We start from the raw sequence: 57671 nt of genomic DNA, 5'->3' as shown, positions 1-57671 counted from the left end.
TCGAACCGGGAGAGACGGGCGCCCATGCAATGATGGATTCCAAATCCAAACCCAATGTGCGGATTGGGTTTACGTGTAGGTATAAACGTTTCGGGATTTTGAAAAATGTCAGGATCACGGTTGGCGGAGGCAATGCCTAGCAGCACGGTCTTTCCCTTTTTGAGCTGTAAACCTGCAAATTCCATATCCTCTTTCACTTGTCGCGGAATCCAGTTTACAGGGCTAACATAGCGGATCAGCTCTTCAACTGCGATTGCGCAGCCGTCGTGCGCATTCCAGTCTATGGCGATGTCCTTATGCTCAATCAATGTGGCAATGCTTCTCGTAAGCAGCAATGTGGTGGTTTCCGTAGCAGCATTGACCAGAAATTCCCATGTTCCGATCAGTTCATTCACCCGGGTGCTGCCCATAATTTCCTGCATTTCCAGTAACAGGGTGTTAGTCAGCTCTTTTTCCTGCCAGGAGAGCGTCTCCCCAAGGTAACTACGGAATTGCCTCGACATATGCGCGCATTCCAGCAGGTCTTTTACATTTAGTGTTTTTTCAAAAATCAGGGTAATGACGTATGAGAACTTTTGGATAAAATCGTAATCCCTACTTCTTAAACCAATGATCTTGCTGATAATGAGGAAGCTGAATTTCCTTGTGATCTCTACCAGGTCCGCTTCTTCCTGATCCTGATATGCACCTATCACTTCCTGGATCGCTTCCAGGGTAATGTGCTCGTAATTAGCCTCATAGAACTTTTTGTTAACCATTTTCCGATGTTCGGCATGTGCTTCACCATTCATGAACAGCAGCCAGTGGCGCAGGCTTTCGCCAAATTCCAGGAGTGCAGGATCATTGTTTGCAATGGCAGAAACGACTTTAAAGCGTTCCTTAAAATCGAAGTTTTGAAAGTTTTCGGAGTCGGCAAAGATCTTCTTAACGTTTTTGTAATCCATCACAACCAAGTCCCCAAACACATTCAAATGCACGGGATTGGTTTTTCGCACATCATCGATCAGGTCAGCGTAATTTTGACTGATTTTGTTTTGAGATGACCAGATAGCCGCTACGGACATATGCAAGACGTTAAATGAAAGGTTGAATTGAGGCAGTAGGGGCGATAAATCAGGCTTCCTGATTTTCCAGGATCCATTCGGTCGTGGCTGCAATGGTGCCCATTTCCCAAAAAATAGAAGGGCTAAGTTCCATTCCCAGCCATTCTTCGAGCTCAGAAGTGATGTTAACCATTAAAAGCGAATCGAGGCGGAAGTTGACAATGTCTGTGTCTGTGGTAACCTTTTCAGGATTGAGCTCTGCATGATGCGCTATACGCTCAATGATCCAGCCGGAGATTTCGGTATAAGTCTTATCCATGGTGCGGTTTAAGGGAGCGTTAGTAAGATTTTAATGCGGTGAAAATAGGGATTTTATCCGTTTTTAGTGGAAAAAAGCGGCTTAAATGATTAAGTGGTGATAAAAGAAAGCCTAATTTGTATTAAAAACTTCCCGTGCTTTTAATCGTTGAATTTTCCCGCTGGACGTTTTTGGCAATTTCCCGACCGCTGCGAGCACAATTTTATGGGGCACCAAACCAAACGCCAGACCTACGCTATTGGCAATATTTGTTTTAATTTCATCCGTATCATCTTCATTTTGAGCATTGTTTCTAACCTCGCTCACGATCATCAGTTCTTCACCTTGTTCGGTTTCAATAGAAAATGCCGCGGTTCCATGCGGGTGAATGTGCTCATGGCAGGCACCCACCACTTCTTCAATGTCCTGCGGATAATAGTTTGTCCCGCGAATAATGATCAGCTCCTTCTTTCTGCCTGTGATAAAAAGCTGTCCGTCAGACAAAAAGCCCAAGTCGCCGGTCCGCAGAAACGGACCTTTTCCACACGCCGTAAATGATTTAAAAGTCATATTGGTGGCAGCCGGATTTTCCCAGTAACCCAGCGCAACGCCTTCATTACGCACCCAAATTTCTCCTATCTCTCCGTCTTTCTGAATTGAATTCAGCTCCGGTTCGACAATAGTAACATTGGTAAACTCAACGGGCGGGCCGCAAGCCACCACCATTTTAGCGTTCGTCTCCGATATGGGCCGGAAAATCATTGGCGTGCCATGCAAGTGCAGGCTTACAGCCAGCGTTGCCTCTGCTAACCCATAGGCTGGAACCAGGCTTTCTCTCTTGAAACCAGTTACTTGCATCGTTTCAGCAAACTTTTCCAGGCTGGTAATGCGCACGGGTTCTGCACCCACATATAATACACGCAAAGAACTGAGATTCAATGTTTCCAGCTGTTCGGGCTTTATACGGGCCACACAGTGATCGAGTCCAAACCCGGGCCCGCCACAAACCGCTGCCTGATGTCGGGAAATGGTTTCGAGCAGCAATAACGGTTTGGTAATGAATAAAATAGGAGAGATGATCAGCCCGGTGCCGCCTGTGAAAACAGGGGAAAGCAGTCCGTCCACCAGGCCCATGTCGTGATAATGCGGGAGCCAGGTTACGGAAGTGTCCGCAGCCGTTCGGCCAAAACAATTGTTGATCGCATTTAAGTTGGCGGTAAGATTGGCATGGCTAACCATAACGCCTTTGGGATGACCTGTTGAACCCGACGTATATTGGAGATAGGCAGTTTCATCGGGAGCGGAAACTTGCTTCGCCGTTTGTTTAGAGTCATCATTACTAAGCTCATCTGTAAAAAACCACTGAATGTCCAGTGCTCTTAATGTCCTGGAAGCCTCCGTTTGCCTTTGAGAAAGCATTTTAAGGGACTTTTGATTGGTAATGATGAGCGAAGCTTCGCAGTCTTTTATAATGTTTAAAATCCTTTGAATAGCCGGTTCGGAATAACCAATGGGGCATGGCACCGCAATGAGGCCGGCGTGCAATGAACCGAGGAACACTTTAATAAATGCCGCTTCGGCAGGCAACAGGATGATAACCCGGGCGCGCGGCTGGCAAATGTCAGCCAGCTGGCCGGAAGCCGCCCTCACCGCTTCCAGTAATGTTGCATAGCTAAGCGTTTCAGACAAGCCACCCTCTTTCTCCACAAATCCATAAGCAAGCTTGTCCGGAAACTGCCGGGCATAGACTTCCAGTCTGTTAAATAGATCCATGAAACCAAAGGTATAAAAAAGCAGTCCGACTAAGAAATGATCTTAATCGTACTGCTTTTCAATGCTTTATTTCAAAATTATCTCGGCCCGCGCGTTCTGTTTCGCTGCCCGTAATGATTGCCATTATTGTATTGGCGTTTGTAAGCCTTGTTGCTATAACGGCTGGAATTATAACGATCGGCGCGAATTACTTTCCGGTGCTGAGGATGCGGTTTCACAACCACAACTCTTGGTGGCGGAGGTGGCACTCTGTGATAACGGTAACCATAGCTGGGTCCGTATCCGTAGTCATAACCATAACCTGGCCCGTGTGACCTGTATGTACAGGAAGATATGCTTATTGCTGCAATGATCGTCACGATAACAGACAGCACCATTCTATTTGATCTCATGGCTTTAAGTCGTTTTGTACTATTTATAAAACGATTTTCACCATTTATTAGTGCCTGTAAGTGACCTCGCAGAGAAGTAAAGGGAAGCTTTGAAACAGTTATCCACATGATATGGATAACCTAAATGGCAGGTAAGGCGCTGTAAATGCAGAATTTATAAGTTTGTTAACAAGTTATCCACAGGGTCGGTGTGGATAACTTGTTAACAAACATTTGCAATTATGCTTCCACGTCATAGATCAGTACACGCTCCCAAAGATGCGCGCATTCGTCTACGAATTTCTTATGCAAAGGATGAACCTGATATACGTCATGCGCTGCCTCATCAGCAAAAACCAGGATTTCAGCGAAGTCGTAAGTCGCGTCAATCACGGGGCGGCGCGTAGCGGCAGGAGGGCCAATAAATACGGAGTCGATAGATTCAATGGCTTCCAGGGATTTAATGCCGGCAAGAAGTGCCTGCCTTGCTTCCTCGTTATCTTTTTCTTTCAGCCAAAAAAATACGTTGTGAACAAACATGGGTAATCGTTTATAAGTTAAAAATATATTAAGGATTCGCTTGTGTAGCAACCGCTTCCGGAATGCTTTCAGAGGCGGGACTAATGTATGCCTTTTCGAGCTTAAATGAAAAAGTGGTTCCTTTCTCGGGTTTGGACATGACTGCAATTTTGGTGTCATGCGCATTCAGGATGTGCTTTACAATTGCCAAACCGAGCCCTGTTCCGCCGATTTCTTTGCTGCGACTCTTGTCAATTCTATAAAAGCGCTCAAAAATGCGGTTCAAATGCTCGTGCGGAATTCCGGGGCCGTTATCCCGGACGGCAATCTCTACAAATTTTTTCCCCTCACTGAAATGCACGATAACTTTTCCGCCTTCATTGCCATATTTCACAGCATTCTCGATCAGGTTCAGCATCACCTGCTCCATGCGGTCCGCATCCGCCAGCACCCATACTTCGGCCAGCTCATCGGGCTTTACCTTGAATGTCACATCTTTATCTTTCGCGATATTTTCGAGCCTGCTGAAAATGTTCAGCGCCAGCAACCGAATGTCGATAGGCGCAATGTTCATCTTAATATCGCCCGTTTCCATTTGTGAAAGCACCAGCAGATCTTTCACAAGCACATCCAGGCTGTCCAGGTTTTTTGCAGCTTTGATCAGAAACCGCTCTCTCACATTCTCATCATCCATCGCGCCGTCGAGCAATGTGTGGATAAAGCCCTGTGCAGCGAAAATCGGTGTTTTGAACTCATGGGAAACATCTGCGAGAAATTCCCGGCGAAACAATTCCAGCTTTTTCAGCTCATCGATCTCCTTTTGTTTTTTGGTTACATAAACAAAAATCTCATCGTTTATGGTTTTGAGCGGATTGGATTCCGTGATGAGTTTCTTCCTTGGAGCGAGGTTGAAATCCTTCATTTTAAGCTTGTGAATTGTCCTGTACATTTTGTTCACTTCCCGGAAAACCAGAATGTCAACGGCATACAAAACCAGAAAAAACGAGGAAATAAAGGCCGATATAGCCGAAACGAACATCATTCCCCTCGAAACTCCTTCCACGAAAGCCAGAAAAGAAGTGGTAATCAGGGAAATCAGGAATGCCAGTATAAAAGCAATAAAGCGGGGACTTAGAGACATGATCTTGGTGTAAAAAGCGTTGGCATTCAGTCGTTCGCCGTCTTAGTTTCGACCTTAAAGTTAACATTCTGTTTGCAAGAAAACTCTATTGCATAGGTGGGCTTGTGGTTTAATAATATTTCCTTAATGTTACCAAGCGGATTAAAATGCAAAAAGGCAGTTCTCTGTGAAGAAAACTGCCTTTTGTCAGATGGACTAAAATTAAAATCCTCCGCGGAATTTATAAGTGCTGCTCACTTTGTCAATGGCAACAATGTAGGCAGCGATCCGCAGCGACACTTTGTATTTCAATGACGTTTCGTACACCTTATCGAACGAATCCTGCATGATCCGGTCTGTCCGGCGGTTAATGCGTTCCAGCGTCCATTTATAACCGATGCGGTTTTGCACCCATTCGAAATAGGAAACCGTTACGCCGCCAGCATTGGCCAGAATGTCCGGCACAACCATGATTCCTTTTTCATTAATAATGTCGTCTGCTTTGAACGAAGTAGGGCCATTTGCACCCTCTACGATCATTTTCGCCTGAATTCCGGCGACATTTTTTCTTGTTATAACATCCTCTTTTGCAGCAGGCACGAGCACGTCAACGGGCAATGTCAGCAAATCGTCGCCGGGGATAGGCTCTGCTCCCGAAAAACCTTCCAGGGAGCCCTTATTTGCATCCCGATAGGCCACTGCTGCCGCGATGTCGATCCCTTTATCATTATAATAAGCACCGGAAATATCGCTGATCGCGTGGATCGCAACACCTCTTTCGCGTAAAAGTAAAGCGGCATGTGAACCCACATTACCAAAGCCCTGAACCACAGCTGTTGCGCGATAAGGGTTAATGCGCAGTTTCTCCATCCCGGCCAGTGCCGAAACCATTACGCCGCGTCCTGTCGCCTCTGTACGGCCCAGAGAGCCGCCCAGTACCAAAGGTTTGCCCGTAACTACGGCCGGGATCGTCATGCCTTTTGATTTGGAATATTCATCCATAAGCCATGCCATTTCTCGCGGGCCAGTTCCCATATCCGGCGCAGGAATATCCTGATCCGGCCCCAAAACGTCCAAAAGCGCAGTTGTATAAGCACGCATCAAACGTTCGATTTCTCCCGCTGACATTTCGCGCGGGTTACAAGCAACGCCTCCTTTGGCGCCACCATAAGGAATATCCACCACCGCACATTTCCAGGTCATCCACGCAGCCAGCGCACGCACTTCATCCAGGTTTACATCCGGATCAAAGCGGATGCCGCCTTTGCTGGGGCCGAGGATTGTCGAATGTATAACACGGTAACCTTCAAAGGTTTTAATTTGTCCTGAGTCCATCATAACAGGCAGTCCTACAATGACTTGCTTGCGTGGTACTTTCAAAATATGGTACATCTCCTCTGAGATTCCCAAAAGATCAACGGCCTTATCAAACCGCTGCATCATTGATTCCAATGGATTTTCTTTGTCCTTAATTGGAGCCGGTTCTATATATGACATTTTTAATTATTTAAAGTATTGATATTAAGTATGTTAATGAAAATTTTGTCTTAGTCAATACAAACATAATTGATTATATTTTATAAAAATAAAAAACCAATTAATCTTGAAATAGTATAAAAAATGCAAATAAGTAGAATGTTTTATGCGCAATGCGATCCTTAAAATTATGGCCTTGGTTTCTCGGATTATCCCAAATTTCCTGCAAGGGTTTCTCCGAAATCTGAATTCGTAAAAAATAAAAAAGGAGGCATAAAATTTATGCCTCCTTTCAGTATAATGCTAAATGGCTATTACGCCATTTCCATTTTTCCGGAATTACGTTTACGATCGTTTTCTTCCAGATATATTTTACGCATACGCATGCTCTGTGGCGTAACTTCCAGATATTCATCTTTCTGGATATATTCCATCGATTCTTCAAGAGAGAAGTTGATTTTTGGAGCGATCCTCAAACCATCATCTGTTCCTGATGCACGCATGTTTGTCAATTTCTTAGCTTCCTGTAAATTCACAACAATGTCATTCGGACGGTTGTGCTCGCCAATTACCTGGCCACCGTAGATTTCATCACCCGGCTCAACGAAGAAACGTCCGCGATCCTGCAATTTATCAATGGTATATCCTGTTGCAGGTCCTGTGTTTTTCGAAATAATAGAACCACTGATACGTCCTGGAATCGGTCCACGGAATGTTCCGAATTCTTTGAAACGGTGTGTCATAACCGCTTCACCTTGTGTTGCAGTCAAAACGTTAGAACGCAGTCCGATCAAACCTCTTGAAGGAATCTCGAATTCAAGGTGTTGCAAATCTCCTTTTGGTTCCATGATCAACAACTCACCTTTACGCTGTGTTGCCAATTCGATCACTTTTCCAGCAGTTGCTTCCGGCACGTCCACAACCAATGTTTCGATTGGTTCAAGGCGCTCGCCCTTTTCGTCTTCTTTAAAAAGAACCTGAGGCTGACCTAGTTGCAATTCATAACCTTCACGACGCATTGTTTCGATCAATACAGACAAGTGAAGGATACCACGTCCGAAAACAAGGAATTTATCTTCTGTATCAGTTGCTTCAACTCGCAATGCAAGGTTTTTCTCAGTTTCTTTCATCAGACGGTCACGAAGGTGACGTGATGTTACAAACTTACCTTCCTTACCGAAGAATGGAGAATTGTTGATGGTGAAGAGCATATTCATCGTAGGCTCATCCACAGCGATACGTGGAAGTGGTTCTGGATTTTCAGCATCAGCAAGTGTATCGCCAATTTCAAAATCTTCGATTCCAGTCACTGCGCAGATATCACCAGCCGTAACTTCGGAAACCTTCACACGACCCAGTCCTTCAAATATCTGCAATTCTTTAATTTTCACTTTTTTGAAAACGCCGTCAGCTTTGCAAAGCATCATGTTAGCGCCTTCTTTCAGCACACCACGTTTCACACGACCGATCGCGATACGGCCTACGAATGCGTTATAGTCAAGAGAAGTGATTTGCATTTGTGCATTTCCTTCGTCAATAACCGGTGCAGGGATTGATTCGATAATGGTATCCAGCAGGAATGTAATGTTATCCGTTGGTGTTTTCCAATCCGGGCCCATCCATCCTTGTTTCGAAGAACCGTAAACGGTAACGAAATCAAGCTGATCTTCGGTAGCGCCAAGGTTGAACATCAGGTCGAATACATTTTCCTGAACTTCTTCCGGGCGGCAGTTTTCTTTATCTACTTTATTTACAACCACGATTGGTTTCAAGCCAAGGCCGATTGCCTTGCCTAGTACGAAACGTGTTTGTGGCATAGGGCCTTCGAATGCATCAACAAGCAACAAAACGCCATCAGACATTTTAAGTACGCGTTCCACTTCACCACCAAAGTCTGCGTGACCTGGTGTATCAATTACATTGATTTTTACGTCTTTGTAACGCACCGATACGTTCTTAGAAGTGATGGTGATACCACGCTCCCTTTCAAGATCATTATTATCAAGGATTAGGTCATCAAACTCCTGGTTATCGCGAAATAACTTTGAAGCGTGAATGATTTTGTCAACCAATGTAGTTTTACCGTGGTCAACGTGCGCAATGATTGCGATGTTACGAATGGCTTGCATTGTTTTATAGATCAATTGTTTACGGTTGTCCTTTCGGCGGCTTAAAACCGGCAGTGAACCGTTTTGCTTTTAGTTTGACTGATTTTTTGTCAAATAGGGTGCAAATGTACGGACTTTTTCTGCTGAATAACAGTATTTTACAATTAATTTATTGTTACCAGCCGAAAAATGCGGTTTGTAATGAGAGAAGTGCAATAAAACAAGAAAAGAGACGCCGATATCAGCGCCTCCTTTTACTTCAACACACCTAATGAAACACCTGCATTAGTCTTATTTCCGTTTCAGAAATATCTTGTCAATCCCTTCAACATCCAGCACAATGGAGTCGCAGGTGTTGGTCAATGCTGAGAAAGAATAATTTTTGATTCCTTTATCCTTGAACTTTCCTGTGATTTTGAGAGAATCTCCTTTGACGGTCCAGGTTAACGGGGACTCGTTCTTATTGCCAAAGAGCAAACCACCTGTATCCTCAAACTGACCGTTTTCAGAAAATGTAAGACCGGCTTTAATTTTAGGTGTCAGTTCAAAGTTACCTGTCCAGGTCCCGATGATATTTTTTCCGAAAACTGGGGCAACACAAGGTTTCTCTTTATCCTTCTCACAGGATGACGTAGCAACAACGACCATGCAAAATATAAGGATTCGCTTCAACATGATAATCTAGTTTACAAGTGTGGTATCGCTAATCATTTTCGAGAACTTCATGAAAGGCCAGACTCGTTTCGTTATTATTAATCGAGTCTGACCAGTGTAAATATTAGTCTCCTTGACTAATTATTTACCACTATTTTATGAGTTGTTTCAGATCCGTTTGTATTAGTCAAACGCACCAGATAGACTCCATTCGACAAGTTTCTAATTTTTACATTTGGCGATGGCTTTCCAGTAGATTGGTAAACAGCTTTACCATTTGAGCCCAGGATCTCCACCTTCGTAATCTTGTTCCAATCTGCTGCTTTAATCGTAAGTTCTTCTGAGACAGGATTAGGGTACATGAAAGTCGCAACTCCTTCAAACTTTACAGTACGGATACGGCTGTAAGCGCTGGTCCCATCTTTATCTATCATATGCAGACGATACAGATTATCGCCCTCAAATGGGTCTGTATCAATAGCTGAATACTCAATTTTGGAACTGCTTTCTCCCTTTGCTTTTATACTTTGAATAGTGCGCCACTCCTTGCCATTCGAACTGCGCTGAACATCAAAGCGATCACTATTAGTCTCTGCTGTTGTGGCCCATGTCAAATTAACTGCTGAACCTTCCTTTTCTGAGTCAAATGAAGTAAGGTTAACCGGAAGGCTTTGATCGACTGGGAACGTTTGGAAAATTCTTCTAATCACAGAATCATTCAGATTAGCCCAGAATGAAGTATATGCGCCCTGCAATTCAGTGATGTCAAAAGGACGAACTGTAATTGTATTTGAAGCAGGCACTGCGCCGGAGAAATTTATTGTAACCGTTCCCAGCATGCATCCAGTCCCTGCTGGGATATCGCTTTGATCTTCATCTCGCAAAAGGTTAATGCTGAAGCTATTTTTATCCACTACGACATCACCTGGTGCTGGGAAAGACACTGCGCCTACGGAAGTGTAAGTGAAATTCCTTGCAATTGACGCAGTCGTAATGACAACGCCAGCGGGTACATTAATGTCCGCACGAACATTCATCCCCTGCCAATTGCTCTCATCCGGGTTTGCAGTGTTGTATCCCTGGCCTTGAAATGCCCATAAATCAAACTTGTAAGTTAAGCCATCAGGGGACAAGGAAGTATTTTGGAATTGAAGATTAATTGTTTGAGCCCTGAGCATGTTTGCAAAAAGGATTAGTGCAAACAGTAACGATGATCTTTTAAAAGTCAAATTCATATTATTATAGTTATAGGTTGTTTAATTAGCTATGTATTTAGTTATGCTTGAATAGTAGCCCGCCTTGAAATTGTTATTAAAAATTGTTACATCTGCACTATCCAACACGCCATCCATATTCAGGTCCGTCAGATGATAAGTCTTACTTAAACTTGCTTTAAAGGCGCTATTAAAGGATGGAACATCTCCCGAATCAACGAGAAGGTCAGAGTTTGCGTCTCCAGCAATCATACACCAAACTCCATTTTTCAAAATCATTTGTGGCTTGGGCACGACTTGGTAGGCTTTTGACAAGTCTGCAGAAAAGTCATAATTGATAGTTCCAGCATTGAAGGACACTATTCCAAGGCCCAACACACCAAGGTGATTCCTATGCTTGACAGCAATCCGAACACCTCCAAACTGCGGATTGAACTTCGGAGCAAAGCCATCTTTATCCACTACACTTCCATCCGGTCTAAGCAGAAGACTTTTAGATTCAAGAATTACGGCTGGATTTTGCATGCTACGAATCTCTACTTTTACCCAGTCGACAATTTTGTTTTCAGAAAGAGTGCTATTAATATCCGCAAACACTTCCCCTCCGCCGTAAGGATCCTGGGTAGGAAGCAACCCGTAAGTTGAAACGCTAGTTGGAAATTTCTGCAAATCATTCCTCATCGTTGCGACGCCGTTTTCCTGCGTTGTTGCACCTTGGAGGAAGACTTTTAGATTGAGATTAACTTTTGTGGGAGGGCAATTTGTGATTGTCACTGTAATGTTATTACCACCATCGTCTGCACTGTAGCAATCATTTGCAGCGTTATAGAAATATGCATAATAAGTGCCGGACACAGCAACTTTTGTTGGATCAACAACTTTGGTGCCGCTATGGTGTAAACCAGTAAACCAAACAAGTGTAGTTCCTTGTGGAGCGCCATTAAGGACGAAGCTGTTGAGATCGACCGTTTGCACGGGACAAGTGTTGCCAGTATTGTCCTTGCTTAGTATGACAGCATCATTTATTTGACCACAAGATTCACAGGAAGATATTGTCACATTCACCTTCGCAGTCGATAAATCCGTAGAAAAACACCCATTTACCAAGTCATACAAAAAAGCGTAGTACGTTCCCGAGGAAGTAATTGATTTTGGATCAAGCTCGGCACCCTGATGACTGGCATTGTTGAACCATTTAATGCCGATTGCCTGACTAACTGGCGTATTTGAGACCGACTCTAAACTGACGGTATTAGATGGGCAAGCGTTGGAGAGGATATTGCGTTTGAGTGAAACTTGGGTCGGGACATGTTTTACTTGTACACCAGCTGTGGAAGAATTTGTATTGTAACATTGGTTAACTTCACTGTAGTAAAATGCCATGTACTCGTTAGCAGCAACACCAGCGGCCTCTGAATTAGCATCGGTCAAATGAGAGGCATAACCTTTTGGGAAAGACGTCCCATACTGCCACACTAACTTGCCTCCCTCGGGAGTTGTGCTCGTGACTACTGAATTTAAGTTTACTTTTCCACAAGGAAACGGGGTGGTAAGAACTGTTTGTGATAACTGCACTTGGTTAGTTGGTAATATGCAATCAAGTGGAAAATCGATAATGTCAAAGTTTACATAACCTAAGTTATTATTGACACCTGAGGCACTGGTGCCTCCTGTTAAATGGAAGACTAATTCGGTAGCAGAGGCAGTAAAAGTGAAGGCTTCACTAATCCAGACATTGGTATTAGACCCAAAAGTGGTGGTGCGAGATCCAACCGTAGTTACAAATGGGAACTCACCTGTTGTAGTAATCGTCATGGTTGCAGACTTTCCATAACCCGAATTTGCGGTCCTCGATGATAGAACTTTATAGCGAATCGTATATGTTTTACCAGGTTGAAAACCGCTAATTATTTTTTGTACTTTCGACTGGCTTATAGTGCTATTCTCAAGAGTTAAAATGGTGTAGCTGTCTATAAAATCACCATATGGTATGGGGAGCTTTTGAGTCCCTAATTGTCCCTGCCATGACAATTGCGGTTCTCCCGCTAATGCAAATATGTTAGACAAAGAAGGGTTTCCAGTTATTATGTCATATCCGCCTGCACAAGAGGCGCAAACAGTTCCGCCTCTTGTACTTGGAAATTGTTGCGCATGCACACCTGCAATGCATGCAGTCAAAAATATTAGTGTGTAAAAAATTATTCGTTTCATAGTCATCCTGTTTAGTGTGTCAGGTTTGTGGCCTGGAAAAGTTTTTTCTTGTCATGTTGTCAATTAATAGGGAGGGAAATGTTAGGCGTTGTGATCTGTTTGACGCGGGGCCGTTCTTTTGGGGCGAGCGTCGGGAGTTGGATTGTTTTCATATGCTTATTGTCATATATGGAGTGATGGTTAAAGTGATAAAAATGTTAAGTCTGAATCCTGTGATTCGAATCGAGGCTTAAAATTGTGGGATGGAATTGGAGAATCTGAAATGCGTTGATTGTTGGGCGGGAATGGGTGAATTAACGGTAATTTTTACGCTTTTTGCTTCTTGGTCGGGCGTTAAGGGTTGATATTGTTTGAGTTATCTTGTAGGATTACATTTAAGTCGGTAGCAGCAATTACAAAGACAGTGAATTAGAATTATTCAATGTTTGGAATTTTGGTGAAGTGGCAATTTGAGCTGAAAAGAGCGATTTGCTGTGAGAACATGTCCTTTAAAGAACTTATCCTAACCGTTTAATAAACGGAAAATAGTTTTCCCGAGAAAAAAATGAACTTAGGTTTTATTCTGATTTAGGGACTGAAATGCTATATAAGATCTGCCTGTTTTTATGTCTTTTACCTGGGTTGGTCAGTGGCCAGTTCATCTTTCAAAATTTGCGTACGAATGATGGGTTGAGCAGCAAGGTGATCAGGAGCCTTTATAAGGATAGCGATGGGTTTCTTTGGATAGGGACGATAAAGGGATTGAATCGATTCGATGGGGCGGCCATAAGGCAATATGGAAATGAGAATGGGTTGAAAGATTTATATATCAATGCTATCCAGCTGCTGGGCCAGGATGAATTGATTATCGGAACAACACAGGGCATCAAGATCTTCAATCGGAAGGAAGGCGCATATGTAAGTGATCCGCGTTTTGAGCAATTGAGCTCAATAGATATCTATAATATTTATCTCGACGGCTTTTCCCGCCTATGGTTTTTGACGCAATCAGGAATTTATATATACATCAATGGGAACCTTGCAAAGCTGGAAAGTCAGGTGTCGGATGCGCGGATTCTGCAAAGTGTGAGATACGACCTTGCGACACTTGTCTGGGATCATGGCAGGGGCGGGTTTTGGATGAGTGGCCCGGAAACTTTTTTTATTGATCTCAGAAAGAAAACGATTTATCATAAATTAAATAACCCAAACAATGTACCCATTTTCGATGCAGCCGATGTTTTTGCGATTGGAGTTGATGCAGAATCCAACCTTTGGTATGGAAGCAACAAAACAAAATCCCTGAATTTTTGGAGTCATAAAACCAATAAGGTCATTTCGTATTCTGAGTTGGACGGCGAGCGAATTTATGAAGGATGCAATAGAATTTTCATAGATAAAAAAGGTCGTGTCTGGATTTCGACCTGGGCATTTGCAGCTTACGTAAAAGAATCCGGCGAGCCTATCAGGAAGATTCCGTATAGCCAAAACCGTAAGTATTCAATCGGGTATGGATTCTTCTGGGCGGCTATCGAAGACACGGAAGGAAATGTATGGCTCGGCACATTAAATGGGATCAGTAAAGTTCAGGCCAATGCTCCGGTTCAGGCGATTTACCAATTGCCTAGCTTCAAGTATTTTTTGCACACAGGTTTTGCCCATGCAAACTCAATAGTGGTTGACGGGAGTACGATAATGGCCGCCAAAGAGGATGGGATTGTCCGATTTAATATGAAAACCAGACATTATCAGCGGTATATCTCCAATAATGGTCCTGATCTGGTTAAAAACAAATTTTTTATGTCAGTTAAGTCAAAAGGAGTTTGGTGGTTTGCAGGCCTGGATGGAATACATTTTCTGCGACCTGGAAGCGAGAGGTTGGAACCATTGATTGCGGGTGGAGTCAAATTCAAAGCAAAGACCTCAAATTTTATTTTTGCTGATCCGGTCGGTAATATCTGGTTTCAAATCCTTGATGATGCCCTGTACAGATATAACCCTTCGAAAGAGGTCATCACGCGCTTCGACGGCAAAAGTGAGCGTTTTGGAGCGTTTCCGCTGGCCAACGCTTATAGTTTTCTGATACAGCGCAATGGGAACATTCTATTTGCCAATAAATACGGCATTTTGAAATTTGATACATATAAGCAGCAGTTTTTTGAAGTTTATTTTAATAAGACGTATGGTTTTATGGTTAACCAAATGGTTGAGGATGAGCTGGGAAACATCTGGATGGCGGTTTGGGGGAGAGGTGTTCTTAAACTAAATGAAAATTATAATGTTACCGACAGTTTAAACACAGGAAATGGGCTCCCCTATGACAATCTGAATAACATTGCCATTGACCATCTGAACAATATATGGGTTTCGGGCATTGAAGGGCTTCTTTTCTTTAATCCGGAATCAAAGGCGCTTACAAAGGTAGACGTGGATCTTGGGCAGAATCTTCAAGACTATTATAATGATTTGTTTGTGGCAAATAAAAGGATTTATGCTACAATGCTTGATCATGTTGTAGTCTTTGATCCATCCAAATTCGCCGCCTTGAAAGTGAGGGAGCCGCCGCATATAACGTCCGTGAAAATTTTTGGCAAGGAAAAAGAAGATTTCATGAGAAATCCACAATTAGACTTATCACACGATGAAGATTATCTCACATTTCAATTTGCGTCGCTGGTGCACCGCGATGTACCAACATTGCGATACAGTTATATGCTCGAAGGTTTCGATCAGACCTGGATCCATTCGGGTCGGTCCTTAGTAGCTTCTTATAAGAATCTGCCCTGGGGAAAGTATAGGTTTAAGGTAAGAAGCACGGATGAGCGGGGTATTTGGATGAGTATTTCAAAGACATTAGCCATTAACATTCAGCCTCCGTGGTGGCGTGAATCGTGGTTCCTTGGAGCAGTGGCAATCTTGTTTTGCGCGCTGATGGTCAACATATATAATGTATATCTGAAAAGAAAGCGGAAACGCATAATGGATGCGAGCATTGACTACTTCGCCAATGCTGTTTACCCTGAAAATTCTGTAAAAGAAATTTGCTGGGACATTGCCTACAATTGCGTATTGCATTTACATCTCCAAGACTGCGTGGTTTATCTGATGGATCATAAAAGGAATGTGCTTGTGCAGAAAGCCGCTTATACTTACAATAGCCCGAAAACGTCTGAACAGGACAGCCGAACGGAAATTCCGGTTGGCAAAGGCATCATTGGGACGGTTGCGAAAACAGGTAAGCACTTAGTAATAAGGAATACTTCCAGGGATCCAAGATATGTAGTGATCGAGCAAAGACGGTTTTCTGAGCTATCCGTTCCTATTCTGCATGATGGAAAAGTGATAGGTGTGGTGGATTCGGAGCATTATAAGAAGAATTATTTCAAAAGTGAGCATCTGAAAGCAATGTCAATTATTACATCTATATGTTCGGGCAAAATTGCGGAGGCAATTGCTCAGGCCGCAGCCAAAGAAAAGGAAATAGAGCTGCTCGAAATCAGTAAGGCACTTGCGGAGAGCCAGCTAATGGCTTTGCGCGCACAAATGAACCCGCATTTTGTTTTCAATTGCCTGAATAGCATTCAGGAATGCATAGTTTCTGAGAAATTTAAAGAGGCCAGCAAGTATCTGAACCTATTTGCGAAGCTATTCCGCAATCTGTTAAATAATTCCGGCAGAAGCTTGATAACGATTGACGAGGAGCGCGATATCCTGGAATTTTATCTCCAACTGGAAGAAATGCGGTTTTCAAACAGCTTTTCGTATGAAATCCGTTTCGATGAAGAGCTTGAAGATGAAGGAATTATGATTCCTTCCCTGCTGGTCCAGCCATATGTGGAAAATGCCCTTTGGCATGGGCTAATGCACTCCGAACTGGAACGGAAGCTGCTGGTGGAATTCAGAAAGATCAATGAAGATATCTTCGAATGCAGAATCGATGATAATGGAATTGGCAGAAAAAGATCCTTTGAATTAAGGGCCATCAACGAAAAAAACAGGTATCATGAGTCCAAAGGGCTTGGTATTTCCAGCGACCGTCTGTCTGTGCTTAACAGGCAGGGACATCATGCAGAGGTCGAGTTTGTTGATAAGGTGCACGATAATGGCGACGCGGCAGGAACATTGGTGATCGTGAGGCTGTCCACTTACCTGAGATAGAGAAAGGCGTACGGATTCTTAATTTATTCATTTAATACACGCACAGTGATGGGGTTTGGGATTTACTTTTTTACTTTTTCAGCACTTCTGTATGTCTATTCAAATTTTTATGCAAGATGTAAACGGAACAGGGGAAGGCATATAAAGCGCTTTGGGATAGAGACAGAAGCTATTATACTTTTTATTGACATACCCGAAAAACCTCAATCAAGACAAGCTGCGAAAGTACAGGTTCAGATAGAGCCGGTCCAAGGCAGAAATTTTGTAGCAACATTGACCGATGTTCCCCGCACGCTAGTGAATTCTTTTAAAATTGGGGATAAAGTACGGGTCAAATATCTTGCTAAGAACCAAAAAGAAGTGGCTTTCGTGAAGTTGACCAATCTGAATTGAGACCACATATCACCGATAAATAATTCAACCATTGCCGTTAGTTCAATGGAGCGTTAAGGAGTGATGGAACATATGGGGCGCTGATATATTATTGCGGTTGAAACATGATTTCAACATCAAAACATCAGCTTATGAAGCGCATTTCTCTTCAACTCTCAACGCTGCTCGCAGCACTTTTTCTTTTCGCCTTTTCCTGTCAGGATCACTACGTGCCGGAGGAGCCAGCTGAGGCTCCCGTTGTTCAAACATTAGCGCTTACTGTCGAAAATCAAAACACAAACTTGTATCGCTATAAACTTAATGTAGAAAAGGTAGGGAATATTCAGATTACAGGGTATGGCGTCGTTTTTTCCGCAGACTTTAATAGCAATGCTCCTTTTACAAAAACGCCGACAATTGCAGACAATAAAATTGTATTTCCTATGCCCGTTAGTAGCGGAGAAAAATTCAAGGTCGATGCTGCACCGCCAGTTGGTTTCAAAATTATGTATTATAGAGCTTATGTAACTTACGGAGTTAACTCTGTGGTTTATGGTGATGTAATGGAATTTGCGCCCATTCCTTTGAAAGAAGCTAAAATTGAGACAAGAGAGTACTTTAAGAATGGAGCTCAAACCGAATACCGAGTGTTTTTTGAAGATTTGGGTGATATCAGAATTATCGAGTACGGAATATTGCTCAACTTTAAGGAGTCAGCAGATGATCAAGATTTCAGCGTGGATCCTAAAATTGACGCCTATGATAAAAAATTCCCATTTTCTGCCCTGCTAACAACGAAAGGATTGAAGTCGCTTTTTGTGAATGATCCCGAATCGTTAAATTATAATCAGCGTTTCTACCGCGCTTATGCGATACTTGAAAATGGTTCGGTGGTATATGGCTACGTGATGGGCTTGGACTGACAACTAAATTTTTTAACTCACAATGCAACAACAAGAAGAAATTCAAATAGGAGATGTGGTTTGGTTGAAATCGGGGAGTCCGGCTATGGTGGTGGATGGGTTTCACCAGACTTCGAAAAATTTTTATCGATGCTTTTGGTTTAACGAGGAAGCTAATGCAGTTTCGGAATATTTTAATCAGTTGAGCCTAACGACGACAAAGACTGAGCTGCAATTAGTCATCAAGGATAAGCCCAAAGAGCAATAATAAGTAGCGTGATTCTGTGAGAAGAAGTCCCGGACTACCCGACTTTACAAAGAAAGTAAGTCGGAGAGAGTTCGGGGCTTTTTTGTGTTTGAATGTTTTGGAGGATATGCTCATGTGTTGTGGCGTCGCAAGTAATCTGCGATGTGTCTGGTTTGATGAAATTTTGCATTGGCCGGGGCGTTTAGTTTCTTTGTGAGAATTGACTTTTTAACGCTTTATATGAATAAGAATTTGCTGGCAGGAATGCTCCTGTCCATATCAACCCTCACTTTTGCGCAGGATGATGCTGCGAAATATGCAGAGAGCATTACGCCCGATGACTTGAAAAAACATTTGGTAATCATTGCCTCGGACAGTCTTGAAGGACGGGATACGGGTTCGCCAGGCCAAAAAAAGGCCGCAGAATACGTTTCAAGCTACTACAAACAGTATGGTTTGACGCCGGCTGCCACAGCTGCGGACGGCTCGAAAAGTTATTTGCAAAAATATAATCTCCATAAAAGAAGCTGGGGTGAGGTTTATGTAAAAGCGGGCAGTAAAAAATATGAGTTTAATAAAGAATTCTATCTCAATGGAATTCTGAATGTGCCGCAGGAAACAAGCTCTGAGGTAATCTTAGTAGGCTATGGCATTGATGATCCGGCTTACACCGACTATAATAACCTGGATATTAAAGGTAAGGCTGTCGTTGTTTTTGAAGGTGAGCCGAAAAGTGCAGATGGGAAATACCTGGTTAGCGGCACGGGTGAGAAAACGAAGTGGAGCGGACCTGTTTCCTGGCAGGCCAAGGCAAGGGTTGCCTTGGACAGAGGGGCAACATATGTGTTCATCGTTACTGATAAAACGGGCGACGATCTGGACAAGGAAATCCGTCAGCGGGCGGTTATGGCGAGGCGTTTTAGCGCTCCTACATTAAAACCTGTGGTAGAAGCGCCAAACAGCCTGGCTGCCTTTGCAGTTCCGGCGAGCATTGCTGCGCAGATTCTGAACACGTCTACCAGCAAACTTCTGAAAGAAAAAGCTTCGATCGATAAATCTGGTAAGCCGCTTTCAAAACAAATGTCAGGCAATGTAGCAGTGAAAGCCGAGCGCGTGAGCGAGACGATTGAAACCGAGAATGTTGCTGCCTTTATGGAGGGATCTGACAAAAAAGACGAAGTCCTGGTCATTAGCGCACATTTGGATCATATCGGGATCTCTGATAATGGGGAAATTAACAACGGAGCAGATGACGACGGATCGGGAACAGTTTCGTTGCTCGAACTTGCGGAGGCATTCAGCAAAGCGAAAGCAGAGGGTAAGGGACCGCGCAGGAGCATATTGTTCCTGAATGTTACAGGTGAGGAAAAAGGGCTTTTCGGTTCGGAATATTATTCTGAAAACCCGCTATTCCCGCTTAAAAATACGATTGCTGATTTGAACATTGACATGATCGGTCGTGTGGATAAGGCGCATGAGAATGATCATAAATACGTTTACCTGATCGGTTCTGACAAGCTTTCTTCCAAGTTACACGCGATCAGTGAAGAAGCGAATAAGAAGTACATCAATTACAATCTGGATTATACATTCAATGATCCGAAAGATCCAAACCGATTCTATTACCGCTCAGACCATTATAATTTTGCTAAAATGGGCGTTCCGGTTATTTTTTATTTTACCGGGGTCCATGAAGATTATCACAAGCCAGGCGATGATATCGAAAAAATCCTTTTCGACAAACAGGCACCCATCGTGAAACTGGTTTTTCATACGGCATGGGAGCTGGTTAACAGGGAAGAACGCATTGAGGTTGATAGCAATAAGGAATAATTAGCCAAGCCATGAAAAGATCGCTTTTGAGTATTTTTCTGTTCGCTACCAGCTTGTTTGCCAGCGCACAGGCGCCAACAGAAAATTCCCTTCTTTGGGAAATCACATCGCCCGGACAGGCAAAGCCTTCCTATTTGTTTGGAACGATCCATTTGATATGTCCGGCCGATTTCTCATTAAGTGACTCATTAAAAGCGACATTAGCCAGAACACAACAGGTTGCCCTGGAAATTGACATGGACGATCCCGGCATGATGGCGAGCATGATGAAATCGATGAACATGACCGATGGTAACGAGTTGAAGAAACTGGTTACCGAGCAGGAATATGCAAGACTGGCGAAGTTTTACAAAGATTCAGTTGGCGTGGGGATTGCAATGTTCGAGAAAGCTAAACCATTTATATTAATGGGGCCGCTTTTCAATGCAGTCCTCGCGTGCCAGCCTCAGTCGTACGAAATGTCATTGGTGGAGTTGGCAGCCAAGCAGAAATCCGAGGTCATCGGGATTGAGACGCTGGATGAACAAATGGCAATTTTTGATACAATCCCTTACAAAGAACAGGTGAAGACGATCATCAGCATGATAGACAGTCTTCCGCAGGCGCGTAAAGAGTTCAGTAATTTGGTCGCATTATACAAGTCTCAGAAAATCAACGACCTGTATAATCTCATGATGGCCAGTAATTATGGGATGGATGGGAATGAAGAAGTAATGCTGTTTTCGAGAAACCTGAAATGGGTGCCTAGAATCCGTAAAATCGCAGCCGAAAAGCCAACTTTTTTTGCAGTAGGCGCCGGTCACCTGGGTGGTGATCGCGGCATTATTTCGTTATTACGGAAGGACGGATTTAAAGTCCGGGCGATAAATTAACCCTAAAAGGCAGATATCCATCTGGTAAGCAGGCCGGGATTGAAAAATAGCAGGAGGATCGTAACGACAAGAAGTCCTGCAATGAATTTGCCGGTTATACTTTGGTTTGCAGGAGCTTTTTTCTGCGCCAATGCTTTAAAGAACAATAAATACGGGATTCGCAGATAGTAAGCGAGGGATATCGCTGCATTAAGGATTCCTCCGATCAGCAGCCACAGCATCCAGGGGAAATGTTGCTGATGATAACTTTCCCAAAGCGCGGAAAATACAAGCAACTTCGAAGTAAATCCGGCAGTTGGCGGTAATCCTGCCAAGGCAATCATGGCGATCGTCAGAATGCTGGAAATCCACATATTTCTTCGTCCTAAGCCTTCAAAGCACGTAAGATTTGTGTTTGACACGGGTTGCAAAAGATCAATCAAAAAGAAAACTGCAAGATTGATAATCAGGTAAGCGGCCGTATAAAAAACGGCTGACTCAAACCCAAACCGGCTGTAAGCGGCTATTCCGACTAGTAAGTAACCTGCCTGAGCAATAGAGGAATAGGCTAGTAATCGTCTTGCATTGGTTTGCAGCAGTGCTGCTACATTGCCAATGGTCATGCTTATCAATGCGATCCCGCCCAAAACCGGGAAATATTGAGCCGGTAATATTCCGGCAAGACGCATAAGTACAAGCACCACGGCAGCCTTCGGTGCGACAGACAAAAATGAAACAAGCGGAGTAGGAGCAGCTTCGTAAACATCAGGTGTCCAGACATGAAACGGCACCAATGAAAGCTTAAAAAGGAGTCCGGCGAGTGTCAGTACAATGGTTACCGTTATCACCAGGGGAGAATTATTCATCAATCCCGCGGTCATAGCTTCGCTGGTAATGTCCATGGTTCCGGTGATACCATAAATGAGCGATATCCCGTAAAGCATTACTGCTGAGCTTGCTGCACCAAAAAGCAAATATTTAATCCCTCCTTCCGCCGCTTTCTTGTACGGCGACATGGCAACCAGCAGATAGGAGCTAACGGAAATCAGTTCCAATGAAAGGTATATAGTCAGCAAATGTGTCGACATTGTCAGCAGATTCATGCCGGCAACGGCTGCAATGAGCAATGCATTAAACTCTGGCGGGAAGTCGTATTTTAATACACGGACGTGGATTAGGGTGAAAATCCAGGCAAGCGTAATCATGATTTTGAAAAAAACAGCCTGTCGGTCGAGGAATAATAGGGGTTGAAAACGAAAGGAAGGTTCGGTATTCCACTGGCCCAAAATCAGTAAAAGTGTAATAATACTGCCTGCAAGGGCTATATTTTGCAGGTAAGAAGCGATTTTCTCTTTTTTAAGCCAACGCAAAAACACAAGTTCCGCAAACAGGAAAAAGCAAAAGAGCAGTGCCAGAAAAATCTCAGGAGTGATTCCTGCCAGGCTTCGGCGTATATGTATAAGCTGTTCGTTAATATCCAATTTGAGCGGGTACAATTTTTTTGGCAAAAGTACAGAAAGATGCCAGCAATCTAAATTCTGGCATGTTCAGACTTCGAACTTATCAAATTAACCAACTTTATCATGAAATATGTACTAAGATTTTTTTTGCTCTCCTCTTTTCTTTGGACGAATGCTGCCGTAGCACAGGATTCCACAGGATTATCGGGAACACCTTATCAGGAAACCGCTGCTGATGGAGAGAATTCACCATATCTGTTTAAAGAATGGTACTCCGGAACGGTCCGCACGAGCGACGACCGGGTGCACGATGGGGTAAAAATCCGGTATGATCTCAAAAAAGATGAAGTAGAATATAAGGCTGATTCCGGGTTATTCCGGGTGTCGTCCGGCGTAAAGGAGTTCACAATCCCGACAGGCACTGATCTTTACATTTTCAAGAATGGCTATCCTGCCGTTGGAGAACAGACAGACAAAAGCTTTTACCGGGTTCTTTATGATGGCAATACGAAGCTGTTAAAAAAATATGTTAAGCCTATTAAAGTGGAGAAAGCAAGCGCTACGCGAACATTGGAACCGAATGCTAAGCTGTATATCCTGAAAAATGACAAGCTTAATCCTGTGCAGCTCAACAACAGAAACAGCTTTTTGAAACTGCTTAGCGAAGAAAAAAACAAAATGAACTACATCATTCGGGAGTCACAGCTGGACTTTGCAGCAGAGGATGATTTAATCACTTTGCTTGAAGAGTTTGACTCTTACAAAGCAGGGCGCGGCGGAAACTAGTGCCGCATTAAGACGTTAAAAAAAGCCGGAATCGATATTTTTAAGTATCAGTTCCGGCTTTTTATTAGTATACAGATAATTTTTATGGCACTAACGGCGCTTCGGGAGCCACTTCTTCTTTTTTTCGTTTACCAAAAACATAAACCAGTCCGAAATGACTTTTCAAAACACCGCTGTCAAATTTATCTTTAACATAAGGATTTAATTCCAATGCAACCTGGAACCGTCTGTTCTGCTTCAACGGCGAAATGCGGACACCTACATTTAAAGAGTAACCGTCAATTGTGATCAGATCTGCGTCGGCATCGGCAATTCGGTAAAGCGGGTTTAATCTTAATCCTCCACCCAGATACCATTGCACCACTTCGCCTCTTTTCAGATTGATCATTGGAAGCAAATCCACACTCAGACTGCTGAACAGCGAGTTGGTTTGAAATCTTGTATCCAGCCAGATTGCCTTTTTTGAATTGGTGCTGATGGTCAGCAAGCTGCTCCATGGATAATAACCCACCGAAGCCTGCGCCCGAAGTTTTTGCTGATTAAGAAATAAAATCAACGTGAGTACAAAAAGAATGCGTTTCATGAACGAGGGATGAGTAAGTGGCACTTGCAATGTTGAGACTAGCGGCGCAGTGCCTTGCCCAGCTTGCCAGCCGCTTGCATGGTGTTCATTTTCTTCATCATCTTGCGCATTTCATCAAATTGCTTGATCAGGTTGTTAACCTGCAAAATGGATGTTCCGCTTCCGGCTGCAATGCGTTTTTTGCGGCTGCCGTCGATCATATCGGGGTTTTCACGCTCCTTTTTGGTCATCGACTGAATGATCGCTTCAATAGGCTTAAAGGACTCATTATCAATGTCCATGTCTTTCATGGCATTGCCCATCCCGGGAATCATGCCGATCAGATCTTTGACATTACCCATCTTTTTGATCTGCTGCAACTGACCTAAAAAGTCGTCAAAATCAAACTTGTTCTGACGCATTTTGGCATTGATGCGTTTGGCTTCGTCTTCGTCAAAAGCCTGCTGCGCACGCTCTACAAGCGAAATAACGTCACCCATGCCCAGGATCCTGCTCGCCATACGATCGGGGTAAAAGGAGTCAAGTGCCTCCATTTTTTCACCCGTACTGATATATTTGATAGGCTTGTCAACGATCTGACGAATCGAAAGGGCCGCTCCACCACGCGCGTCACCGTCTAATTTGGTCAGCACGACACCGTCAAAATTGAGGCGTTCGTTGAAGGTTTTGGCCGTGTTGACCGCATCTTGTCCTGTCATGGAATCCACAACAAACAGGATTTCAGATGGCTTAACGGCAGATTTAATGTCCTCAACCTCCTGCATCATGACCTCATCCACAGCCAGACGCCCGGCTGTATCGACAATCACAATTTTCTTTCCTATTTTTCTTGCATGCGCCACTGCATTACGCGCAATGTCAACTGCATTTTTATTGTCAGGCTCTGAATAAACTTCCACACCAACCTGCTCTCCAAGCACTTTCAACTGCTCAATCGCAGCCGGACGATACACGTCGCAGGCTGTAAGCAGAACCTGACGACCTTGCTTTTTGAGCAATGTGGCCAGTTTTCCGGAGAAAGTCGTCTTACCCGAACCTTGCAAACCGGCAATCAGGATAACCGCGGGGTCGCCCTTGATATTGATTCCTTCTGCCTGGCCGCCCATGAGCTCGGTAAGCTCTTCCTGAACGATTTTGACAAACATTTGGCCGGGTTCAACAGAGATTAATATCTTTCTGTCGAGTGCTTTTTCACGAATCCGGTCTGTAATTTCCTTGGCAACTTTAAAGTTAACGTCGGCATCGACCAATGCTTTGCGGACTTCCTTTGTGGTTGCGGCAACATTTATATCTGATATCCTGTCCTTTCCTTTTAGTGTGCGAAAGGCGTTATTTAGCTTGTCCTGTAAGTTTTCAAACATGGAATGATATGTATGATTCTAAACCTTAATTGAAATAAAACACAAAGGTATAAATAAAATAAGGAGTACAGGAAGGTTAATTCCGGCACTCCTCGAATATTTGGTGCGAAGCCTAAGCTGCTGAAATGACTGTTATTTGCTGAATTTTGCTTTGATCCAACGGAACATTTTCTTTTCTTTTTCCCAAAAAAACGAAAACTGGCCCAACAGAAAGCCGTACATCAGTAAAAGCGTCTGATAAGTTGGAAAAATAAAAAGAATGTAAGTAATCGTTTTAAGCCACATCGGGGTCAGCTCGTCGTAACCCAGCAGGAAGAAAAGCCCTTTTCTAAGCCAAACTACGGAAGAGCCTGCTAAGCTAAAAACTGCTAAAACCAAAAGAACTTGTCTGGTTGTCTCCAATCCCCACTTTTCCTGCATTTTTCCCAACCAGGGTTGTGCGCTTTTTTCTCCGCCTTGCATATTTATTGAATTAAATTTTTACAAAGTAACAACCCATCGGGCAATTTTCCTCTATTTTAATGGATGTTTAATCCTGGTTAAAGACATGATCAGGATCATTTTTACTGTTAAAAAAAATCGCAATCATAATCACAGAGACGTTCCTATGCCCGGGTCTGAAAAGCGCTTGTCGTTGATAAATTGCTCATCATTTAATGTCTTCAAAAAAGCAATGATTGCTTGCTTATCCGTTGCAGAAAGCTTAATTCCCCGTTTTTGTCCCGCAACCTGCAACACCGGATCGAGCGACGGCGAGACGTAAATGCTGTCCTTACTGCTGCTCTGATCATTGGCATAATGATCCAAAACCGCTTCCAGAGTTGTGAAACGCCCGTCATGCATGTAAGGCGCAGTCAGGCCCACATTGCGAAGGCTCGGAACCTTGAATTTTAACCTGTCGGCTTCGTTTAATGTGATTGCGTATCTTCCCTGATCATTGATTTTAGCAGGAATCAAACCATTATTTCTGAAACTGTGGTCTGTAAAAAGCTCACTGCTGTGGCAGGAAGCGCAATTTTGTTTGAAAAGGGTCATTCCCTGCTTTTCCAATGCCGTTAAAGCGGACGCATCGCCCTGTAAAAAATAATCGTAACGGGAAGTGGCAGAAACCAGGGTCATCATAAACTGCGATAATGCTTTCATCATCCGGTCCGCATTGATTTCATTTGTTCCAAATGCTGCTTCAAACATTTTGGGATAATCAACCTGCTTCGTAGCCCCTGCCACCGGCGTTTTGCGGAGCTTTTCAATGACATTTCCCACGCGCTCACCCATTTCTACTTTATTCTGGATCGGAACGGGTGGAACCAGATCCATATCATGCACGCCTCCATCCCAGAAGAATGTCGGGCTAAAAGCCATATTCTGAATGGAGGGCGAGTTGCGGGTGCCCAATAAATCGTCGACGCCGTGGCTCAGATCGTGTCCGTGATGGGTGAATGCGGCTTGTTGCTGATGACAGGTTCCGCAGCCAATGTTATCTGTCCGGGACAGAATGCCGTCGTAAAAAAGGAATCGTCCCAGTTCAACACCTTCGGGGGTTAATGGGTTTTTGGACAGATCATAAACGGGGTCAGGAAAATAAGCAGGTTTTTTCCATTCAAAAGGCAGCGGATCAGTGGGTGGCGGATCAGTAATGACAGGAGGCTTTGGATCAGGCGTTTCTGACGCTTTATCACAGGAAACCATTCCCTGAAATAAGAGTAAAAGCACACCAAAAAGCAAAACCGCTTTTTTCATATTAACCCAACTTCCTTATTTATTAATGATCTGGCCGAGACTGAACATAGTCGCGTAATTATCTGCAATATTTTTTGAAAAAGGAATAAACATTACGCTGCCGTTTTCCTTAATGCGCACTTTGGTGGGGCCGTTGAAGACTTTAAGTATATCTGCTTTCAGGTTAATCTGCGTTGCTGCATTTTCTGAAAGAGCCGCCCGCTGATCGCCAAAATCTATTTTCGCCACCCGAATGTTGTTCAATGTCTTTGTGGTAAGCCCGCCGAACCCGCCGATATGATAGTAAAATTTGCCGTTCGACGATGTTGCAGAATCCGAACTGCCTTCCAGTTTCAGGAAAATATAACCCGGATTCCAATCCCAATACATTGCTTCCTGGTTGGTAGGGCCCGAATCTTTGTCCAGGATCCCTTTGCGTTTTGAAATATCGGACACACTTCTCAGGCTGTCAATCCCTATGACGAATTCGATGCCCGTATAGTTGCGTGCCGGGACATTATTAATAGTAATTTCCTGAGAATCAACATTGCCTTCGCGAATCAGGAAGTAACTGGAATCCTGAGGAACAGTGTAATTGTTGCCGCCCGCGGCGATAAACTTAATGTTGGATACGTAATAATTGAGCGCGCTAACCGTAAATTCCTCCCCGGCAGCATTAACATACGTCTCTGAATTGAATTTCAAATCTTTGGAGCCAACCACATTATCGAATTTCACGCTGATACTGCCCTTCGGAAGTGGAACGGGGTCGTCTGTACAGGAAGAAATAAGGGAAGCACTGAAAATAACTGCCGTAACAGACAGCAACAGATATGAAAATGTCCTTTTCATGCCGTTCAGGTTAGAGAGAATGAGAGTCTATATCATCTACTAAACAGAAAAACGGTCGGATTTATGCGAAATCAGCTCATCGGACGGTGAAAAATATTCTTTATTGACAGAATCCTGCCGGGATTGGTTTTCCGTGGAATCGCGAAGAGTAATTTTCCTATATTTGCCCTTTAAACAATAAGGGGGCACTAAGGCCGTTTATGTTCAAAGCTGTTTTTTGACCGGATTGACCTCTTTTTCATTAGCTTAACATTCACTTTTATAACCAATATGATGCTTCTACAAGCACTTGCTGATTCTACTTTGGCCGCACCCGTTGCCACAGAGGGGCTTTCTATTATTGATCTTCTTGCAAAAGGAGGCTGGGTCATGTTTCCACTCGGACTACTTTTCCTGGCGACGCTTTTTCTTATTATAGAGCGTTTTCTTGGCATTGGAGCCAATGGAAAGATTGATCCGGGCGTGATTGACAACGTAAAAGACTTTATTCAGCAAGGAAACCTGAAATCAGCCGAATCGCTTTGCCGCAATCAGCGCAATGCTTCCGGACGGATTCTGGAAAGAGCCATCGGCCGCATTGGTTACCCTATTAAGGACATTGAAACGACGATTGAAAATGCAAGCCAGATCGAGATTCAGAGAATGGAGGGAAATCTTCCTTATCTGGGTGTTATCGCGGGTATCGCACCTATGCTCGGTTTCGTCGGAACGATTTCAGGGATTATCCGGATTTTCTACGATATTTCTATTTCTAACGACTTCAATATCAGCACCATTGCCGGTGGTATGTATGAAAAAATGATTACTTCCGGTTCCGGTCTGATCATTGGTTTGATCGCCTATGCAGGTTATCACTTGCTGAATATGAAAATTGACCGTTTTGCTTTGCGTTTGCAAATGGCCGCTTCCGATTTCCTTGACGTTTTGCAGAAGCCTGTTGCTGCAAAGAACTAATATCATTTCCAAAATATGAAAATACGTCGTAAGAGTCGTTTTGCGCCAGAAGTGTTCACGCACTCACTGAACGATATTATGTTTTTCCTTTTGCTGTTCTTTTTGATCATCTCCACGATGTCCAATCCGAACGTGATCAAGCTGATGCTGCCCAAAGCATCCGCTACGCAGCAAATGTATAAGAAGCAGATTACGCTTTCTATTGATGAAAATAAAGGTTACTTTATTGATAAAGAGCCTATTCCGTTCGATCGCTTAGAGACCGAACTGCAAAATATTTTCGCCAATGTCGAAGACAAGACCATTGTTTTAAGGGTTGATAAAAATCTTGCTGTTCAGGATCTGGTGGATGTGCTGGAACTGGGCGCGAAAAATGAGATTAAAATGGTGATGGCTACTGCAAAGTAAGCCGTCACCTTTCTGCACTTTTATAAATTGCTTCCACGACTTTTTGTAAAACAGCACCCTGCGAAGCATTACATATGTTACTAGCCTTTCCATCACAAGCATCCAGGAAAGCAATCGTATTTTTGAGCTGAATGTCGGTTTCTTCCAAATGCGGAAATTCCATATCAACGAGCTCTCCTTCCACTTCACTGTATAAAGAAAACGGGTTCAGCATTGCGCCGGCCTTTGTTCCAAAAACTTCCAGATTTACGTTTTTCGGTATTTTTGTATTTAATGCAAATGATGTGGATAACGTGATGCTTGCATTATCAGGAAAAGATAAATGAGCAAAACAAGCGTCCTCAACCTCAAACTTTTCTGCGTCCCAACCTCCCATGAGGCCTTTTCCACCTGCTTTTCCAATGTAATCATACGTGTTTGCAATGATGCGGTCGGGCTCGCTGTAACCGAGCAGTCCTAACGCAAGATCCAGCACATGAACGCCCAGGTCCATCAACGCACCGCCACCCTGAATGGATTTATTTGTAAAATTTCCCCAACCCGGAATGCCGCGCCGACGCAGAAAATTAGCCTTAATGTGGTAAACTTCACCCAGACGCCCATTGTCTAAAGCGCGTTTCAGTAAACTGTATTCCGGCGTTTGCCTGAGTTGAAAATTATAGGCAAGCACTTTTCCATTCTTCTGCGCCAAATCCGCCATCTCACCAGCCTGAGCCGCAAGGATCGCCGGTGGCTTTTCACAAAGCACGTGGCAATTGTTTTCCAGAGCCTGCATGGTAAATGGATGATGCAGATGATTGGCCGTGCAGTTAATGATCAGATCGGGTCTGTTGTCGCTTTCAAACATTTCAGCTGCATTGTCAAAAGCCAGTGGAATGTCATGCTTATCTGCCAATGCGCGTGCCTTGTGAATGTCACGACTGCAAATGGCAACAAGCTCGACACGCTCAGGAAGTGCCTTTAGTGCTGGAATGTGGTTCTGATCGGCAATATGGCCGCCGCCAATGATGGCTGCTTTAAGGATTGGCATAAATAACGGTTCGGAATGAATGCTAGGAGGGCAAAAGTATCAAATCGTTCCGAATTGTCTAACAAAATGCCCGGAACGGGCCGGGCGTTGGTATTACATATAAGCTAAATGTCAGCCTTGCTTACTTTTTTGTATTGATAATGATAACGCCATCTTTTCCTTCGTTTCCATAAATATCAATCGCACTTTGATTTTTAAGCACATTGATAGACTCGATCTGTTCGGGCTTAATGTGGTGATGCCCCATCGACCCACGCTGCTCCTGCTTAACACCGTCAACAATGATCAATGCATTACTTCCCGGACCATTGTAACCTCTGATGCTTATCGTCCCACCGACTTTTGTAAACGAGTCCATTTTTGCGATCGGCCCAATGTTGGCTGCGTAACGATAATTCGAGAATGTTGCTGCTTTTGCAGGTGTTTGCGGAAGCGTATCTGGGATTTGAGATGTATAAGAAGTCGTGGGGAAATTTACCTTGGCCTTTTTCGAAACCTTACTTTTCTTCGATTTTGGCGCTGCTATTTCAGCTACGGGCTGTTCCATTGGCGTGTCAAATGCTTTGAGGTCATCCAGTTTAGCATGCTCAACAATCATCTGACCAATTACAGCTGGCGTCAGTTTTTCAATGGACTCTACAACTCTTTCCCGTGCTGCCGTTGTTACGAGCACGATGCAGATCAGCGGCAGCACGATGAGATATTTACTTCGCAGCCATTCTCCATTCCGATTTTTATAGATCATCTTAATCCGGCTTTTTAATAACGGACCATTGAAAAAATGATTAGTTAAAGCCGCAGCAGGTGCATTGAAAGCGTAAGCAACCAGAAACCGCGCATATCCATCCCGGTCCGGGGCATGCTCATCTGCCAGATATTCGTGAACTTCCTGCAAAGAGCGCTTGTAAAACCAAAGCACCGGATTAAACCAAAATACAATTTTCAAAAGCTCAATAAAAACAATGTCCAAACTATGCATCTGATGAATGTGGACAGATTCGTGTCTCAGGATCGGCTCAAAGTTCTCTTCATAATCTCTCCGGTTCATAACCAGCCATTTAAAAAATGAAAATGAACCAACCTCATTATGCGGAAGCAGCACCAGTTTCACATCATTTAAATCCATTACATCATCCTTTCTGATCATCACAAAAACATCCCGGATTGACCTGACAAAGGCGGAGCGCAGATACAATGAACCCACCGCACACAAAGCGAACAAGATAGGGCTCCATGTAGTAAGCCAGGAAACCGGCTCAGGCGACTCCATGTAAGGAAGGCTTGCAGCCGCATATATCGCAGGTTTTGACGTAACAACTGCCTCAGGAAAGCTTACCAGCGGCAACAGAAATGCGATGAGCAGCGAGCCAACCAGGTAAATCCGGTTCCAGATAAAGAAGGTATGGTTGCGCAATAACAGTCTGTAAGTGAGGTAAAAAAGCACCCAAAACAAATTGACCTTTGCGAGGTACAGCAGTGTTTCCATTTTTGTACTTGAATGTTAATGTGAACTCAGCGTTGGTATTTATCCGGGAACTAATGGGATAAAGGGCCATAATGCACAACCGTCGCCGCAGATTTCGCCGCTTCTTTGTGACTGCTAGACGTTTTCTCGTCGCTTTCTTCCAGTTGGAAGTTTACCGGCAAATGGTATTTTACATTGACCGGTTCCCCATTTTGTCGGCCTGGCTTCCATTTCGGAAATAGTGCAAGCACTCTTGCAGCTTCCTCGTCACAGCCTGACCCAATGCCTTTTAAGACCTTAATGTCTCGAACATCGCCGCTGGTAGTAACGATAAATTGTAAAAAGACCCGTCCCTGAACATTGTTTTTTGCCGCAACAGTCGGGTATTTTATTTTTCTTCCAAGGAACTGAAACATTGCCTGTTGCCCACCTGGGAATTCGGGCTGTTCTTCAACGACTGTGAAGACTTTTTCATTTGCAAGTGCATCGTTAGCTGCCTTTTCTGAATTTCTAAAGGCCAATTCTGCTTCATTCTGCTCGGTTTGTTCACAACCTGCAACAAATAATGCCGTGCTTCCTATAACCGTCAGGGCCAGCATATAGGTGCTGAGCATCCATTTCGAAGTTCTGTTTTTGTAAATCATACGAATGCGATTTTTGATTTGCGATGGTTTAAAAAAATGGTTCGTTAAAGAAGTGATAGGCGCTTTTAATGCGTAGGCGACCAGGAAACGGGCATAATGGTCACGGTTAGGCGCCTGGGCGTCTGCAAGAAATTCGTGGATCTCCTGCATGGAGCGCTTGTAAAGCAAAAGAAATGGGTTGAACCAGAACAAGACTTTCAAAATCTCGATAAACAGAATGTCCAAACTGTGCATTTGCTGCGTATGGACCATTTCATGTCTTAAAATGGCATCGAAATGATGCTCGTAATCATTGCGATTAATCACAATCCATTTCAAAAACGAGAATGAGCCAGTGTTATTAGAATCGATTAAAACCACGGTGCAGTCATCGAGCTTGATGATTTCACCGGCTTTTAAAAACTTCCGTAACTGAATGATATGCTTTAAAAACTGGAATGCGGCAATGATCAATCCAATGGCATAAACAGCCCAGATTACCTGTGTTTTGCTCAACACTGGCGCCTCTTCATAGTTTGCTGAAATGGTAAAAGCGGCAGCATTAAGCTGATATACAACCGGAATTACAGGCGCATTCTCAGGGTAGATCAGCAATGGAAGAAGAAACGCCAGGCACAATGATCCGAGCAGATAATAGCGGTTCCACTTAAAGAATGTATGGTTCCGCAGCATGAGCAGATAACACGCAATGAGCAAGATCCAATACAGGTTAACCTTTCCAATGTACAATAGCGTTTCCATGGCTAACGGATTTATTTTTCGCTTTTATGATCATTAATCAGCTTCATGATTTCATCCAGATCCTTGGTTTTGAGATCATTATCCTTCACGAAAAAGGAAACCAGATTAGGGAGCGAGTTGTCAAAATAATTGACCATCAGCTGCTGCATTTCATGGCGCTTGTATTCTTCCTCGCTGATCAGCGGAAAATATTCGTGCGTTTTGCCATAAGCCGTGTAACCCACAACTTCCTTCTTTTCCAAAATCCGTATGATCGTTGAAACTGTATTATAAGCAGGCTTGGGTTCAGGCATTTCGGCCAAAATGTCTTTTACAAAAGCCTTTTTCAATTGCCACAAGATCCGCATGATCTCTTCTTCGGCCCGCGTTAATGTGCGTATTTCCATGATGTTATTTTGTCTTACCAGTATTTCGAACTACTAATTCAAAGTTAATACTATTTACTTAGTTTCAAAACTATTTTATTAGTTATAAAGTGAAAAATAATAGCGAAGATGTTTTACTTCGCTATTCAAATGAGTTTAGATGAAACTAATGAATTACACATCAAGCATTTGCCAGATGCTGCGTATAACTTTTCACAGGTCATGCAAACTCGGAGCCTTTGTCTTTGAGATATTGACCTACATTACAAGTAATACCGTCTAGTATTTCCACATCATAATTCCAGTCAAACGACTGCCATTCATCATCGTGCGTTGCAACCATGACCTTTTTTGATTCTGTCAGAAACCAAATGACTTTTTCCGTGCCAAAATCCAATAATTTTCTGGTTTTCAGATTGATGTAGCTGTGAGCAGTTAAGTCTTCCAGCGCAATGTCAATGTCCACTTCAATTGATATAAGCGGTGGAACACTTGCGTAGTTTTTATTGATCTTATCAATGGTCAGTTTACCGCTGTCAAAAATTAACAAATCTCCCGCCAAATTATTCTTTCGATCTAGATGCAATCCTGCTTCGCTTGTCAGAATATGATATTTATGCTCATGGATTTGCTTGCCAATCCAAATTGTTAAATACGTGATCAGGAAAGCCTGCAAAGAACTCGAACCCATAATGTCTTCAACCGTTTTCGTTTTGGCTAACACATCGCGGTAACCCTTCCGATAGTAAGGTTTCCCGTCAATTATCTCATGAATCAAAACGTTGGGTATTTGGGTAGCAATGCTTCTGGCCGAAACCTTGCCCGGAGTTGAGGGAGCGATCATCTGGGCGATTGATTTTCTCATACTCAAATATAACTATTTTGCTTTTCAAAGTTCATGCAAACTCCGAGCCTTTGTCTTTCAAGTATTGACCAACATTGCAAGTAATACCGTCTAGTATTTCCACATCCTCGTTCCAATCAACCGTCTTCCAAGTGCCATCATTAGTTGCGATCATGACGCTTTTGGATTGGGTGAGGAACCAGATTACTTTGTCCGCACCGAAGTCGAGTAGCTTTTTGGTTTTGATGTTCATGTAGCCCTCCTGGGTGAAGGTTTCCAGTTCGATGTCCAGGTCTATTTCAATAGAGATTTTGGGATGAACCTGTGCATAATGCTTGTTTATTTTATCGATGGTTAGCACATCACGGTCGAACAGCATCATGTCGCCTGACAGATTGTTCCGTTTGTCGATGTGAATGCCCGCTTCATTGGTGGCGATGATGTATTGGTTTTCATCAATTCCTTTATACAGGAGGCGCAATAAGTAATCAATAATAAAAAACTGCAATGAGCTGCAACCCATAATGTCTTCAACCGTTTTCGTTTTGGCCAGTACGTCGCGGTAACCTTTGCGATACAAGGGTATGCCGTCAATTATTTCATGGATCAGAACGTCAGGTATATTTTTCGCAGAGATCGTCTTTGGTAAAACCCTCTGCGGATTGGAAGAAGCTATCATATGTCCTATTGATTTGCTCATAAGTAAATATAATGATTTTTGCTTTGGGGCGGAAGAGCATTGTCCCACCGGTTTACTGCCATTTTTCTAACGGTAATCTGCCGTATAATGCAAAAGCAGCAAGAGTTGCCTCCTGCTGCTTTCTGATAAGAATTCCTTCTATTTATTCTACAACGCTCAATTTCACAGTATTCGTCTTGCGCTGTCTTGAAACCGGGATGCTAAGCGTGTTGATGAAAACATCGCCTTTTTGCAATTCACCTTTTTCAACTAAAAACTGCTTAATGTCCTCAATCAGATCGTCCGTAGAAGCATCTTGGTCGCGGTCGTAATAGTATACTTTTGTTCCCCAATACAATGCTAGTTGATTCATTAACACTTTATTAGAAGTGAAAATCAGCAAGCCAGCCTTTGGGCGGTGATGCGAAAGACGGAAAGAAGTGTATCCCGAACGCGTGATACCAATGATCGCTTTCGCTTGCGTGTCGCGTGCCAGACGGCAAGCGCTCATTACCACGTAATCATTCAATTTGTTAATGCTTGTGCTTTCGCTAACAGCAGCGTGGTGTTTGAAATAAATGCTGTTTGTAGACGATTCAACTCTTTCAATTGTTCTCGTCATACTTTCAACAGCCAGCAACGGATACTTTCCTGATGCAGTTTCAGCGCTGAGCATTACCGCGTCAGCACCATCCAGAACAGAGTTAGCAACATCATTAAGCTCCGCACGTGTTGCGCGAGGGCTATCAATCATGCTTTCAAGCATTTGCGTAGCAACGATAACCGGTTTTCCAGCCTTGTTACATTTGTCAACGATCATTTTCTGGATCATTGGCACTTCTTCCGCGGGAAGTTCAACACCCAAGTCGCCGCGGGCAACCATGATGGCGTCTGTGGCTTCGATGATCTCGTCGATGTTCAGGATAGCTTCCGGCTTCTCGATTTTCGCAACCAAACGCGCCGTTTTGCCTTTGCTGGCAATATATTCTTTTACTTTAATCAATTCTGAGGCTGTGCGAACGAACGATAATGCCACCCATTCCACATTATTTTCAAGACCAAAATCAAGATCTTCGTAGTCTTTTGCTGTTACAGAAGGCATTGAAACCTTTGTATTTGGCAGGTTTACACCTTTTTTGGATTTCAGATAACCACCATAAATTACTTCGGTTACCACGTCTGTTCCATCCATTCCTGTTACCAGCACTTCCAGTTTACCGTCGTCCATCAGGATGCGGTCGCCGATCTTAACATCATTATACATGCCGTCGTATGGCGTGCTAACTTTTTCAGCAGTTCCCAACACTTCTGTGTTGGAAAGTATCAATTTATTACCTGCTTCGATCAGAACGCCATCTTTTTCGGCAACCATGCCGATACGGATCTTTGGTCCCTGCAAATCTTGCAGAATAGCGAGGTTTAAACCATGCTCTTCGTTGATTTCCCGAATGGTGTTTAATCTTTGGAGGTGATCAGCGTGAGAGCCGTGAGAGAAGTTAAGGCGAAAAACGTTTACCCCGGCTTTTGCCAATGCATACAATGTTTCTTTTGTTTCGGAGGCTGGACCTACGGTAGCAACAATTCTGGTTTTTTTGGAAGACATAGATTAATATGCAGTAAAAATGATTTTTATAAACAATCCACGTCAATCACGACCTGGATGCTTTTGAGCGTCTTATCGGTTAAAATATCAATAACCTTTTCTTGTATAAATGACTTTGCCGCCTTAAAATTAATCTTTTCTCGTTCAAGTTTAATGAGAATGTCGAACAAAAACTGATTTCTTACTCTTTCCACCAGCGGTGGTTGCGGTCCGAGAACCCGGCTGGCTCCCAGGTTGGCCGTCAGTTTGTCTGCCAGGATCTTGGCAGCCTTGCTCGAAGTGGCTTCGTCGACGTGCTTAACCGTCACTTTTATAAGCCTTGTAAAAGGCGGATAGTGGAATTTTTCACGCTCCTCGATTTCATCCGCATACATGCCTTCGTAATCGTTGTTAATGATCTTTTCCAGCAGCTTTTGGCCAGGATTACTCGTTTGAATAAGCACTTTTCCAGGCTTTTCGGCGCGCCTTCCCGCTCTGCCGCTGACTTGTGTAAGCATTTGGAACGCCCGTTCCGAAGCACGGAATTCAGGGAAATGGATCATCCGGTCCGCATCAAAAATCCCTACAATGCTAACATTGTCAAAATCAAGGCCTTTGCTCACCATTTGTGTGCCGACCAAAATGTCGATTCCGCCTTCCTCAAACTCCGAAATGATCTGTTGATAAGCGTTTTTTGCCCTTGTCGTATCCAGATCCATGCGTTGCACACGGGCTTCCGGAAACATCGAATGGATCTCATCTTCAATCTTTTCCGTCCCGTAACCCATCGTTTTTACCTGCGTTGAACCGCATTGCGGGCAAGTTCGTGGGACTTCTTCTTTATGACCGCAGTAATGGCAGCGCACTTCGCCGGCTTTCATATGATAAGTCAGGCTCACGTCACAATTCGCACATTCAGGAATCCAGTTGCAGATTTCACATTGCAGATATGGCGAGTAACCGCGGCGGTTCTGGAAAAGAATGGTCTGTTCTTTATTTTGGAGATTTAATTTTAAATGATCAATCAGCACAGATGAAAACTCATTTTTCATCTTCTTCGACTTCTTTTCCTTTTTTGTATCAATTAATTCGAAGGTCGGCAACGCTGCATTTCCAAATCGCTGCTTCATTTCTACAAACCCATATCTGCCCGTTTGCGCATGATAATAACTTTCTAATGAAGGCGTTGCGGATCCAAGCAGCGTTTTGCCCTTATGCATATAGGACATGATCACAGCCACATCACGCGCATTGTAGCGCGGCGCCGGATCATGTTGCTTGTACGAAGTTTCGTGTTCCTCGTCAACGATGATTAAACCAAGATTATCAAAAGGAAGGAAAACGGCAGAACGAACGCCGACAACAAACTGAAACTTTCCATCCAAAATGCCTTTCCAAACTTCAACACGCTCATTATCAGAAAACTTGGAATGATAAATGCCCATTGTGTCACCAAAAACCTTCCGCAGCCGGACAACGATTTGTGTAGTCAGGGCAATTTCGGGTAACAAAAACAGAACTTGCAGGCCACTTTCCAGGACTTGTTTGATCAGTTCAATGTAAACTTCGGTTTTGCCGCTGCCGGTTATGCCGTGCAATAGCACAACTTCCTTTTCTGTAAAGAGTTCGTGGATTTGTTGAGAGGCTATTTTTTGCGTTTCCGTCAATGTAATGACCGCATTGCTGGCTGGAATGTCGTCAAATCTGGAAATGAAAATTTCAAATTGTTCGAAGATTCCCTTTTTAATTAACGTGTTCAGCGAAGCATCGGAAACATTGTCATCCTGGCTAAAAATGGATTTGTCAAGCCCTTTTTGATTTAGATCAGGATTGTTATAAACTGGAATGTAACTCAAATATTTTAGGAGAATTTCCTGCTGCTTCGGCGTTTTATCCAGCGAGCCCGCCAGTTTGGAAAGTGCATCATTGGACGTGTAAGCAGCATTCAACCTGATTTTTCGAACAACTTTCGGCTTATATCGTTCTTTAACCTCTTCAAAGAGGATAACGGCACGTTTGCCGACCAGCGATTTGATGATTGCCGTTATGTTTGAACGCTGCAAAAGCCGCTCAACTTCCTCATAGGAAAGGGTTTGGTGCTTTTTGATCTCATCAACGACAATCCGCTCCTGATCTGTCAGCAGGTCATCATGATCAAATTGAGGATTGATCTGGATCCGTGACTGACTTGTGATTTTCAGTCCCGCCGGAAGCGCAATGTTAAGCACATCTCCAATATTGCATAAATAATATTCCGAAACCCAATTGAACAATTCAAGCTGTCGCTTTGTGACAATAGGTTCATCGTCAAGCAGTTCAAGAACGTATTTCGCCTGATATTTGGAAGGCGGATTCGAATGTATGTGAGCGACAACCGCCGTAGTTACCCTTTTTTGTCCAAACTGCACAATCACCCGCGCCCCCACCTTAATCATCCCGCTCATTTCCCTGGGAACCCTGTAAGTAAACAAAGAAGGAATCGGAACCGGCAATATCAGATCGGCAAAAAAAGTAGTTTCTTCCTCAAAAAGGGAGGCCATTGGCTGCGGGGAATGTTTAATAAATTAACGTGCAAAGTTACGATTAATCGCACGGATGGTCTGTAAGGGGATAGTGAAAGCTAAAAGATGCGTTTCTTTTTGGGATGTTGGCGTGTATCAAACACTGCTAAAACAAAAACCTTGGAATCCGTTACTTTGTATATCAGTAAATTATGTTTGGTTATAACAGCTTCACGCATTGGGCTATTCTCTGAAATTTGCCTAAACATGCCAGGATGATCAGCAATCATGTGCAGGACATGTTCAGTTCTTTTTACGAAATCCCGAATGACAGCTTCGTGCCAATTCTCTTCCAAGTAAGCAATTACACCATGGAAATTATCTAATGCACGTGGTGTCCAGACAATCTCTAAAGCCATTTTTTATAGGTTTCCCTGGCTTTGTCATGTGATATCTCCAAGCCGGCATCGATTTGCCTGATTGATTCCTGAACATCCGAAATAACCTTTTCTGGAAGGTCGCCCCATTCATGATCTGCGTCAAAATTCTTAAAAATCGATTTGACCGCATCTATAATGTTCTTGTCCTCCGTATCCAGAAGTCGTTTAGCTAATTCGATCTTTTCAGTTTGCATATCCATATGATCAAATTTACTGTTTTTGTGCATAAATAATAATTCCCAAATCAAACAATGCAATCCATCCCCAACTCCACTGCCTTTTCCCAGCCAATCATCGCATTAAGCAACCTCATTTTACTAAAATTGGCAAGATCATCTTCGCTAATCCTTTCCTCTTTAATAACCCCCGATTCCAGTAGAAACGCTCGTTGCGTGCCTGGTAACAGCGGTGAATTGGGGGTAACCCAGGTAATTCCATTGTAAAAAGCAACATTGCCGTAAAGGGAATCGGTTACCAGGCCGTTTTTGATGATCAGGATTTCGTCGGCGTCATTTCGTTGGGCGAAAAGGGTGTTAAGTTCTTCGCGGTCTTCGTATTTGTAACGGTAATCGATGGCGTCGTGATATACGCGCCGGATTTTGCAGATGTTCCTATATGCGTACGGCTCCCATTTGACGACTTCTATTTCCTGGCTGTATGAAACGCGGCATTTGTGCAGCGTATGGTCAACATGGTCAGGGATAATGAGGAGTTCGGACAAATTCCAGTAGTCGGAATAACCCCAAAGTTCGTGGCGCGTCCTGTTGAGCCGGGCTTCGTGGTAAGCAAGGTTTTTCAATTCACGATTCTCACAGCAGATCGTTTCAAAACATAGTGTGCGGGACATGGGCGAAGGGGAGGTAAACTTTGTCTATTAATTCCTGATACTCTTTTTCTGCATTGCTTTGCGCGGTGATCCCACCGCCACTTTTGAAAACCAGCTTTCCATCCTGATTTTCGATAAACCGGATCATGACAGCACTCTCAAAATTTTCTCCGTCAAAATATCCCATAACCCCCGTATAGTAACCGCGGTCATAATTTTCTGCTTCCTCAATGATCTTTAACGTGCTCGGTTTCGGCGCTCCTGTGATGGAGCCGGCGGGAAGCATTCGAACCAATAAATCACCAAATTTACCATCGAAATCATTAGGCAGAATCCCCGCGATTTCCGAGCTTACCTGCAATAATGTCTTATCATTTGTCTGAATGCGGTCGATATAGCGGTATTTTTCGACCCAAACTTTGTCTGCAACCATACTCAGGTCATTGCGGATCAGATCGACGATGGTGGCGTGTTCGGCGGCTTCTTTGGTGTCGGATAAAATTACATGCGCTGCATTCGGAACCGATGCGTCAATTGTGCCTTTCATTGGAAATGATGCAATCCGGTTGCCGTTGATCCGGACAAAAATTTCGGGAGAAAAGCAGACGAACTCATTTTTATACAAAAACCGGTAAGGCGCCTCACTATGAATAAAGATCTCTTCCAAAGTAAGGTCCGTAGTGATGTTTGTTGGAACGGAAAGATTGATCAAAAACGAATTGCCGGCCTTTAAATTAGCAACCACCCGATCAAATTTAACAACGTAATCGGTAAAAGAAATGGGCTTTTTATGAAATGCAAAGTCGGAAAGGGCAGGTTGCTTTTCATCTCTGCCGACGTTACCAAAACCATTCAGATCGAAGCGGATGTTGGTCAATGCATTGTCGTCCAATGTCCAGGCTAGCGGCTTTTCGATGCGGTAATCTACAAGAAAAAGGAAGGGAGTTTTTGATTTTCCCCACTCGTTCAGCCTTTCCGCAAAGTCCCTTGCCTGGTCTTCCAAATCTTGATTCTAACTAAATAATGAACATTTTGAACAGCCAGCTAATTTACAAAGTTCAGAAACCAATATCTAAATTAACGGGTTTATTGAAGTAGGAGAGCACAATCGAATTAAGATTATCGCAATGCATATATATGATGTAATCGTTATTGGCGGCGGGCCATGCGGGCTGGCAATGGGTGTGGAATTGGCGAAAAGCGGCCTGGATTATCTGATTCTGGAAAAAGGAAATCTTACGGAATCGATTCGCAGATATCCACGGCGCATGAAGTTCTTTTCAACCGCTGAAAACATTGAAATCGGCGGAATTCCTTTCGCTATTTCCGAAGTGAAGGCCAACCGGAACGAAGCATTACAATATTATAGAAAGGTTGCGGGCTATTACCACCTGAATTTTAAGCTCTTTATCGATGTGGACCGCGCGGAAAAGCAGCCCGACGGCACATTCCTGACTTATGCTAATGATGGTCAGGTCTTTCAATCTAAAAATGTGGTTCTGGCCACAGGCTATTTTGATGTTCCCCGGCTATTGAATGTGCCCGGCGAAGACCTGCCGCATGTATCGCATTACTATGATGAGCCTTTCAAATATTCTTTCACCAATGTGGTGCTCGTCGGCGGGTCCAATTCATCAGTGGAAGCTGCTTTGGAGCTTTACAGGCACGATGCACATGTGACGATCGTGCATAAGGAGGCCGATTTCCGTACAAAAGTGAAATATTGGCTTGTGCCTGATGTGAAAAACCGGGTTAAGGAAGGCAAAATCCACACGCGTTTCAACGCTATTACTAGAAGGATCGAGCAGGGTCGGATTGAAATTGAAAATCTTGAAACTGGCGAAACAGAATGGCTTCCGGCGGACTTTGTATTCTTGCTCGTAGGATACCTTCCCGATGAACATTTGCTCGCAAGATGTGGCGTAGCGCTGGATGAAGTCACCAAGGTTCCGTCTTATGACAAAGAAACCTTTGAAACGAATGTACACGGACTTTATCTCTGCGGAACAGTGATGGCGGGTGTTTTTACAGAAAAAGTCTTTATAGAAAATGGTCGTGATCATGCAGCCGCGATTGCAGATCATTTGTCCGGAAGGGAAGTCAGGGTGGTTAAAGACTTGATAGACAGGATCTGATTTACTGATCTACAAAAACCAGTTTCCTTTTTTTCTTTTTGGTCGAGAATTTCTCAATTTTCCCGATCAAGCCGTTGGCTCCGACCGCATAGCCTACATTCCCTGCAAAACTCATGGCGTGAAATCCTTCTTTGCCCAATTCCTGCCAGGTTTTGCCCCAATCCGCCGAAAAGCTGCTGCCGGAAGGGCCGCTTGCGATTAATGCGTAATCATCGGATCTGAGCTCCGATTCGCCCGTCCAAACTGCATCTGTTTTATGATATAGTGCAACGCTTTCCTTCAAACCGGTCGGCTTGGTCATGCCCGTTAGTTTCCAGGTAATGCCGCCATCGCGTGTAATGAGCACATTCTGCGTTGAATCAGTCGTTTTCTTATAATCACCACCTACTGCAATGCCGCTGCTTTTGGACCAGAACCGTAAGCCAAAAATGCCGCTCGTTGGCCCGGCAGGCAACGGCGTTGCCGATACTTCCCAGGAACGGCCATAGTCATCTGAGCGGAAAACGCGTGCCATTTTGCCTCCCCCTGTTCCTATGAAAACCTTTTCCTTCCCGGCAACGAAGATGGAAGTGCCACTGGCAGCAAAACATGCTTCACCTGGTTCAGCAACCGGCCGCTTCTCAACCGGCAATTCCTGCCAGCTTTTTCCGCCGTCTTCCGTAGTCAAAATGAACAACCTTCCATCGATCGGATCGCCCAGACAGATGCCTTTATTTTTATCCCAAAAGTCGATTCCATCCAGAAAAACCCCATTTTGTGTAGTTTGGTACACAAGGGACCAGGTCAGTCCGCCGTCTTCTGTGCGGTAAATTTTGGCCTTATCGTGCTGTGCCTCACCCGCACTCATGGCCACTGCGATATCCTTATTGAAAGCATGAATATCCCTGAAATCAAGCGAATCTGCACCCGAAATTTTTGAGGTTAACCATTTCTTACCCCCGTTCACCGTCTTCAATACAGTTCCCCCTGAACCGCCAATCCAGCACGTAGTAGGTGAAACAGCGTGCACTGCGCGCATGTGGATTTTCGCTTTTATATCAATGACCCTCCATTGCGCTGTTACCCATTGTGGCGTGAGAAACACGGTAATTAATGCAAGCGACTTAAAAATGGTTGGGCTTAGTGGCACAGTATTTTTATTATTTTACAGTTCAAACTTATTATTCTCACAAAATAAGAAATTCATATGAACAAGAATCAAAAATTTCTGATAGGCTCAATAGGTGCACTTTTGACAGGTATTGCGATTGGCCTTTTAGTTGCTCCTAAGGACGGGAAAGACACTCGTAAATTGATCAAAAATAAAGCAAATGATCTTGGAGGCAATGCAAAAGACAAGTACGAAAAAAGCCTTGAAGAACTGTCTGTTTTAGCTGACAGACTGAAAGATGGCTTCTTGAAAAACGTTGGCAATGCAAAAGACAAAGCTGGATCCGTTGCTGACAATGTGAATGAAAGAGTACGTGGAGTAGTAAATAACGGATAAGCATCTGACATCGACCATATTGCGAGGGCTGTTTCTTCAATGAAGCAGCCCTCTTATTTTGGGATTTGGTCAACTATTTCTTTGATAGCCTGATTAATATCCTCAGTAAAATTGCTGCTCTTTTCAGGAATAATGCCTTCCGCACCTCCCTGCCACACCATCTTGTTAGTCGAAGAATCTACCAAATCGATCATGATTGTGCCTTCGCGGTATTTGCCGACAACCACTTCCTCGCTTTTCCAGGTGTAGCGCCTTTGACCCATATAACGCGGAAGCCCGTCCGTACGAAAATCTGTTTGCCGTGTTTGTGATTTTTCTTCGACATTCAATGCAATGTTGATTTTCAGATTGGCATCCCGGGCTTCGTCAAGGCCTCTTGCTTGCAGATTTCGCGCAATTGCCGTTTTTATGACGCCTATATTTTTCTCAAAGTTTTGAGAAATGGTATCCCCTCTGGCTTCAATGTCATAAAATCCAAAAGTGTCGTAATTTGACAATTTGAATTCGTCTTCTTGTCTGGAATTGAGGATCTTATAAGAAGAATTGCATCCTGAAATGACAACCGCGGTAAAGAAAAACAAGATTGAAATACAAAAAGTCTTCATAACATTAGCATCTAAGTTGACCATTTATCCAATTACGCTACCCAACTCTTTTGCAGCTGCCATGCTAATGCCCTTATAATACATGAATTCACTCATCACGGCGGTTTGCTCTTCCTCCGTTTTGGCATGAACCGCTTGCTGCAAGCATACTTTCATTTTTTCCTCAATAAATGCCTTTTTAAGCCTCAGAATGTTTATAAAGGCTGTTTTGTCTAAAACATCAGTTTCAAACGGAACAAAAATCTCATATTTTTCAGACCATAATTCGCTTAACTCATATTTGTTGGCAAGCCAGTCAATGGTCAGGTTTCTGATCTCCGGTTCGTGATGGTTTAAAAAATAATCCGTAGGCAGCACGTGATTCCGGTTGAAATTTTCCCTGAAGAGCACAAGCAAATGGTGGAAAACCGTGTCCTTGAAATCAATTCCTTCGATCTCGCTTAATACATACTGGCAAACGGTTATAGACGGTTCCAGCTCGCGCGCGCCATAAACCACCAATAACCGGATAAATGCTTCTTCCTGGTAGTACAACTTGCTGCGCTGCGGCGCCTCTGTCTGGGAAGTTTGTGGCGCAAAAAAGTCAGAAGGAGGTTCGTGCTGTCCGGTTTGGGAGTCGCCGGAGAACAATGCATCAAGATCTGCCGGACTCTCAGGTGCCTGATAACCTTGGCGGGGCGCCCTTTCCTGCGGCTTTTGCGTATGGAGCTTGCGCAGGATTTTATTACCTTCCGTGATCAGCATCTGCTCATCCACCTTCATCATTTCGGATGTCCGATGGAAAAAAACCTGCCGCTTAATCGCGTCCGGGATCTTCACAATGCTATTAACGACTTCCCCGATTACTGCTGCGAGTCGAAAAGGATCATTTCCGGCGTCCTGCAACAACATTTCTGTTTTGAAGGTAATAAAATCCTTCGCGTTGTTTTTTAGGTAAGCTTTAAAAGCCTCCGCACCGACCTTCCGGACGTAGCTATCCGGATCGTCGCCGTCCGGGAAGAGGACAATGCTGACATTAAGGCCTTCTTCCAGAACAAGGTCCAGACCACGCAATGCAGCTTTAATTCCGGCAATATCGCCATCATAGAGGATCGTGACATTTGGAGTAAACCGGCCAATGAGCCTGATCTGCTCCACGGTCAGCGAGGTTCCGGACGAAGCCACAACATTCTCGATTCCTCCCTGATTGAGCGAAATCACATCCGTATAACCCTCAACCAAATAACAATGGTCAAGCTGCCGGATTGCATTTTTCGCCTGGAAAATGCCGTATAGGACATCACTTTTGTGATAAACTTCGGTTTCCGGCGAGTTAAGATATTTGGGCTGATTAGCCGCTTTGCTTTTGTCGGATTTAAGGATCCGCGCGCCAAAGGCAATTACTTTTCCGGCCACGTTATGGATCGGAAAAATAACCCGGCCGCGAAAACGGTCGTAACCGGCAGTCTGGCTGCCTTCTTTATGAATCAGTAGGCCGGCTTTTTCTAGTAATTGGGTAGAATAACCTTTTGCAAGGGCCACTTTTGAAAAAGCGTCCCACGTATCCAGGCTGTAACCAAGTTCAAATTTCTTGCGAATTTCACCTGTAAAACCCCTTTCCTTGAAATAGCTGAGCCCCACAGCCTGCCCTTCATCACTTTCATGAAGCTGCTGGACATAAAAGTTTTTAGCAAAATTAAGAATGATATAAAGGCTCTCCCGCTCATTCTGCCGAAGCGCTTCCTCATCCGTAACTTCCTCTTGCTCAATCTCAATGTTGTATTTGTCGGCCAGATAGCGCAATGCTTCGCCATAACCGACGCCATCGATGTCCATAACGAACTTAATGGAGTCTCCCGCTGCTCCGCAGCCGAAGCATTTATAAATCTGCCGTACAGGGTTGACGTTGAATGACGGCGTCTTTTCGTTGTGAAACGGGCAACAGGCCGAGTAATTCGCCCCTTTCTTTTTTAATGACACAAAATCCCCCACCACTTCCACAATGTCAGCGGTTTGTTTGATCCTTTCAACGGTTTCGGGGTTTATGCGCATATGAGTAGTTTGAGCGGCTTTTGCAATGTTATTATTCTATTTGCTGCTTTAGAGGTCCGAAGCAGCACGTAATCTTCAACAAAAAAGATAGTGCTTAAATTTTGGACACCGGTGATTATTTACAAATTAATAAGGTAAAGACACATTGAGCAATAATTAGGCAATATTTCCGTAGATTTGATGACAGCCGTTTAATCGGTCAGAATTTTTAGAGAAATGTCTACGTTTTTCTCAGTTTAGCTAAGAAAATCACAATAGAAAGCTTTTTTCTAATTACTTTAATTTGTTATTTTGCGGTGTTGAAAGTTATCGGAGAAATTATCAAATGTTTATATAGATAATAAAAATATAGTGTGTGTATAGTGTGAAACAGGGCATGGAAATTTTTCTATGCCTTTGTTTTTTTTATAACCACCTCGTTTTCAATTATATATATTGCTGATAAAGGCCGATTAACTTACTTACTGCGCTCGTTTCCTCCGTTTTGCATTCGCTTTGCAAGCGAATTCTCCCTCTTTTAAGTTCTTCGACCAGGTTAATGTTTGCAATGTCCTCATACACAACGCAAAAGCGAGCTCTGGAAACGCTATTCGAAGCCAGCACCACTACATTACACGCATGTGCTTCGTATATGGAGAGCGAAACCCCGTCCGTCGTTGTGTTCCTGATAAATGCGTCTGAAACGCGCAAAATATTCGTGAAATCATGCGGTCCGTCAAGGAATAGTACATTTTTTGGAACGCTCCCGAAGGATTTTTCAATGAAAGGTCGATAGTTACCGGAAGGATCGGAGATGACCAGGCCACCAGAATTTACATTACGCATACTGTTAATGATCTGCGAAATCCCGTAAGTTTCCTTTGCGTTTTTGTCAAAAGCCAGATTCCATGCATTTGTACAAAACAGAAATTCAAAGTGTTTACGGAAATCGTTTAGCTGTTGCGCACATTGTGGGTCCAGTGAAATGATGAGGGCAGCCGGGATGAATGTGGAGATGAACAGCGCGTTGGGATTACAACATTTGGCTTTTGTGAAACTTTCATCGTTCTGGACAATCGGCACTGCGCAGAGGAAGGCTGACACGCGAACTGCCCAATTTCCCGCCAAACGATATCGTCCCCAGTTTCCATGATAAGTCAGAAGCAGCCGCTTCCTGATTAGGACACATAACATGGCAAACAGCAACTGAAAATAGGGGTTGGATGCATGCAGGTGAATGGTTCGATGCCTGATGATTTTCCTGATAATGTTCACCCATTTGTCAGTTTTGAAATCACAAAAGGTGAAACGGTCGAATCCATTTCGTGGCAAATGTTCAATTAACCGGCTTACATGCATGGTAACCCCTCCGATCGGTGCCGGAAGCCGCCCAATGATCAGCACCTCATTCATCTGCTAATCCAATATGCGCTTTTTGAGCATGTTGAGAATAGAAATAAATGCACATTAACAGGATAGGAGCCAGGCAGTTGATCGTCACGCTCTTTGCTGGCAGGATCACGAAAACACTGCCAACTGTATGGTTGTAAATCAGATAAAAGATGAAACTGACTAACAACAAGCCCAGCTTTCTATCCATTTTACAGACGGAAATAAGCTGGATCAGCAGGCTAACAAACAAGCCGTAAAAATAAACCAGACCAAGCATTCCATTTTCTGCGAGTAATGTATAAAACAGCGAATGCGCTTCGCGGTAACCTGGTCCCAGCGTTTCAAAACTACCGGTTCCGTGGCCGGTTAGCGGTTTCAGGAGAAATAAATGATAGGCTGTTTCATAAATTTCAGCCCGTCCGCTGATCTCCTGCAACTTGTCAAGAAGAGAATCTGTCGCCAGCAAATCGCCAAATCTTAATGTCCAGAAATATGCCATATCCGAGTCGTGGTATTGAGAAAGAAGATCCGGGACAAAACCGATTATCCCAAAAGCCAAGAGCAAAAAGTGCCAGAACCGAAAATGATTTCCGGCCAGAATTGACGTCAGTATCACATAGGGAATGACTAGCAGGACGGCACCGCGGGAGAATGAGAGTACGACCACACTGAGCAAAATTGCGGAAAGCGCCAGTCTGACCAAGCTGTTCAATGCACGCATGGAAGCATAAAGCAATACAAATGGCCAAAGAAGAATGAAGTAAGCCATTGTAACATTCGTATCGGTAATGTTACGGGTCGCCAGTAAGTTATCCGAACCCATGTAGCTGGCTCCCGCAACGACCAATCCGAAAGTCCCGATGCCAAGAATAATATATAAGGCGCAAAGATAAAGTTCCAGATTTTCAGCAAAGTCAATAGCTGTGCTAACTTGTTTCAGGTAAATGAAAAAGGATGGCAGCACTATCAAATAGAGCAGAAATCCACCGGAAATGATGTATCCAAAATTCGGTGAAATCAGGAGAAAGAATGCCTGAATATTGATCCAGGAAAACAGAAACAGCTTTTCACCCTGAGTCAGAGAAATGGGTTTTCGAAGGGAGAAATAAGCGAAATAGCAGCTCAGGATTCCAAAGGGCAGTAACCGCCAAAATGAATTGGCGCCTGCAGTAAATGCATATTTTTGAAATAAATGTAGAAACTGCGTAAAAACCGGAATGGCAAGCACATGAAAAAGCTTGTGTTTGGAGGCGGAAAGCAGACTGATAATGCAGTAGATGTAGAATGCGAGAACCAGGGAAGTCTGCATTTCATCTTCACCTAATAGCAAAAGCTGCTCAAACAACTTTCCTAAAGTCAACACGAGCATGCATGCCGCCAGCCAGTACATTGCTGCTTGAATTCCTAGTCGAGCCATTCCGCAATGATTTTAGCAGTGAAATCCACTGATTCGCTTTCCGTAAAATGTGTGAATGGCGCAATGGCCGCAAGCTTTTCTTGGTGATCTGTGTCTTGCAAGCAGGTTTTTAATGCATTATATAATTGCTGTCGGTTTGTCACGACTTTGTCTATTTGCAAAGCATTTAGCGGAACCTGATGTGCATAATCGTAAAGCCTTTGTACGGATTGGTGGTAGGGAAGTGGGATTTTGCCATCATAAGCAATGCTGATAACAGGTTTTTTGCAAGCCGCAGCATCCAGTTTCATCGTGGAAGCAAATTGAACGCACACATCACAAATCCGCAGCATCTGCGCTAGCGAATGCAGAAAGTCCAGCTCAGGAAACCAATTGTAAAACAGTTTATGGTTTGTCGCAGGCAGGTTTTCAGGATGCCATAATGTGACAAATTGCTCACGGGCGATGTGTGCATATGCATTTGCATCATCCGCCGGATGGCATCGCATGATGACGTGCACGTTGTTTTCGCCTCTTGCAAATTGCAGCACGTCTTCTATGATTTCCAGTTGATTAGGAAAATGCCGATTGGCACTCGTAGCGATCAGAATTATAAATTTGCCGCTTTTCACATTAAATAGTCTTCTAGCGCGCTCATAGTATGCTTCGGACCGATGCTGAAAATAGCAGTCAAATCGTGGAATGCCGGTAGCGACAACCTTTGGCGGCTTTAACTTAAAAATGGAATAGAAATGCAGAAATTCGTTTTTCATGAAATCATTCCAGACCAATGTGCAATTATGGTCAGCGTTAATAAGGCCTTTGGAGGTCAGGTTATCCCAACTAATGATCATTGCCAGTGACTTGACATGATGTCTTCCAAGAAAGTTTACGACCTGACTTTCTCTCAAATCCAACGGCGACGAGGAGATTACGCCTTTGAAATGATAGGCGAGGAGAGGTTTTAACCTGATTGAGAAAGATGAGAGAGTGATAATAACCCGTCTTAATGTACATAACGCAGTTTTGGTAATGTGCAACAGGCTCAGAATCCAAAGCAACTTTCGAATCAGCAAGCCTTTCCATTTCTCTTCATTTTGATATTTAATAGTCTGAGTGATAATGTTGAAATGATAAGCAAAAAGTGCCTTTTCTATTTTTCTCAGATAGCAAAGCCAGGCCGATTCACGCGGAAAATCTACCTGAATTAGCTTCAAGTGAAGATTGAAATGCTTGTTAATCTCGGCTAGTTCAGCAGTACGGGTCATCGTTGACATGATATAAACGTCATATTTAATTCCCAATCTTTTAATCAAACCGCTGTGAATGATATTCATAGCCGCAAAACTGTTGGTTACGAGAATTAAGAGACGTTGCTTTGTTGCTTCCTCCATATTTTAAAAAAGATTACAGCGAGCTCCCAATCCTCCGATGTATTGATGTTGATATCCGGTAAACTTTTGTCCTCATAGCCAACCATTTTCCCGCCCATCAGCAGATCCTTGTCGAGCAGGGTGGTTTTTAGGAGGTAAATCTTTCCATCCCGACAAAAAGTGTCAGGCAACTCCTGTCGTCTCGTGGGCATATCTTCGTGCTGCACAACCCGTTGCAATGCGTTGCCGGTTACACCAAGTGCCCAAAGTGGATGGTACTTCTCCGGGATTTTTCGAATGGTTACCAGGCTATCCGCATCCGTTTCCATCATGTGCGCAAGGGCTCGATCGATCAAATCCCAGGTCCGACATGGCGAGGTGGGCTGCAACAGGCATATGTAGTCAAACTCCGTTTGTTGCTCTTTGAAATAGTTTACGGCGTGTTTTACCACTTCCAACGATGGCGTGTCGTCAGCCGCCAGTTCCGAGGGCCTCACAAACGGCGCTTCCACGCCTTCCCAACTTTTTGCAAAAGCAATGGTTTCCGCACAATCACTCGATACGACAATCCTGGTAAGAAGTTCGGATGCCAATGCAGATTCGATCGAATATTGGATAAGGGGCTTGCCGGCAAGCAGTCTCATGTTTTTCCCCGGAATTTCCTTGGAACCTTTCCTGGCTGGAATGATGGCTAGTATTGATTTAGAATCCATTAATAGGTAATTTGTTTGTGGGTGTTTAAATCCGCTGTTGCCAGCAAATCGGCAATTTGTAGCCCCGCATGTCCATTGCCGTATATCAATGAGCTTTTGTAAGGACCGTTTGCAACCTGTTTCTGCACTGCTTCTATGATTGCTTCGGCATCAAAATTCACGTCAATGACATTGCAGGATCTTTCCCGGCCGCTTTGCCTGCTGCCAATGTTCACAACCGGAATGCCCAGCAATGATCCCTCCCTGATGCCCGTGCTGGAATTTCCGACGAGGCATGCACAATGTTTAATGAGCTTCAAAAACGTTTCCGGATTTAGGTTTCGCAGAAAATGGATCTTGTGATTCTTCGACATTTCACTATATCGCTGGATTTCTTTCATAATGCGGTCAGCGCCGTAATCTGCATTGGGAGTAAACCAGAATGTTGGAATTTGCAGCGCCTCAACGGCCGTAAGCAGACTCTTAAACTGATCTTTAATCAACCCGCCCTCATTCGTCACCGGATGCTGCATAACCACCAGATATTTGCTCGCGGGAAATTTTGAATGGCCACATTCATAGTCGAATTCCGGGGAGGCATCACTCTTCGCTTGCATCGCGAGGTCGATGGACGGGCAGCCCGTATGCCATACTTTGTCTGGATTTTCGCCCATAGCAATCAGGCGCGCGCGGGCAGACGCCATTGCTACGAAATGCATATCCGCGAGCTTGGAAACTGCATGCCGCACACGCTCGTCAATGTTGCCGGTCACTTCGCCGCCTTGTACGTGCGCCAGGGGAATGTTCATAAAGGAAGCGGCTATCGCAGCAGACATTGTTTCGTAGCGGTCGGCAATGGTTACCACGATATCCGGCCGTGTATTTTCCAATACAGAAGCCAACTCAATGATTCCCAGGCCGGTTGTTTTTGCAGCAGCCGTGGCGTTTTCGTTTTCGAGCAGGTTGGAAACCTTTATAATGTTCCTAAAACCGTCCCGTGCGAGGAGGTTTTGCATTCCGCCATACTTATTCAGCAGACCGCTTCCGGTAAGCACGAGTTGCAGCCGGAGTAACGGATGCGCATTTATAGCAACTAGAAGTGTTTTGATCCTGCTATAACTGGCTCTTGCAGTGATTACTACGCAAATTTTTCGTTTCATAGCAAATCACTGAAATTCAGGAATGACCACTTAGGAAGATTGCGCTGCAACTGCCTGCCAACGACCGTTTCAAAATGCGTAGCCGACACACCATATCCCGCTGGTTTCTTCGCTTCCAGGTCGTACAACGTCAAAATGTGACCTCTGTCCAAGTCATTATTGACTGCCAGCGACTTACCAAAAGTTGTCTTCAACATTGCATACTCTGAACTATCAGCTTTATCAACCGGAAATTTCATTGCCGTTTCAATCTGCCGGACGCCCTTTACAAGCTGCTTGACCTGATCAATATTTATGGAAGACGTGGAGTCCGGACCAAACATTCTCTGATCAAAGGTGACGTGAAATTCCAGAATCTCGGCTCCCGTGGCAGCAGCTGCAAGACAAGCATAGATGTCTCCCGAATGATCAGAAAATCCAATCGGGATCTGGAAACGATCTTTCAGAAGAGGAATCACATTCAATCCCCACTGATGCGGGCCGGTAGGATAGGACGATGTGCATTGCAATAGTGAAAGCTTGCATTTGCCCCTCACCGCCGCTATCGCGCTGTCCAGCTCGGCAAGGGAACTCATTCCGGAGGAAAGCGTCATTTCGGTTGCCAGCTTTGCCGCGGAGGAAAGTAGCAGAAGATTACTCATTTCCCCGGATCCGATCTTGATCCTGCTAACACCAATGCTTTCTAACAATCCAACTGCGCTGATGGAAAACGGGCTTGCCACGAAATCCAGATTTTTCTGCTCGCAATGTGCCTTTAAGCCTGCCCATTCCTCTTCGGAAAACTCCATCCTTTTCCAATAGTCCATCCGGGAAAGGTCGTTATAGGAAAAATCTGTCCGGAACGGCTCGTGAATGCTGCTTTCCGCCTCCGCAATGTGAACCTGAAATTTGATAGCGTCAACGCCGCTCGATGCCAGCGCGTCAATATAGGAGTGTGCCAGCCCCAAGCTCCCTTCATGCGCCTGGCCGATCTCCGCCATCATGTAAATGTTGTTTTGCATAGTGTGATCGATGATTTGATTAATGATAGGTTATGATTTTCGCCGTATAGCGTTGAACAAATGACGTTTCTCTTGTTGGTAATAACCGTAATTGTATCCGGGCATTTCCTTCGTGTCATTCAATATCAAATGCAGCCTGGGCAACTGTTTGGCATCCTGGATATCCTTGATAATTTCCAACTGGCTTTTGAATGTAAATTGCTGTCGAACGACATATAAGGACATGTCGGCCAAATGGCTCAGCAACCGGGCGTCTGTAACCAATCCTATCGGAGGCGTGTCCAAAACGATATAGTCGTATCGCGTTTTTAATAAATTAATCAGTTGATCCACTTTTGGTAAGCCTAGTAATTCCGCGGGATTGGGTGGAACGCTGCCCGCTGTGATGAACGCAAACGGATGTTTTGAAGACGGTTGCTGGATGTATTCCTGGAAATTTACATCAGACAAAATGTAATTTGTGAAACCCTCTTCTTTCAGCATGAGGTCCTTCGCCAGCCGCGGCCTGCGCAGGTCGAGTTCGAGAAGCAAGACCTTCTTATTTGTGAGTGCAAGCGAACCGCATAGGTTAACGGCAATAAAAGATTTCCCTTCACCGCCCATGCTGGATGTTAACAGGATAACCTGATTTTGTCGAGGCGCCGAAAGAAATTGTACATTGGTTCTTAAAACCCGAAACTGCTCGGCAATAGGACTTTGAGAATGTGAGTAAACACTTGTTTCAAGGCTATGATTATGAGATATCTCGGCTAGCAAGCTGATGTTGAGAAGATCGGCAATGTCGTGTTTGCCTGTAACTCTGGTGTTGAGGATGTGCCTTAAATGAATAATTGCCAGCGGTAAACCAATGCCGATAAAGCCGGACATCAGCATAACCAACTCCTTATTCGGTTTAACAGGCTCGGGACCAGCTTTGGGTTTGTCGATAATTCGTGCGTTGGCAAACGTGGACGATCTTGAAATGGAAGTTTCTACGCCTTTTTTCAGCAACAAAATGTAGAGCTCCTGCTTAATTTGCTGCTGCCTTTTCGCTTCAAAAAAGAGCCGCTCAATTGCAGGAATACGCTTTAACTCTCGTTGAACCTCATCATTATAGCTGCTCATAGCCAGCATTCCTATCCGCAAATCACCATGTTGGGCATTTAAGTTGGTAATCAAATCGTGTCTCAGGCGGTTGAGCTGCGCTTTCAAACCCAGGACATTCGGATGCGATTCATGCATTGTTACCAGATCATTCGTGAGGGCCAATTGAATTGCATTGTATTTTTCGACAATGGATAGGAAGCCTTGGTTCTGAATGAAAAGCTGAGTGGGAACAATATGGTGCGGATTGGCTTGAAGAAATTGGAGCAAGGAATCTACACTTCTCGCCTGAACTTCATACTTGCTTTTATCACGCCCATATTCAGCCGATTGATTTAGAAGCTGCCGGACATTTTCACTCAAATCAGTGATATGATGTAAACTTTGAAACCGCTCAATCGCTTTCTCACTATCAGTCAGCTCGACTGAAACTTGATTGAGGTTTTGATTAATAAATGCAATGGTGCTGTCAGCAACACGATTTTTATCATGAATACTAGCTTTGAAATAATTCCGTAACAGCCTGTCCAGAACGGCTTCTCCCTTTGCAGGAATTGCGTCAGTAAGCGAAAGGTTTACGGTGCTGACAAATTTGTTGGTAGCCGCAATGATGAGCGCTTTTCTGTAATGATCAACCAGGATCTGCGGGTCCTGAATCACGATCGAATGCTGATCTTGGGTATCTAGCAGGTGAGAAGTGCGGTATACTATGCAGTGGCCATGGGGAAGGGCTATGCTATCTCCAAAAATACCGGTAAATGTCTGCGAACCAAGTTGAAGCTTATAATGACCCTTCGCTCCAATCGTCACAACATAGGTGCCTGGTGGACTTTTGGAATGCTGTGCTTGGCTTACAAATCTTAATCTGAAAGGCGAATTCTCGAACAGTTCAGTCGTTTTCACGCGTCCGGTGGAGTAGTAACTGACATTTAATTGCAGATCCTCCACGACGCTCTCCATAAGCGTCCTGCTTTTCAGTATTTCAATCTCATTGTCCACGCTACTTTGCATGGACGACAACCCCATACTTTCCAGGAATGCTGCATCTCCAAATTCTGAGCCCTTCGCATCATCACGAACCAGAATTGATGCTTTTACCAGAAATTGAGGCGTATTATAGCGAAGATAAAGGAGTCCGAAAGCTACACTGAATACGAGCGAAACGGTTACCCAATGCCAGTAGTCCCTGACATCGTTTAGTAATGTCAGCGCTTTTTTGACATTTGCCGAGTCTCCTTTGTTGATGTTCGTAATGTGTTCCAATCGCTTCTCCTGCATATGGTCTAATTTTCAGTTTAGACGTAGGAGCAAGATATCGGTCACTCGAAAACGAATATTTTTTTCGAAAAAAGGCAAAATAAAAATCCCTGACCCGCTATATATCAGCAGATCAGGGATTTAAGTGTTAAAATTTTTTCTTAGTCGAAATGCGCTTTCACCTTTTTTAATGCTGATCCTACAACCTGGTGCATGTCATAGTAACGATACTCGGCCAAACGACCACCGAAAATTACGTTAGGCTCCTGTTCTGCAAGCGCTTTATATTGGCTAAAAATGGCGGAGTTTTTATCATCATTTACCGGATAATATGGCTCAGAACCTTTTTCCCACTCCTGTGGAAATTCATGTGTTATCACCGTTTTAGGCTGTGTTCCGAATTCGAAGTGCTTGTGTTCAATAATCCTTGTGAAAGGTGTTTCGCCATCAGTATAATTAACCACCGCATTGCCCTGGTAGTTTTCCTGATCTAGCAGCTGGTTTTCAAATCGCAAGCTTCTGTATTCAAGCTGCCCGAATTGGAAGCCGAAATATTCATCAATCGGGCCTGTGTAAACAACCGTTTCCGCAAGTGCTGTCAGCGCTTCGCGCTCTTTGAAAAAGTCAACGCCTGTTCTAACTTCGATGCCTTCCAGTAAACCCTCGGTCAGTTTGTTATAACCGCCGATAGGAATGCCCTGGTAGCGATCATTGAAGTAGTTATTGTCAAAAGTAAACCGGACAGGCAGGCGCTTGATAATGAACGCTGGCAACTCAGTCGCTTTTCTGCCCCATTGCTTTTCTGTATATGCTTTAATCAGCTTATGGTAGATATCTGTTCCTACCAACGAAATAGCTTGTTCTTCCAGGTTTTGCGGGTCTTTTATACCAGCTTCTTCCACCTGCTGCTTAATTTTTTCCTTCGCTTCTTCCGGCGTTTTCACTTTCCACAATTGGTAAAAAGTGTTCATGTTAAATGGGAGGTTATACAGCTCTCCATTAAAATTGGCTACCGGCGAATTGGTGTAGCGGTTGAATTCCACAAATGAATTCACATAGTCCCAAATGTCTCTATCATTCGTATGGAAAATATGCGCACCATATTTGTGAACATTAATTCCTTCTACATTTTCACAAAAAATATTTCCTCCTGTGTGATCCCTGCGGTCGATAACCAGGCACTTCTTTCCTCTCTTGGTTGCTTCGTGTGCGAAAATAGAACCCCATAGCCCTGCGCCAACGATCAGATAATCGTATTGTTTCATTGTTTGTATGCCCTAATTTATAGTTGAGATGAATTTTTAAGGTGTTATCAAAAGAGAAAGGCTCCCATCAGGAGCCTTTCTCTTTTCAATTTATCGTTAACTTCTATGGAAGAAGTTTAAGTTCTACACGACGGTTTTTCAATAGACCTTCACGTTTCGCGCTGTCAGCTATTGGTTTGAATGAACCGAAGTAGTCAACAATCACTTTGCTAGGATCTGTCAAACCAGCTTCGTTGATCAGGAAGTTCTTCACTGCATCTACACGACGTTTCGAAAGAGCAATGTTGTAACGATCCGTCGCACGACGGTCTGTGTGACCTGCAAGTTGCAAACGGCATCCGTTCAAGTTCATCAAACGAGCTACGTTTTTAAGCATTTCCTGCGCCTCAGGCTTGATTGTATTTTTGTCTGTATCGAACATTACGTTAGCAAAGATCTCTGCGCAAG

General features: G+C 43.8%; 51 protein-coding genes (2 of these 51 cut by a window edge). 10 read left to right on the top strand and 41 right to left on the bottom strand.

Annotated elements, in window-relative coordinates:
• The 11 genes from L0660_RS23625 to L0660_RS23575 all read right to left on the bottom strand — a co-directional run.
• A protein-coding gene (locus L0660_RS23625; protein ID WP_235161593.1) for a cytochrome P450 crosses the window boundary here: on the bottom strand, positions 1-1064 show its 5' portion. Its footprint begins 130 nt before the window's first position; 1064 of the gene's 1194 nt are visible here — the first part of the coding sequence; its start codon is at positions 1062-1064; its stop codon lies beyond the left edge, outside the window.
• A 49-nt stretch (positions 1065-1113) separates the two neighbouring features.
• Positions 1114-1362, bottom strand: coding sequence for an acyl carrier protein (locus L0660_RS23620; protein ID WP_235161592.1), 249 nt, complete (start codon positions 1360-1362; stop codon positions 1114-1116).
• Between the two features lie 111 nt (positions 1363-1473).
• Positions 1474-3114, bottom strand: a complete 1641-nt coding sequence (locus tag L0660_RS23615) for a fatty acyl-AMP ligase (RefSeq protein WP_235161591.1) — start codon at positions 3112-3114, stop codon at positions 1474-1476.
• Between the two features lie 77 nt (positions 3115-3191).
• Positions 3192-3506: a hypothetical protein gene (locus L0660_RS23610; protein ID WP_233798943.1), complete on the bottom strand. Its 315-nt coding sequence runs from the start codon at positions 3504-3506 to the stop codon at positions 3192-3194.
• Between the two features lie 219 nt (positions 3507-3725).
• Positions 3726-4025, bottom strand: a complete 300-nt coding sequence (locus tag L0660_RS23605; protein WP_026631846.1) for a Dabb family protein — start codon at positions 4023-4025, stop codon at positions 3726-3728.
• A 28-nt stretch (positions 4026-4053) separates the two neighbouring features.
• Positions 4054-5145, bottom strand: coding sequence for a cell wall metabolism sensor histidine kinase WalK (locus L0660_RS23600; RefSeq protein WP_235161590.1), 1092 nt, complete (start codon positions 5143-5145; stop codon positions 4054-4056).
• Positions 5146-5346: 201 nt separating this feature from the next.
• Complete coding sequence (locus L0660_RS23595) at positions 5347-6621, bottom strand: Glu/Leu/Phe/Val dehydrogenase (protein ID WP_026631848.1); 1275 nt, start codon at positions 6619-6621, stop codon at positions 5347-5349.
• Between the two features lie 293 nt (positions 6622-6914).
• Positions 6915-8729: a translational GTPase TypA gene (typA, locus tag L0660_RS23590; RefSeq protein WP_026631849.1), complete on the bottom strand. Its 1815-nt coding sequence runs from the start codon at positions 8727-8729 to the stop codon at positions 6915-6917.
• Positions 8730-8999: 270 nt separating this feature from the next.
• Complete coding sequence (locus tag L0660_RS23585) at positions 9000-9383, bottom strand: hypothetical protein (RefSeq protein WP_235161589.1); 384 nt, start codon at positions 9381-9383, stop codon at positions 9000-9002.
• Positions 9384-9499: 116 nt separating this feature from the next.
• Positions 9500-10597, bottom strand: coding sequence for a T9SS type A sorting domain-containing protein (locus L0660_RS23580; RefSeq protein WP_235161588.1), 1098 nt, complete (start codon positions 10595-10597; stop codon positions 9500-9502).
• Between the two features lie 21 nt (positions 10598-10618).
• The gene (locus tag L0660_RS23575; protein ID WP_235161587.1) at positions 10619-12787 is read right to left on the bottom strand and encodes a hypothetical protein; all 2169 of its coding nucleotides are present in this window, start codon (positions 12785-12787) and stop codon (positions 10619-10621) included.
• A gap of 651 nt (positions 12788-13438) precedes the next feature.
• On the opposite strand from L0660_RS23575, the gene L0660_RS23570 reads away from it, so the two are divergent.
• The 5 genes from L0660_RS23570 to L0660_RS23550 all read left to right on the top strand — a co-directional run bounded on the left by L0660_RS23570 (position 13439) and on the right by L0660_RS23550 (position 21150).
• On the top strand, positions 13439-16924 hold the full coding sequence (locus L0660_RS23570) for a histidine kinase (protein ID WP_235161586.1): 3486 nt from the start codon (positions 13439-13441) through the stop codon (positions 16922-16924).
• A 524-nt stretch (positions 16925-17448) separates the two neighbouring features.
• Positions 17449-18219, top strand: coding sequence for a hypothetical protein (locus tag L0660_RS23565; protein ID WP_235161585.1), 771 nt, complete (start codon positions 17449-17451; stop codon positions 18217-18219).
• Positions 18220-18241: 22 nt separating this feature from the next.
• Positions 18242-18466 (top strand): DUF2158 domain-containing protein, encoded by a 225-nt coding sequence (locus L0660_RS23560; protein WP_235161584.1) that lies wholly within the window; start codon positions 18242-18244, stop codon positions 18464-18466.
• Between the two features lie 219 nt (positions 18467-18685).
• Positions 18686-20278, top strand: a complete 1593-nt coding sequence (locus L0660_RS23555) for a M28 family peptidase (RefSeq protein WP_235161583.1) — start codon at positions 18686-18688, stop codon at positions 20276-20278.
• Between the two features lie 11 nt (positions 20279-20289).
• Positions 20290-21150: a TraB/GumN family protein gene (locus L0660_RS23550; protein WP_235161582.1), complete on the top strand. Its 861-nt coding sequence runs from the start codon at positions 20290-20292 to the stop codon at positions 21148-21150.
• Between the two features lie 2 nt (positions 21151-21152).
• On the opposite strand, the gene L0660_RS23545 is transcribed toward L0660_RS23550, so the two are convergent.
• The gene (locus L0660_RS23545) at positions 21153-22610 is read right to left on the bottom strand and encodes an NADH-quinone oxidoreductase subunit N (protein ID WP_235161581.1); all 1458 of its coding nucleotides are present in this window, start codon (positions 22608-22610) and stop codon (positions 21153-21155) included.
• 102 nt (positions 22611-22712) lie between these two features.
• Here L0660_RS23545 and L0660_RS23540 point away from each other — a divergent pair, with 102 nt between their 5' ends.
• Positions 22713-23375, top strand: a complete 663-nt coding sequence (locus tag L0660_RS23540; protein ID WP_235161580.1) for a hypothetical protein — start codon at positions 22713-22715, stop codon at positions 23373-23375.
• 82 nt (positions 23376-23457) lie between these two features.
• On the opposite strand, the gene L0660_RS23535 is transcribed toward L0660_RS23540, so the two are convergent.
• The 5 genes from L0660_RS23535 to L0660_RS23515 form a co-directional block, all read right to left on the bottom strand.
• Positions 23458-23958 carry a hypothetical protein gene (locus tag L0660_RS23535; RefSeq protein WP_235161579.1) on the bottom strand — a complete coding sequence of 167 codons (501 nt, stop codon included), beginning with the start codon at positions 23956-23958 and terminating at the stop codon, positions 23458-23460.
• A 38-nt stretch (positions 23959-23996) separates the two neighbouring features.
• The gene (gene ffh / locus L0660_RS23530) at positions 23997-25319 is read right to left on the bottom strand and encodes a signal recognition particle protein (RefSeq protein WP_026631861.1); all 1323 of its coding nucleotides are present in this window, start codon (positions 25317-25319) and stop codon (positions 23997-23999) included.
• Positions 25320-25451: 132 nt separating this feature from the next.
• A complete protein-coding gene (locus tag L0660_RS23525; RefSeq protein WP_026631862.1) occupies positions 25452-25781 on the bottom strand; it encodes a DUF6787 family protein in 330 nt (109 codons plus the stop codon).
• A gap of 129 nt (positions 25782-25910) precedes the next feature.
• Positions 25911-27059, bottom strand: a complete 1149-nt coding sequence (locus L0660_RS23520; RefSeq protein ID WP_235161578.1) for a cytochrome-c peroxidase — start codon at positions 27057-27059, stop codon at positions 25911-25913.
• Between the two features lie 15 nt (positions 27060-27074).
• Complete coding sequence (locus L0660_RS23515) at positions 27075-27890, bottom strand: MbnP family protein (RefSeq protein ID WP_235161577.1); 816 nt, start codon at positions 27888-27890, stop codon at positions 27075-27077.
• A gap of 270 nt (positions 27891-28160) precedes the next feature.
• On the opposite strand from L0660_RS23515, the gene L0660_RS23510 reads away from it, so the two are divergent.
• Positions 28161-28844 (top strand): MotA/TolQ/ExbB proton channel family protein, encoded by a 684-nt coding sequence (locus L0660_RS23510; protein WP_235161576.1) that lies wholly within the window; start codon positions 28161-28163, stop codon positions 28842-28844.
• 15 nt (positions 28845-28859) lie between these two features.
• Positions 28860-29252, top strand: a complete 393-nt coding sequence (locus L0660_RS23505) for a biopolymer transporter ExbD (protein WP_233798928.1) — start codon at positions 28860-28862, stop codon at positions 29250-29252.
• A gap of 4 nt (positions 29253-29256) precedes the next feature.
• Here L0660_RS23505 and L0660_RS23500 read toward each other — a convergent pair whose 3' ends face one another.
• The 12 genes from L0660_RS23500 to L0660_RS23445 all read right to left on the bottom strand — a co-directional run bounded on the left by L0660_RS23500 (position 29257) and on the right by L0660_RS23445 (position 41372).
• A complete protein-coding gene (locus L0660_RS23500; protein ID WP_235161575.1) occupies positions 29257-30282 on the bottom strand; it encodes a Gfo/Idh/MocA family protein in 1026 nt (341 codons plus the stop codon).
• Between the two features lie 121 nt (positions 30283-30403).
• The gene (locus tag L0660_RS23495; RefSeq protein ID WP_235161574.1) at positions 30404-31768 is read right to left on the bottom strand and encodes a TonB-dependent receptor plug domain-containing protein; all 1365 of its coding nucleotides are present in this window, start codon (positions 31766-31768) and stop codon (positions 30404-30406) included.
• A 50-nt stretch (positions 31769-31818) separates the two neighbouring features.
• Positions 31819-33132, bottom strand: a complete 1314-nt coding sequence (locus L0660_RS23490; protein WP_235161573.1) for a M56 family metallopeptidase — start codon at positions 33130-33132, stop codon at positions 31819-31821.
• A gap of 11 nt (positions 33133-33143) precedes the next feature.
• Complete coding sequence (locus L0660_RS23485) at positions 33144-33518, bottom strand: BlaI/MecI/CopY family transcriptional regulator (RefSeq protein ID WP_235161572.1); 375 nt, start codon at positions 33516-33518, stop codon at positions 33144-33146.
• Between the two features lie 199 nt (positions 33519-33717).
• A complete protein-coding gene (locus tag L0660_RS23480; RefSeq protein ID WP_235161571.1) occupies positions 33718-34362 on the bottom strand; it encodes a Uma2 family endonuclease in 645 nt (214 codons plus the stop codon).
• Between the two features lie 31 nt (positions 34363-34393).
• Positions 34394-35041, bottom strand: coding sequence for a Uma2 family endonuclease (locus L0660_RS23475; protein ID WP_235161570.1), 648 nt, complete (start codon positions 35039-35041; stop codon positions 34394-34396).
• Between the two features lie 142 nt (positions 35042-35183).
• Positions 35184-36623 (bottom strand): pyruvate kinase, encoded by a 1440-nt coding sequence (pyk, locus tag L0660_RS23470; protein WP_235161569.1) that lies wholly within the window; start codon positions 36621-36623, stop codon positions 35184-35186.
• Between the two features lie 26 nt (positions 36624-36649).
• Positions 36650-39142, bottom strand: a complete 2493-nt coding sequence (gene priA / locus L0660_RS23465; RefSeq protein WP_235161566.1) for a primosomal protein N' — start codon at positions 39140-39142, stop codon at positions 36650-36652.
• An 80-nt stretch (positions 39143-39222) separates the two neighbouring features.
• On the bottom strand, positions 39223-39522 hold the full coding sequence (locus tag L0660_RS23460; protein WP_026631872.1) for a type II toxin-antitoxin system RelE/ParE family toxin: 300 nt from the start codon (positions 39520-39522) through the stop codon (positions 39223-39225).
• On the bottom strand, positions 39513-39743 hold the full coding sequence (locus L0660_RS23455; protein ID WP_235161565.1) for a hypothetical protein: 231 nt from the start codon (positions 39741-39743) through the stop codon (positions 39513-39515). The genes L0660_RS23460 and L0660_RS23455 overlap by 10 nt, the downstream gene beginning before the upstream one ends.
• A 44-nt stretch (positions 39744-39787) precedes the next feature.
• Positions 39788-40390: an aminotransferase class IV family protein gene (locus L0660_RS23450; RefSeq protein ID WP_235161564.1), complete on the bottom strand. Its 603-nt coding sequence runs from the start codon at positions 40388-40390 to the stop codon at positions 39788-39790.
• Positions 40368-41372, bottom strand: coding sequence for an aminodeoxychorismate synthase component I (locus L0660_RS23445; protein WP_235161563.1), 1005 nt, complete (start codon positions 41370-41372; stop codon positions 40368-40370). Before L0660_RS23445 ends, L0660_RS23450 begins: the two co-directional genes overlap by 23 nt.
• 124 nt (positions 41373-41496) lie before the next feature.
• Between L0660_RS23445 and L0660_RS23440 the strand changes: the two genes are divergently transcribed.
• Positions 41497-42504, top strand: a complete 1008-nt coding sequence (locus L0660_RS23440; protein ID WP_235161562.1) for a YpdA family putative bacillithiol disulfide reductase — start codon at positions 41497-41499, stop codon at positions 42502-42504.
• A 1-nt stretch (position 42505) separates the two neighbouring features.
• Here L0660_RS23440 and L0660_RS23435 read toward each other — a convergent pair whose 3' ends face one another.
• Positions 42506-43633 (bottom strand): oxidoreductase, encoded by a 1128-nt coding sequence (locus L0660_RS23435; protein ID WP_235161561.1) that lies wholly within the window; start codon positions 43631-43633, stop codon positions 42506-42508.
• A 57-nt stretch (positions 43634-43690) separates the two neighbouring features.
• Here L0660_RS23435 and L0660_RS23430 point away from each other — a divergent pair, with 57 nt between their 5' ends.
• Entirely contained in the window at positions 43691-43990 is a 300-nt protein-coding gene (locus tag L0660_RS23430; RefSeq protein ID WP_233798915.1) for a YtxH domain-containing protein, read from the top strand.
• Between the two features lie 53 nt (positions 43991-44043).
• Here the strand turns inward: L0660_RS23430 and L0660_RS23425 are convergent, their stop codons facing one another.
• From L0660_RS23425 to L0660_RS23375, 11 genes are all read right to left on the bottom strand, one after another.
• A complete protein-coding gene (locus tag L0660_RS23425; RefSeq protein WP_235161560.1) occupies positions 44044-44595 on the bottom strand; it encodes a DUF4136 domain-containing protein in 552 nt (183 codons plus the stop codon).
• A 24-nt stretch (positions 44596-44619) separates the two neighbouring features.
• Positions 44620-46626 (bottom strand): DNA primase, encoded by a 2007-nt coding sequence (dnaG, locus tag L0660_RS23420; protein WP_235161559.1) that lies wholly within the window; start codon positions 46624-46626, stop codon positions 44620-44622.
• A 426-nt stretch (positions 46627-47052) separates the two neighbouring features.
• Positions 47053-48018, bottom strand: a complete 966-nt coding sequence (locus L0660_RS23415) for a glycosyltransferase (protein WP_235161558.1) — start codon at positions 48016-48018, stop codon at positions 47053-47055.
• Positions 48011-49414, bottom strand: coding sequence for an O-antigen ligase (locus L0660_RS23410; protein ID WP_235161557.1), 1404 nt, complete (start codon positions 49412-49414; stop codon positions 48011-48013). The genes L0660_RS23415 and L0660_RS23410 overlap by 8 nt, the downstream gene beginning before the upstream one ends.
• Positions 49402-50730, bottom strand: coding sequence for a CDP-glycerol glycerophosphotransferase family protein (locus L0660_RS23405; protein WP_235161556.1), 1329 nt, complete (start codon positions 50728-50730; stop codon positions 49402-49404). The genes L0660_RS23410 and L0660_RS23405 overlap by 13 nt, the downstream gene beginning before the upstream one ends.
• 26 nt (positions 50731-50756) lie before the next feature.
• Positions 50757-51479: an acylneuraminate cytidylyltransferase family protein gene (locus L0660_RS23400; RefSeq protein ID WP_235161555.1), complete on the bottom strand. Its 723-nt coding sequence runs from the start codon at positions 51477-51479 to the stop codon at positions 50757-50759.
• Positions 51479-52618, bottom strand: coding sequence for a UDP-N-acetylglucosamine 2-epimerase (gene neuC / locus L0660_RS23395; protein WP_235161554.1), 1140 nt, complete (start codon positions 52616-52618; stop codon positions 51479-51481). The genes L0660_RS23400 and neuC overlap by 1 nt, the downstream gene beginning before the upstream one ends.
• Positions 52615-53619, bottom strand: a complete 1005-nt coding sequence (locus tag L0660_RS23390; RefSeq protein WP_235161553.1) for an N-acetylneuraminate synthase family protein — start codon at positions 53617-53619, stop codon at positions 52615-52617. The genes neuC and L0660_RS23390 overlap by 4 nt, the downstream gene beginning before the upstream one ends.
• A gap of 30 nt (positions 53620-53649) precedes the next feature.
• The gene (locus L0660_RS23385) at positions 53650-55980 is read right to left on the bottom strand and encodes a tyrosine-protein kinase (protein ID WP_235161552.1); all 2331 of its coding nucleotides are present in this window, start codon (positions 55978-55980) and stop codon (positions 53650-53652) included.
• Positions 55981-56120: 140 nt separating this feature from the next.
• Positions 56121-57224 carry a UDP-galactopyranose mutase gene (gene glf, locus L0660_RS23380; protein ID WP_235161551.1) on the bottom strand — a complete coding sequence of 368 codons (1104 nt, stop codon included), beginning with the start codon at positions 57222-57224 and terminating at the stop codon, positions 56121-56123.
• Positions 57225-57327: 103 nt separating this feature from the next.
• On the bottom strand, positions 57328-57671 hold the end of the coding sequence (locus tag L0660_RS23375; RefSeq protein WP_026631887.1) for an OmpA family protein. It continues 1111 nt past the right edge of the window; only the last 344 of its 1455 coding nucleotides appear in the window; the start codon falls outside the window, past its right edge; the stop codon is at positions 57328-57330.

Source organism: Dyadobacter sp. CY351, assembly GCF_021502625.1.
Taxonomy (GTDB): domain Bacteria; phylum Bacteroidota; class Bacteroidia; order Cytophagales; family Spirosomataceae; genus Dyadobacter; species Dyadobacter chenhuakuii.
Note: the sequence above shows the minus strand (reverse complement) of the source record. Positions and strands in the feature narration are given on the sequence as shown.

Coding starts and splice junctions, on each gene's coding strand:
- L0660_RS23575 (WP_235161587.1), bottom strand. CDS start 12,787: ATGAAACGAATAATTTTTTACACACTAATATTTTTGACTGCATGCATT.
- L0660_RS23500 (WP_235161575.1), bottom strand. CDS start 30,282: ATGCCAATCCTTAAAGCAGCCATCATTGGCGGCGGCCATATTGCCGAT.
- pyk (WP_235161569.1), bottom strand. CDS start 36,623: ATGTCTTCCAAAAAAACCAGAATTGTTGCTACCGTAGGTCCAGCCTCC.
- L0660_RS23475 (WP_235161570.1), bottom strand. CDS start 35,041: ATGAGCAAATCAATAGGACATATGATAGCTTCTTCCAATCCGCAGAGG.
- dnaG (WP_235161559.1), bottom strand. CDS start 46,626: ATGCGCATAAACCCCGAAACCGTTGAAAGGATCAAACAAACCGCTGAC.
- L0660_RS23605 (WP_026631846.1), bottom strand. CDS start 4,025: ATGTTTGTTCACAACGTATTTTTTTGGCTGAAAGAAAAAGATAACGAG.
- L0660_RS23495 (WP_235161574.1), bottom strand. CDS start 31,768: ATGGAAACACTGCTGTACCTCGCAAAGGTCAATTTGTTTTGGGTGCTT.
- ffh (WP_026631861.1), bottom strand. CDS start 25,319: ATGTTTGAAAACTTACAGGACAAGCTAAATAACGCCTTTCGCACACTA.
- L0660_RS23390 (WP_235161553.1), bottom strand. CDS start 53,619: ATGCAAAACAACATTTACATGATGGCGGAGATCGGCCAGGCGCATGAA.
- L0660_RS23600 (WP_235161590.1), bottom strand. CDS start 5,145: ATGTCTCTAAGTCCCCGCTTTATTGCTTTTATACTGGCATTCCTGATT.
- typA (WP_026631849.1), bottom strand. CDS start 8,729: ATGCAAGCCATTCGTAACATCGCAATCATTGCGCACGTTGACCACGGT.
- L0660_RS23455 (WP_235161565.1), bottom strand. CDS start 39,743: ATGGATATGCAAACTGAAAAGATCGAATTAGCTAAACGACTTCTGGAT.
- L0660_RS23450 (WP_235161564.1), bottom strand. CDS start 40,390: ATGTCCCGCACACTATGTTTTGAAACGATCTGCTGTGAGAATCGTGAA.
- L0660_RS23555 (WP_235161583.1), top strand. CDS start 18,686: ATGAATAAGAATTTGCTGGCAGGAATGCTCCTGTCCATATCAACCCTC.
- L0660_RS23595 (WP_026631848.1), bottom strand. CDS start 6,621: ATGTCATATATAGAACCGGCTCCAATTAAGGACAAAGAAAATCCATTG.
- L0660_RS23405 (WP_235161556.1), bottom strand. CDS start 50,730: ATGAATATCATTCACAGCGGTTTGATTAAAAGATTGGGAATTAAATAT.
- L0660_RS23415 (WP_235161558.1), bottom strand. CDS start 48,018: ATGAATGAGGTGCTGATCATTGGGCGGCTTCCGGCACCGATCGGAGGG.
- neuC (WP_235161554.1), bottom strand. CDS start 52,618: ATGAAACGAAAAATTTGCGTAGTAATCACTGCAAGAGCCAGTTATAGC.
- L0660_RS23550 (WP_235161582.1), top strand. CDS start 20,290: ATGAAAAGATCGCTTTTGAGTATTTTTCTGTTCGCTACCAGCTTGTTT.
- L0660_RS23615 (WP_235161591.1), bottom strand. CDS start 3,114: ATGGATCTATTTAACAGACTGGAAGTCTATGCCCGGCAGTTTCCGGAC.
- L0660_RS23515 (WP_235161577.1), bottom strand. CDS start 27,890: ATGAAAAGGACATTTTCATATCTGTTGCTGTCTGTTACGGCAGTTATT.
- L0660_RS23580 (WP_235161588.1), bottom strand. CDS start 10,597: ATGAATTTGACTTTTAAAAGATCATCGTTACTGTTTGCACTAATCCTT.
- L0660_RS23565 (WP_235161585.1), top strand. CDS start 17,449: ATGAAGCGCATTTCTCTTCAACTCTCAACGCTGCTCGCAGCACTTTTT.
- L0660_RS23510 (WP_235161576.1), top strand. CDS start 28,161: ATGATGCTTCTACAAGCACTTGCTGATTCTACTTTGGCCGCACCCGTT.
- L0660_RS23610 (WP_233798943.1), bottom strand. CDS start 3,506: ATGAGATCAAATAGAATGGTGCTGTCTGTTATCGTGACGATCATTGCA.
- L0660_RS23535 (WP_235161579.1), bottom strand. CDS start 23,958: ATGAAACGCATTCTTTTTGTACTCACGTTGATTTTATTTCTTAATCAG.
- L0660_RS23385 (WP_235161552.1), bottom strand. CDS start 55,980: ATGCAGGAGAAGCGATTGGAACACATTACGAACATCAACAAAGGAGAC.
- L0660_RS23425 (WP_235161560.1), bottom strand. CDS start 44,595: ATGAAGACTTTTTGTATTTCAATCTTGTTTTTCTTTACCGCGGTTGTC.
- L0660_RS23490 (WP_235161573.1), bottom strand. CDS start 33,132: ATGGAAACGCTATTGTACATTGGAAAGGTTAACCTGTATTGGATCTTG.
- L0660_RS23560 (WP_235161584.1), top strand. CDS start 18,242: ATGCAACAACAAGAAGAAATTCAAATAGGAGATGTGGTTTGGTTGAAA.
- L0660_RS23410 (WP_235161557.1), bottom strand. CDS start 49,414: ATGGCTCGACTAGGAATTCAAGCAGCAATGTACTGGCTGGCGGCATGC.
- L0660_RS23430 (WP_233798915.1), top strand. CDS start 43,691: ATGAACAAGAATCAAAAATTTCTGATAGGCTCAATAGGTGCACTTTTG.
- L0660_RS23540 (WP_235161580.1), top strand. CDS start 22,713: ATGAAATATGTACTAAGATTTTTTTTGCTCTCCTCTTTTCTTTGGACG.
- glf (WP_235161551.1), bottom strand. CDS start 57,224: ATGAAACAATACGATTATCTGATCGTTGGCGCAGGGCTATGGGGTTCT.
- L0660_RS23440 (WP_235161562.1), top strand. CDS start 41,497: ATGCATATATATGATGTAATCGTTATTGGCGGCGGGCCATGCGGGCTG.
- priA (WP_235161566.1), bottom strand. CDS start 39,142: ATGGCCTCCCTTTTTGAGGAAGAAACTACTTTTTTTGCCGATCTGATA.
- L0660_RS23585 (WP_235161589.1), bottom strand. CDS start 9,383: ATGTTGAAGCGAATCCTTATATTTTGCATGGTCGTTGTTGCTACGTCA.
- L0660_RS23505 (WP_233798928.1), top strand. CDS start 28,860: ATGAAAATACGTCGTAAGAGTCGTTTTGCGCCAGAAGTGTTCACGCAC.
- L0660_RS23525 (WP_026631862.1), bottom strand. CDS start 25,781: ATGCAAGGCGGAGAAAAAAGCGCACAACCCTGGTTGGGAAAAATGCAG.
- L0660_RS23520 (WP_235161578.1), bottom strand. CDS start 27,059: ATGAAAAAAGCGGTTTTGCTTTTTGGTGTGCTTTTACTCTTATTTCAG.
- L0660_RS23460 (WP_026631872.1), bottom strand. CDS start 39,522: ATGGCTTTAGAGATTGTCTGGACACCACGTGCATTAGATAATTTCCAT.
- L0660_RS23480 (WP_235161571.1), bottom strand. CDS start 34,362: ATGAGAAAATCAATCGCCCAGATGATCGCTCCCTCAACTCCGGGCAAG.
- L0660_RS23400 (WP_235161555.1), bottom strand. CDS start 51,479: ATGGATTCTAAATCAATACTAGCCATCATTCCAGCCAGGAAAGGTTCC.
- L0660_RS23485 (WP_235161572.1), bottom strand. CDS start 33,518: ATGGAAATACGCACATTAACGCGGGCCGAAGAAGAGATCATGCGGATC.
- L0660_RS23620 (WP_235161592.1), bottom strand. CDS start 1,362: ATGGATAAGACTTATACCGAAATCTCCGGCTGGATCATTGAGCGTATA.